The organism is Mycolicibacterium sichuanense, assembly GCF_033741125.1.
Taxonomy (GTDB): Bacteria; Actinomycetota; Actinomycetes; order Mycobacteriales; family Mycobacteriaceae; genus Mycobacterium.
In genome coordinates, this window is the sequence record NZ_JAWQPU010000001.1 from 229766 (window position 1) to 287436 (window position 57671).

The following is a 57671-nucleotide window of genomic DNA, read 5'->3' on the forward strand; positions in this document are numbered from 1 at the left end:
GAATTTTGGCCATCGGGGCGCTGCTCGCGGTCCTCGTCAGGTACCGGCCGCGAAGGACGTTGCTGCACTTGGGCGTTCCGCCGGACCTCCGCCGTTCGAGCTGGGTCACGGCGGAGACCGCCGTCGTCGGTGCGGTGCAACCCGCGATCACGTCGCTGTTGCTGGTCATGATCGGACCGGCCGCCTCGGTGGCGTTCCGGGTGATCTCGACCGTCGCGGGTGCCCTCGAGCCCATCCTGGCCTACGGACGCTATCGTCTGCTGGCCCACGGCCACCGGGGTGAGCTGGTGCCCTTCGTCGCGGTCTTCGTCGCCGCGGCAATCGTCGTCCTCGCCGCCGCCCTCGGCGGCTTCGGGAGCTTGGTCTTCGGGCCCGCCTGGCGGGAAGTGGGCACCGTCGCCCTGCTACTTGGCTTCCTGTGGAAGGGCTTCACGCTTCTGTCCACCGTGCCGTTCGCCGCTCTGCGCAAGGCGGGTAAGACCGTGCTGGTGTTCTGGATCCGGGGCGCCAGCACCGTCGTCTATCTCGTAATCAGCACGAGCTTCCTGCTGTTTTGGCACACCACGACCGCCATCTTCTTGGCCTTCGCCGTCGCCGAGTTGATCACCGCGCTGGTCTACCACCGGGCTGCGGTGAAGGACGCGCCGGACTATGCCGAGGCCTTTGGTTCGCCGCGGGTCCGGGGACGGTCGGTGTGATCATGGGTCGAGACGACGTCCCCGAGATCGGCGGGCGGCAGGCTGGCACGTCCTCGCGTGCCCCGGCGTGGTTCTCACCCGGCGTTCTCATCTTGGCCCCTGTCCTGCTGTCGTTCGCGGCGTGGTTCGCGTTCGTGGTCCGCCGCGAATTCGGGCCCGCTCAAACGATGTCGGAGGCCCTGACGGGTTTCCCAGCCCCTGCTCAGGCCAGCGGCGAGGGCGTCGCACTGCTGGCCGTCTGGTACTGCGCGATCGTGATGGTCTCGATGGTCGGCTTCTGGCTCGGTATGCATCGGTCGCGAGTCGCCGAGGGGGACGCCCGCACGGATACCGCCTGGTTCGAGCGACGTTACTTCTTCCTGCTGCTGGCAGCAGGTGCCGTCGGCGTCGGCTACGCCTTCATGAAGGTGGGCGGCATCTCCGCCATCGTCGCGTCGCTACAGGAGCAGACGGCCAACGACTTTAGCAATGCGCTCTCGGGGTTCGCCGGCGTGCAAACGCTGCGCTATGCCACGATCTTGTCCGCTCCCCTCGGGGTGTACCTCTGGCGCAAGAAGGTCATCGGCTGGCCCTTCATGGTGGCCGGAGTACTTCTGCTGGTCGCCAATGCCATGATCTCGTCCCGGCTTTCGCTGTTGATGGCAGTCGCGGTGTACTTGACGGCGTGGGTGAGGAGTCGTCGTCCCCGACGGGTCGCTGGTGCGCCGCGCACGCGTACCCTCGTCACCGTCGTGCTGATCGGGTTGTGCGGCTTCGCGGTGCTCACCGCACTCAACTACATTCGCAACGCGAACTACTACCGCGAGGCCGGAGTATCGAACCCCGTGGCGATGAACTTCTATCAGATGGGGGCGTATCTGGCTGTGCCGGCGCAGGTCTCGGTCGGGGTGTCGGATGCGGTCATGCGGGGCGCCTGGGAGAAGCCAGGCGGCGTGGTGTCCTCCCTTGGCGCCGTGGAGCCAACGTTCCTCCAGTTCCAGAAGGTCACCAAGGACGACAGCTGGAAGCAGTCCTCGGTGTACGGATACTCGGTGGCCTTCGCGGGCAACTTCTTCACCAACTCCGTGTTCGCCGACATCTATTCGGTGTACGGAACGTGGGGGTGGGGCTACACCATCGTGGCCTACGGTCTCGCCGGGTACGCCTTCGCGCGCATCTTCAGCTTCAGCCCGGTCATCGCCGCGTCGGCCGGCGTGGTGGCCTATTGCTTCCTCGAGGTGTGGCGGGTGCAAATCCTCACCTACGGCATCGTGATCTTCCTGTTGCTGCTGACAGCTGCCGGTGCGGTGTTCGTCGCCAAAGTGCGACCGCGCGAGATCGCGCTGCAGCCTACGGGCATGCCGAAACCTGCTCTTTCGTAACGCCTTTGAGGGTGGTGATCGCCACGCTGGCGCCTTGGCCACCACATTGCTCGGCGGCCGACTGACGAACGGCGATCCAGGCCGCGGGCGCCGACGGCCAGTCGACCGCCAGGTCGGCGATGACGCCCTCGACGCCGTCGAGGGCCACGCAGGGGGGTGCCCCGTCCGGTGGCGGCTGAGTCCGGTCGATCGTGATGCTCAGGTGTTCGATCTCCATCCGGTCGGAGTCCTTGGCGGCGAAACCGACGACTGCATCCGAGTGTTGAATGGCCACGGTGCCCATCGTGACCCCACGGGCGTTGTCGATTCCCACTCCGCCATTGCCCGCCGTGGTCGAGGTGGACGCGATGGTGCAGTCCTCGATCGACAATCCGGTCATCTTCGCCTCGGCAAGTGACTCGGCGCGTACCGCCCAGTTGCTGCAGGAGACCAGCGCAGCGCGGCCGATCTGCACGTCGAAGTCGGTGAAACCGCCAGCTCCAGGCGCATGCGGGCGGGCGAGGACGTGAACGCCGGTGTCGCACGCGGTGGCAGTGAACTCGTCGATCCGGATCGCACGACTGGCGAGGTAGTTCCAGCCGACGTCGGCGCCGGGTTCGGCGGAGTCCAGCATCACCGCCGAACCGGCCACGACGCCGACCACGTCGAGGGCATCGATCGTGAGCCGCTGCGCTCCGGCGACTCGCACCCCGTTCGCCGACCCGCCGACGACCTCGACGTCTCGGACCTCGACGTCGGCGTTGGACCAATCCGTCAGCGTCGGAAATGCGAACGTATGCGCGTCGGGGTCGAACGAGAACTCTGGTCCGAAGTAGGTGACGAACGCTAGACCGTCGTCACCGGGTTTCACCGCCCGCAGACCGGCGACGCTGGCTCGCCGACACGCGTTGAGGTGCAAGCCGTCCGCACCGGTGCCGTCGACGTGGAGTCGCTCCACTCTCACGTCGGAGACCCCGTGCAGCACCACGCCCGCCTGCGGGCTCGACACGACGGTGCAGTCGATGACGGCCAGCCCGTCGACCGGACTGGGGAAGCCGCGCCATCCGGTGGGAAGGGTGCGACCGTCGCCGGGAAGGCCCTCCACCCTGATGCCGTCACCAAGCGATCTCTTCGCGGGGTGTGCCCAACGAACGGTGATGTTGCGCAGCGACACTCGCGACGACGGTCCGCGCAGCAGGACCCCATGGCTGGTACCGGTGCCGTCATGGGGATCCAAATTGTCCATGACGAGCTCGGCGCCGGGTGCGAATTCCACCGTCGCATCCGATACACCGGCGATGGCGATCGCTGCGGTACCCGAGGGCCAGTGTTGCGCGAACCGGTAGGTCCCCCTGGGGAAGTGCAGCGTCCGGCCGGGTCGGAGTTCGGCAACGGCCGACTGGATCGCCAGTGAGTCATCGGTCATGCCGTCTCCCGTGGCGCCGTACGACCGGACGTCGATCACCGCGTGTTCGTGGCGCTGGATGGCTGCCAATGCGCCCACGGCCGCGACTGCAGGCACGACCGTCAGAAGGGTGCGCCTCGACATCCTCACGATCGAATGCTGGCCAGCTCGGCGCAAATCTCCTCGGCGGCAAGCGATGCGGAGATACCGCGCTGCCGGTCCGTCACGTAGGAGTGACCGCGTGCGGCCAGCTCGGTGCGGGCCTCGGTGTTCAGGCACATCGTGCCCATCGCGTGCGCCAATCCGGCGCGATCGCGGGGGCCGAAGTAGTCCGCGCCGGCGCCGCACGTCTCACGGAGCACCGGGATGTCCGACGACAGGACGGCGGTGCGGGCGGCCATGGCCTCCAGCGGCGGCAGACCCGCGCCCTCGTGCAGGGAGGGCATGATCAACGCGTCCGCCGAGCCGACCAGGGCGCGCAGGGTGTCGAAGGCGAGTTGCCCCATCAGCACGATGCGGTCCCCGTTGTCCTCGGCGAGCCGGCGCACGCGATCGTCGAGGGTTCGCAGCGAGGCGCCCCCGCCTGCGATCACCAGGGTGTGCGGCACCGTTGCTGCGATGTCGGCGAACGCCTCCAGCATGATCGGCAAGTTCTTGTAACGCTTGGTGTTTCCGACATACAGCAGATAGGGGCCCGACACCGGCACGAGTGTCGGGTCGGCGGGCTCGAACCAGACCTCGTCGACGGGGATGGGGGTCACCATCACCCGCGCCTTCGGGGCGATCGATTGCAGCGTGGTCGCGGTGGCTTCCGAAGGGGTGAAGATGCGGCGGCACACCCGAGCGTCGAGCTTCATCATCGCGCGCGCGTAGATGCGGCGGGCCCGGCTCTGTCCGCTGACCTCCCATGGCAGAACCTGGATGGCGTCGTGCAGGGTGACGTAGGTGAGCATCTGACGATTGTCCGGTGCCCAATTGGCCAGCGGAAAGGGGTAGTGCGGCAGCCACAGCGCGCGAGGGCGAACCTGGTCCAGCGCTCGCCGCCACGCCACTTGCTCGGCGACGGTGTACATCGCGGCCCCCGTCGGTGATGCGACGACGACCTCGGTGCTCGCGCGCAGCGGGGGGAGGCTCTCGCGGTCGCCGAGTACGGCCAGCGAGACGCCCCGACCGGCGGCGGCCTCCTCCAGAAGCGGAAGCTGCGTACGGATGTAGGTTCCGATGCCACTCTGCCGGATGTGGCGTGCGTCGAACAGGAGGTCCACGTTGCCGTCGGTGTGTGCGTCCTGCACATGCCCTCCTGATCGCTGCGGTGGCTACCTAGGCTACGTCGCCGGCGGGCAACGCCGTCTCCCTTGGGCTTTGCACCCCACGGCGCGGCCTGCCGTCGGATACCGTGAGCAGGTGAACAGCTCCGTGAAGGGCTTCGACGACTGGCTCAACCGCCAACTCGAAGAGTGTGCGCTCGAGGCCGGCGAGGACGTCGCGACCTACGTCGCGCGGGCCGTGGCCAAGCGGATGGTGACCGAGTTCCGCCGGGTCAACAGCCCGTCCATCGAGGAGCTCTACGCCCATATCTCCTCGTCGAAGGCATTTGCTGAAGCGGGTTTGCCTGACACTTCTGCGACCGTGCACGACCCGGAGCGCTTGCGGTCCCTGTATGCCACCGGCCTGTTGGACTCGCCGATCGAGGACGCCTACGACAGGATCACCCGCGCCGCGGCCGCCGCCTTGGACGTCCCCCATGCCGCGGTGTCGCTGATCGACGTGGACCGCCAATTCTTCAAGAGCACGGTGGGGATGGGCGGTCCATCTCAGGAGGAAAGGGAAACCCCACTGGAGCGATCGGTATGCCAGTATGCAATAGCAAATAGCGCTCCGCTCTCGATCGAGGACGCGCGGCTGGATCCGATCTTCAAGAACCACCCCGCCGTGCTGGACGGCACCCTGGTCTCCTACCTTGGCATTCCGCTCATGGACGGCAAGCAGAATGCGGTCGGCACGCTGTGTGTATTCGACGACAAGCCGCGGTTGTGGTCCACCGGTCACGTCCAACTCCTGAGTGACCTGGCCGGGCTGGCCGTGGAGCGGATCTTCGGTAACGGGCTTCCAGGCGAGCGCTGACCCGCAAAGTTGGCAAATAAGCCAGCCGGTCGCATCGAAAGACGCCGGGGCAAATACTGACGAGTCTGCCTGCATTTGCATGCGACGGCGGCTGGGCGCATCTAGAGTTGGCCACCAACGGTTTGCGGGGGTGGGAGTTGCGGTCGGACACGAAGACACGGATATCGGGTCCCGTCGTACAGCCTCCGCTGGATGACGTCTCGGCCTCGCCACGGTGGCTCGAGGCGCTACGGAATGAACACGGGTACGTCGCGGTCACGATCGGTCTCGACGTGTGGGCGGCGTCCTGGGCGGTTCTGTTTGCCCAGTGGTGGACCAATGGCCCCGTGTACGAGCGCAACGTCGCGTTGTGTTCGTGGATCTTCGTGCCGGTGGTGGTGGCCTTCCTCGGCTCTCAGTCGATGTACCGCCGAAAGCTGAACCAGAGCGTCTTCGACGACCTCGGCCCGGCCCAGACGGCGATCGCCTTGGCGACGCTGGTGACCTTGACGTTGATGCTGATCCTCGTGCCGCCCCTGCAGCCCGGTGACGTGGTGGTGCCCTACGTCCGGCCCAGCGAGATCATGGTGCGGCTCTGGCTGTGGGCGGTCGTGATGATTCTCGCCGTCCGGTTGATCCGGTCGCTCATCGAGCGACATCTCCGGCGGACGCACTACTTTGGGGCGCCGGCGCTGATCATCGGATCCGGTCCGATCGCCCATCAACTGCTGGTGCGGATGCGTCAGGTGCCTGACTACGGTCTGCGTCCGGTGGGCATCCTGGATGTCGACCGGCCGATCGACCCCGACCTCTTCGACCTGCCCTACCTCGGGACCAGTGATGACCTCGAGCGCGCCGTCGCGATGACGGGAGCGGTCAAGTTGATCATCGCACCGTGCGCGGTGCCCGACGAACAGTTGGCGCGCACCGCACATCGGGCCCAGGAACTCGGCATGCGGGTGCGGGTGGTGCCGCGGCTCATGGACGCCGTCGGCGTGGGCGCGCGGGTGGAACACCTCGGCGGAGTGCCGCTGCTGGTGCTGAACCCGGTCAATCCCAAGGGCTGGCAGTTCGCGCTCAAGCACGCCTCCGACCGGGTGATCGCGGCGGTGGGGCTGCTGCTCATCTCGCCGCTGCTCATTGCGTTGGCGATCCTGGTGAAGACTAGCTCGCCCGGTCCGGTCTTCTTCCGGCAGCCTCGAATTGGTCGCGACGGCAAGGTCTTCGACTGCTTGAAGTTCCGCAGCATGCGACCCATCGAGCCGGCTGACGCGAGATTCGAACCGTCATCGGGGGCCGCGCCAGGTGGTGTCGAGGGCGACGATCGGCGCACCCGGATCGGAAAGATCATGCGCAAGACGTCATTCGACGAATTGCCTCAGCTGCTGAACGTGGTGCGGGGTGAGATGAGTCTCGTCGGGCCGCGTCCCGAGCGGCCGGAGTTCGTCGAACTGTTCGAACTGCAGGTCCGCCGATACGGCGACCGGCATCGGGTCAAGGCCGGCATTACCGGTTGGTCACAGGTGCACGGGCTCAGGGGGCAGACGTCGATCGCCGACCGCGCCGAATTCGATAACTACTACATCGAGAACTGGTCGCTCCAGCTCGACCTGAAGATCTTGCTCCTCACCGTCTTCGCCGTATTGCGAGGTGCCGATGAGTGACCGTCGGACGAATGCCGGTTGATCGTGGATCCCAAGGGGCCGAGGCCCCGGTGAGCGTTGGTCCCGCTCACGTAGGTCTGATTCCCGACGGGTTGCGACGTTGGGCGGATTCGCACGGCTGCACGCTGACCGAGGCGTACCGGCGCGGCGCCGAGAAGGTCGTCGAGATCATGCTTGCGCTACGGCGAAATGGCGTGCAGACCGTGTCGGTGTACAACCTCAGCCGCGCCAACCTGGGGCGCCGTGACGACGAACTCGACGCGGTGTTCGCGGCGTCGGTCCACTTCCTCGACTCGCTGATCCCCGCTCACTTCGATCCGCGAACGTGTTCGGTGCGCATTCACGGCGAAAGGCAATTGCTGCCGGAGGGCTACCGCGACTCCGCGTGCCGCATCGAGAAGACCATGCGTGGAAGCGGATTCACGATCAACGTCCTCGTGGCGTACGACGCGCGAGACGAACTGCGAGCCGCTCAGGCCAAGGCGCAGCGCGAGGGCATCGACATCGACGCAGCCTTGGACATCGGCGAAGTCGACATGGTCATCAGGACCACCCCGGAGCCGTTGCTCAGCGGATTCCTGCCACTGCAAAGCCAGTACGCCCAGTTGCACTTCCTGACGACGCCCCTGAACGACCTCGAGGTCGATGCCATCGATGCCCTGGTGGCCGAGCATCGACTCTTCCCGCAGCGGCGGGGCCGGTAGCGCCCGTGCAGCCGACGCGCAGTCCCATCGTCATCGGCGCCGGTCCCGCCGGGCTCACTGCTGCGCTCCGGTTGGTGCAGAAGGGGGTCGAGCCCCAGCTCTACGAGGCGTCGGGCCATGTCGGCGGGTTGGCTCGTACGCCCCGCAGCGGCGACTGGTGCATCGATCCGGGTGGCCATCGGTTCTTCACCAAGCATGAAGAGGTACTTGATCTTTGGAACGCGCTGTTGCCACCGGATCAGTGGATCGCGGTGCCGCGGAACTCGGCGATGCTGGTCGATGGCGAGTACGTCAGCTACCCGCTCAACGGCCGAGATCTTCTGACCCAGCTGGGAATTGGCCGCGGGCTGCGTGGCTTGAGCAGTTTCGCGGGCTCGCGAATGAGGCGGAGCGTGCAGCTCGCCGTGGAGCCGGCGAACTTCCAGGAGTGGGGTACGCGCGAGTTCGGCCGGTACTGGTACGACGTCTTCTTCGACGGCTACGTCCGCAAGACGTGGCTGGCCGATCCCGCCGAGTTGGCGAGCGACTGGGCGAATCAGCGCATCAAGCCCCTCGACTGGAAGTCGCGGCGCAAGCAGGAGGTGGCCGGTGAGGACGTGTTCCGTTATCCGAGGCGTGGCCCTGGCCAACTCTGGGAGGCGGCCTCGGCGGCCCTCGTCGCTGCCGGGGTCACCCCGCAGCTGAACGTCCGGGTCCAGCGACTCTGGCTCGAGGACGGGACGTGGCACGTCGAGCTGTCCGGCGGCGAGGTGGTCCGTGGCGACGCGGTCTTCTCGAGCATGCCCCTGCAGTCACTGGTCAGAGCCTTGCCTGAGGTGCCGCGGCCCGTCCAGGTGGCGGCGTCGACGTTGCGGCACCGCGGGTTGATCACCGTCGCGGTCGCCCTGCGCGACCACCTCGACATCCCGTTCAACTGGGTCTACACCCCGGGCAAGGAATTCTCGTGCGGTCGCATCCAGAACTACGGCCGCTGGTCGCCCGGCCTGCATCCAGCAGGCTGGGACGGCACGTTCCTCGGGTTCGAGTACTTCGTGTGTCCGGACGGCGACCTGATGACGGCCGACGAGGCTTCGCTGAGTGATGTCGTCGAGGCGGACCTGCGCGCGCTCGGCGCCGGAGACTCGTCGATCGAGCACGTCATGATCGTCCGCTCTCAGTGCGCGTATCCGGTCTACGACCCGGTCCGGGAACGCAGCGTTGGCCGTATCCGCGACTACCTGCGACGTCAGTACCCGTCACTTCATCCGATGGGACGCAACGGCATGCACCGGTATGACAATCAGGACCACGCGATGCTCAGTGCCATGCAGAGCGTCGCCAAGTACTTCGGCGAGCCGGTGGATCCGTGGCAGGTGAACGTCGACCGCGACTATCACGAAGCCGGTCTCCTTCGGAAATAGTTGCTAGGACGTGAACCGGAGGTCCGGTCCTTTCTTATCCATTACTCAGCAACGTGCCGGGTTCCGTTCAGGATGCTTGGTTATCGTCGAGGCCGAGCTTCCCCCAAGCTCGATCGAATTCTCGGCCCCGCCACCATCCCCCCGGTGGCGGGGTCGAGACCGTTTCGGGGGTGCTGCGCCTGCTGCGGCGACGTGGGTCGGACGGCCGCGAAGCTACCCGCCCATCGCCAGTCGCCACTGCTCGAGGCTGCTCGCGCGGTAGACGTAGTTGCTGCGACGCACCTCCGACAGCGCGGCGCTCGGCTCGGCCGAGTACCAGTGCCCCGGGAAGACGGTCGGGTCGCCCGGCAGTTGCGCGAGCGCTTGCAGGCTGCGGTACATGTCGTCGACGTTGCCGCCGGGGAAGTCAGTACGGCCGCACCCCTCCAAGAACAGGGTGTCGCCGGCCACCAGCCGCCCGTCGAGCAGGAAGCACTGACTGCCCGGCGTGTGGCCGGGAGTGTGCAGCAGCTCGATGTCCACGGCTCCGATCGCGACCTTGTCGCCGTGCTCGTGGGACGTCAGGTCGCTCTTCGGGATGCCGGTGATGCGCGAGACCCAATCCGCCTCGTGGGTGTTGACGTGAACCGGCACGCTGACCCGCTCCAGCAGTTCGGCCAGGCCCTTGAGCTCGAAGCCCATCATGGAACCGCCGACGTGGTCGGGATGGTGGTGGGTGACGAGGACACCCGAGAGGTGCATGCCGTCGGACTCGAGTGCGTCGAGCAGATCGTTGGCCGCGTAGGCCGGGTCGACGACGACGCAGTCGCCGGTCTCCCGGTCACCGATCAGGTAGGCGAAGTTGCGCATCTGCTGGGCGATCGCGTCGTTGGCTGCGTAGTCGGTGCCGGACAGCAGCTGCCTGAAGTAGAGGCGGTCGGAGCCGGGAGAAGTCATCCCCGCAGCCTATGTTCTCGACGCCTGGCCGCCGCGACATGCCTGCCGGGGCGGTCGCGAGCACCTGCGGTTTGGTGGGGCCAGCGCCGAGAATGTACCCTCTTGAAGGCCCTGCGACGCGGACTACCGCGTCGAGGGGTCACTGCCCCCTTAGCTCAGTCGGTAGAGCGCTTCCATGGTAAGGAAGAGGTCAACGGTTCGATTCCGTTAGGGGGCCCGGTGGATGCCCAAGTGGTTGTGCCCATGGCGGTGTAGCTCAGCTGGTTAGAGCGCACGACTCATAATCGTGAGGTCGGGGGATCGAGCCCCCCCACCGCTACAAGACGACAACGCAAGTGAAATGAAGAAGGACGACTGACGTGGCCTCGAGTACAGACGTACGGCCCAAGATCACCTTGGCCTGTGAGGTGTGCAAGCACCGCAACTACATCACCAAGAAGAATCGGCGCAACGATCCCGACCGCCTCGAGATCAAGAAGTTCTGCCCGAACTGCGGCACGCACCGTCCCCACAAGGAATCGCGCTAGGTGGGCGATCCGCGGGTTTCGACCCGCGGTCGAACTGATTGAGGAACTGAATTCGTGCCGCTGTCGCCCACGATCGTCGGGATGCACTACCGCTATCCCGATTTCTACGAGGTTGGGCGCGAGAAGGTGCGCGAGTACGCAGCCGCCGTCAAGAACGATGACCCGGCCTACCACGACGAAGCCGCCGCCGCCGAGCTCGGCCACGACTCGCTTCCGGCGCCGTTGACGTTCATCTCGATCTTCGGTTACCAGGCTCAGACGGCCTTCTTCGCCAACGCCGACATCGGCATCACCGATGCGCAGATCGTCCAGGTCGACCAGGAGCTGAAGTTCCTGAAGCCGATCAAGGCGGGTGACCGGCTGCACTGCGACGTCTACCTGCACGCCTACCGGGTCGCGCACGGCACGGACGTCATCGTCACGAAGAACATCATCAGCAACGACAGGGGCGAGGCGGTGCAAGAGTCGTACACGACCTTGGCGGGTCGTTCCGACGAGAGCGGAGAGGGCTTTTCCAATGGCACTGCGTGAGTTCAGCTCGGTGAAGGTGGGCGACCAGCTCCCAGAGCGGGTCATTCCGCTGACCCGCGGCGACCTGGTGAACTACGCCGGCGTCTCGGGTGACCTGAACCCCATTCACTGGGACGACGAGATCGCCAAGCAGGTCGGCCTCGACACCGCGATCGCGCACGGCATGCTCACCATGGGTCTCGGTGGGGGTTACGTGACGTCCTGGATCGGTGACCCGGCCGCGGTGACCGAGTACAACGTGCGCTTCACCGCCGTCGTGCCGGTGCCCAACGACGGTGTCGGCGCCGAGATCGTGTTCAGCGGTCGGGTGAAGTCCGTCGATCCCGAGACCAAGTCCGTCGTCATTGCGCTGTCCGCCACCACTGGCGGAAAGAAGATCTTCGGTCGCGCCGTCGCCGTCGCGAAGCTGGCGTAACCATGGCATTGAAGACCGACATCCGGGGCATGATCTGGAAGTACCCGGACACCTTCGTCGTGGGTCGCGAGCAGGTCCGCCAGTACGCCCGAGCCGTGAAGTCCGAGGCAGCGGCCACCATCGACGAGGCGGCCGCCGCGGAACTGGGCCACAAGGCCCTCATCGCACCGCTGACGTTCGCCTCGATCTTCGCGGTGATGATCCAGAACCACTTCTTCCAGCACGTCGACATCGGGCTCGAGACCCTGCAGATCCTGCAGGTCGATCAGAAGTTCCTGTTCCACCGGCCGATCCGGGTCGGCGACGAGCTGACGGGCACCATGCACATCGAGTCGGTCGACGAGCGGTTCGGTGCCGACATCGTCACCACGCGCAACGTCTGTGCCGAGCTCGACGGCACGGTCGTGATGGAGGCCTTCACGACCCTGATGGGTCACGAGGGCGACAATTCCGTCTCGATGAAGTGGGACGCGGCGACGGGTCAGGTCGTCCGCACGGCCGCCACGGGTGCCGGGCCCGCAGCGGATTAGTAACTCCCAACGGGGCCGATGTACACTCGGTCCTCGGGGTTTTGCCCATCAAGCGCGCTGTCCGTCGGTTACTGATCGACCGATCGGGGAGCGCGTGAATTGTGTGGGACCCGAACGGCAAGGACCTGCCAGCACTGCCGTACAGCGAAGGGGCGTAGCTCAACTGGCAGAGCAGCGGTCTCCAAAACCGCAGGTTGCAGGTTCAAGTCCTGTCGCCCCTGCTCAACTGAATATTCGACGAGGCGTGGACACTGGAAGGTGACCACGGCGAAACCGGCACGATCACGAAGAAGGGGCATGCGGTGAGCGACGAGCGCGACGACATCGACTCGGGCGTCGACGACGTCGATTCCGTGCACGACGTCGAGTCGACGGCTGAGGAGCTCGGCGTCAGCGGCACCCGCGGTCAGACGGCCGTCGCGACCCGTCCGCAGCGCCCCACCGGCAAGCGTTCGCGCCGCGAGGCCACCGCGGGCCAGGAGCGGGCCACCGAGACCGATTCGGTCAAGAATGGCGATGGCAAGAAGCCGAAGACTGCCAAGAAGTCGGGCGGACCGTCGCGGAACCCGTTCTTGTTCGTCTTCAACTTCCTGAAGCAGGTCGTCGCCGAGCTCCGCAAGGTGATCTGGCCGAACCGCAAGCAGATGATCAGCTACACGACCGTGGTGCTGGTGTTCCTGGCGTTCATGGTGGCGCTGATCGGCGGGGTCGACCTCGGCCTGGCCAAACTCGTCACGCTGGTATTCGGCTGACCAAGCCGGCGCGTGGCGAGCTAGAGATTTAGAGAGGATCGACAACCGTGACTTCCTTCGAGGGCGAGACGCCTTCGGCTGTGTCGGATGCGCGTCTCGAGGATGCGGACCCGTCAACCGTGATCGCCAGCCGGACCGCGGAATCGCTGGAGTCGTCCACGGCTGAGGCCGTGGCCGAGGTCGGTGACGTCGACGCCGACGCAATCGCCGACGCAGACGAGGCACCCGAGGCCGAGGCGGAGGACGCGCCCGTCGAGGACGAGGACGTCGATCCCGCCGTCGCGCTGAAGAAGGACCTGCGCTCCAAGCCGGGCAACTGGTACGTCGTCCACTCCTACGCCGGTTACGAGAACAAGGTGAAGGCCAACCTCGAGACCCGCGTGCAGAACCTCGACGTCGGCGACTTCATCTTCCAGGTGGAAGTGCCGACCGAAGAGGTCACCGAGATCAAGAACGGCCAACGCAAGCAGGTCAACCGCAAGGTGCTGCCGGGCTACATCCTGGTGCGCATGGACCTGACCGACGAGTCGTGGAGCGCGGTGCGCAACACCCCCGGTGTCACCGGGTTCGTGGGTGCGACGTCCAAGCCCTCGCCGCTGAGCCTGGACGACGTCGTCAAGTTCCTGCTTCCGCAGGGCGCGGCGAAGAAGCCCGCCAAGTCGACGTCCTCGGGTGCTGCCGCAGCCACCGAGACCGGTGGGCTCGAACGGCCGGTCGTGCTGGTCGACTTCGAGGTCGGCGAGTCGGTCACCGTCATGGACGGTCCGTTCGCAACGTTGCCCGCGTCTATCAGCGAGGTCAACGCCGAGCAGCAGAAGCTCAAGGTGCTGGTGTCCATCTTCGGTCGCGAGACACCCGTCGAACTGACCTTCACCCAGGTCTCGAAGATCTAGAGAACAACAGGAACAGGAAGAACGAGTCATGGCCCCCAAGAAGAAGAAGATCACCGGGCTGATCAAGCTGCAGGTCCAGGCGGGTGCCGCCAACCCGGCGCCGCCCATCGGCCCAGCGCTCGGCCAGCACGGCGTCAACATCATGGAGTTCTGCAAGGCGTACAACGAGGCGACGGAAAGCCAGCGCGGCAACGTCATCCCGGTGGAGATCACGGTCTACGAGGACCGTAGCTTCACGTTCGTCCTGAAGACCCCGCCCGCCGCCAAGCTGCTGCTGAAGGCCGCCGGCGTGCAGAAGGGCTCCGGTGAACCGCACAAGACCAAGGTCGCCAAGGTGACCTGGGATCAGGTGCGCGAGATCGCCGAGCAGAAGAAGGAAGACCTCAACGCCAACGACATCGACGCCGCGGCGAAGATCATCGCCGGCACCGCCCGCTCGATGGGCATCACGGTCTCCTAGTTTCACCCGCAGTACCGCTACACCCGTGGGAGGGCCCGCTTCGGCCCGCACGACACCACGACCCAACGAATGATGATTGGAATCCCATGAGCAAGAACAGCAAGGCCTACCGCGAAGCGGCCGAGAAGATCGACCGCGACAACTTGTACACGCCGCTGGAGGCCGCGAAGCTGGCCAAGGAGACGTCGAGCAAGAAGCAGGACGCCACCGTCGAGGTCGCGATCCGCCTCGGCGTCGACCCCCGCAAGGCCGACCAGATGGTCCGCGGCACCGTCAACCTGCCGCACGGCACGGGCAAGACGGCGCGCGTCATCGTGTTCGCGGTCGGTGACAAGGCCGAAGACGCCATCGCCGCTGGTGCCGACGCCGTCGGCAGCGACGACCTGATCGAGCGGATCCAGGGCGGCTGGCTCGACTTCGACGCCGCGATCGCCACGCCGGATCAGATGGCCAAGGTCGGCAAGATCGCCCGCGTCCTCGGACCCCGTGGCCTGATGCCGAACCCCAAGACCGGCACCGTCACCCCCGACGTGACCAAGGCCGTGCAGGACATCAAGGGCGGCAAGATCAACTTCCGCGTCGACAAGCAGGCCAACCTGCACTTCGTGATCGGCAAGGCGTCGTTCGACGAGAAGTCGCTGGCCGAGAACTACGGCGCCGCGATCGACGAGATCATGCGGGCCAAGCCGTCGTCCTCGAAGGGCCGCTACCTGAAGAAGGTCGTCGTCTCGACCACGACGGGCCCCGGCATCCAGGTCGACCCGCAGATCACCCGCAACTTCGCGGAGGCGTAGGCCGCCAGGCCGGAGCCGACCATCGGGTCGGAGGCGTAGGCCGCCAGGCATCGCATCGAATGCCGGTCTGGTGCACGTGAATTGCGTGCACCGGGCCGGCATTCGTCGTCTCGGGTGCCGCTCAGGTCGCGGACGCACCCACCACCTGGTCGCGCCCGCCGTCCTTCGCGGCGTAGAGCGCCACATCCGCACGGGCCATGCACGCGGGCAGGTCGTCGCCGTCGAGCCACTCGCTGTAGCCGATCGAGCAGGTCTGGCCCGCCGGCATCGCGCGCCGAAGACGGTCGAGGACGTCGAGAGCCTGCGGCTCATCGATGTCGGGAAGCGCGACGACGAATTCCTCACCGCCCCAACGGGCCACCACGTCCGAGCGCCGGACGTTGGATTGCAGGGCCTGCGCGATCCGCTGCAGGAGGTCGTCTCCGGCGGGATGGCCGTACCGGTCGTTGTAGGCCTTGAATCGGTCGACGTCGACGATCGCCACGACGAGGGTGTTGCTGCATCCCGCCAATCCGCTCACCCGCGAGGTCCAGGCGCGGCGGTTCATGATGCCGGTGAGGGAGTCGGTGTTGGCGAAGGACTCGAGCTCCTCGCGCGCCGTGAGATCGGCGGTGATGTCGCGTACCTCGGCCTGCAGCGCGGGTTGGCCCGCGTAGTGGATCCGGCTGATGGTGAATTCGACCTCGACCTCGCGGTGGTCGTCGCGCAGCAGACGCGCGCGGCCTGTCTTGGTCGGTGGCTCGCCGCGGAAGACGGACTCGATCATCTCGGCGATGCCGTCGCGCTGCTCGACGGCTATCAGCTCGAGCGCGTGGCGTCCGGTCAACTCGTCGAGGTGCGTCGTGCCGCAGAGCGTGACCGCGGCGGGATTGGCGTAGGCCAGGGCCCCGGTGCGATCGATGACGCTGATGGCCACCGGTGACTGCTCCACGAGGGTGCGGAGTCTGCCCTCGGCCTCCTCGTGCGCGGCCCGCGCGGCTTCGAGTTCGGTGACGTCCGCGGAGACTCCGGCGACGCCGATGATGTTGCCCGCGTCGTCGTAGACCGGGAACTTGGTCGACTGGTAGGTGCGAGGCGAACCGTCCTCGTCGAGGACGAGCTCGGTGAAGACCTGTCGCTGACCCGTGGCCATGATGCGCGTGTCGTTGCGGCGGTAGTCGTCGGCGATGGTCGGATCGAACAGGTCGTGGTCGGTGCGGCCGAGCATGTTCTCGGTGGTGTGGGTGACCTTCTGCAGGGCGGGGTTCACCATGACGAACCTGCCGTCGACGTCCTTGGCGTAGATGAGCATGTCGGTGTGTCTGAGGACGCCATCGAGCATGCGCTTCGTCTCGCGCATCTTCTGCACGACGCTGGCCAGAACGCCTGCCTGGCGGCGGATCTCGAGCTGCGCCATCACCTGGGCGGCGAGGACGCGCAGCTGCCGGCGTTGCGCCTCGCCGAGGTCTCGCGGTTCGTAGTCGGCGACGCACAGCGTGCCAAGGACGTGACCGGACGACGTGATGAGCGGGGCGCCGGCATAGAAGCGGAAACCGGGATCGCCCGTCACGCTCCGGTAGTGCGACACCCTTGGGTCGAGCCGGGTGTCGGGGATGACGAGCACGTCACTGCTCTGCAGGGCTTGCGCGCAGAACGATTCGTCGCGGGGGGTCTCGCAGCTGGCCAGTCCGTGCCGGGACTTGAACCACTGGCGGTCCGCGTCGACTAGGGAGACCAAGGCGACGGGAGTGCCGCAGAACTGCGCGGCCAGCGCCGTCAGATCGTCGAAGTCGGACTCCGCGGGCGTATCCAGCACAGCAAACGATTCGAGTGCCTGGAGCCGCTCGCGCTCGGCTCGGTCTGCACGTACCGTCACGCAGTCGCCCATGATCCTCCCCACGGAGATCGTAGCTGATGGGAGGCCATTCTGATCTTAATTGACGCCGCTGAAGACGCTATGTCGCGGCGTCGCCGGGCGCGGGTATCCGACGAACTTGCCGTTCTGGTCGGCAAATCGCTTTGTACCTGCTCGGCGCTGGGTGGATTCACCAACGCAATTTGCTGCTAGGCCGTCGGCAGCATGACCACGGTCAGCAGGGCCCGGTGATCGGTATCGGGGATCTCGACGGTCCGCGTCGATTGCGCGGTCGCGTTCCTGGTCAGCACGTGGTCGATGCCAAGCACGGGTGGGAACCGGCGATTGGCGGGGTAGGTGAAGTCGCGGCCGCTGCCGGCCTGTTCGGCGGCGTCGCGGTAACCGTTGGTCAGGAGCTGTCGGAAGGGCTTCATGTCGATGGTCGAGTTGAAGTCACCGCCGACGACGACGGCCCCGTCGCCGGCCTCGGTCGCCACGTCGGCCAATGTGTCGGGGAGCTTGGCGAGGTCGGCCCGCCAGTCGTCGATGGGCTGGGGCCAGGGAGCGCCGAGGTGCACCGAGAGCAGGGTGGTGGCGGGTGCCCCAGGTGCGACGGTGACGCGCGCACGGACCATGGCCAGGGCGAAGCCGGGAATGCGACGTGACTCGGTGAGGGGATAGCGGCTGTAGAGACCGACCCCTTCGGCGCCGGGCCGCGCGTCGAGGATGTGGTGGGGGAACGCCGCGTCCAGGCCGGCGGTGGCCAGTCTGCGGACGGCCGCGGGGTTGAGCTCCTGCACCAACACCACGTCGGCGTTGGCGTCGGCCACCGCCGTGAGAGCCGCGGCGTCGGCGCGCCCGTACTGCATGTTGCTGGTCAAGATTCGTAGGGGGATCGCCCCCGGTTTCGGCTGCTCGGCGACGAACCAGGGCAGTTGGACCAGCACCAGGACGACGGTGAGGCAGGCCGCCAGCCCGGCCAGCCACCAGTGGCGGCCAAGCAGCAGGACCAGGAGGGCGATCGGCGCGGCCAGCATGACGGCCGGGAAGGCGATGACCAGGTAGAGCGTCAGATGATTGGGGATGGGGGTATAGCGGACGAGCAGGCCAGCGCCCGCAGCTGCGAGCAGGAAGACGCCGATGACGATGGTGATCAATCGGCGCGCGCTCCTCAGGGGTTCTCCACTTCCTCGGCCACGATCCTTTGTACCCGACCACCGAGCGACGCGCGCCGGCTGCTTCGCGTGCCTGGGCCCGCGGTGTTGCACACTTCTCGGGTGAGCGGATGCATCAGGTGGTCGGTCGCACTCGTCGGGGTGGCGTGCCTGACGCTGAACGCCGCCGGCCGGGCAGCTGCCGAGCCGCCGCCGGTCTCCGCGCAGGCCCTAGCCGCGGGTCTGGTCGACGTGCGGACCGCGGTACCGGACGCCGTGATCGATCTGCGCTATGCGACGCCCAACAACTTCGTCGGCGAGCAGCTCTATCCGTCGAACGCCCGCTGCCTGATCCACGAGTCGCTGGTGCCAGGGTTGACCGTCGCGGCCAATCAGTTACGCGCACGAGGTCATACGCTGGTCCTCTGGGACTGCTACCGGCCGCACGAAGTGCAGGTGCGGATGTTCCAGGAGGTGCCGAACCCCAATTGGGTTGCGCGGCCCAGTGATCACGCCCGCAGCCATGAGTCCGGTCGCTCGATCGACGTCACCATCGCGGGGCTGGACATGGGTACCGACTTCGACGACTTCACCCCGCGCAGCCTGGCGTACGCGACCGAGGGCGTGAGCGCCGCCCAGCAGGCCAACCGTGCACTGCTGCGGACGGCGATGCAGGCCGGTGGTCTGGCGGTGTACCCGGGGGAGTGGTGGCACTTCGACGGGCCGGGCGCCAAGGAACCGCGGCCGATCTTGGACGTGCCGGTCGTCTGAGGGGGTGCAAACAACTACAACCTCGAACACAGCAAACTCGAATGCACAGAACGTCGTTAGCATTCCCTGCCCGTTGTCTCGATGATGCACACGTGGTGGATTTTGGCGAAGGGATAGTCACAGACGGGCATGCGCCGTCGATTGCGTACTGCTCGGACCCGTGCCAGAGTGGCGCCACTTGGTCGGAGTCGCCGATACCGCAACAAGTGCCTTGGGCTTACTTCCCCAATGCTAGCGGCAGCGATTCTTGCCGAATCCGTCTATCTCGACATCAACGACGGGGGTCTGTAGTCGAAACCGGGAAGGGTGCGGATCCCATAGATCAATTGCCTATGGCGGCAGTGTGGGCACCGAGCCGAGAGCATCAATTTGACGCGTTCACTTGGCGCCGCAAGGCTGAAACGGAATCTTGACGTCGGCGGGCCCGATGCCGCTAGTGTCCGGAAATCCGGGCTGACCCGCAATCGGCAATGAGTTGGCGGATGAGTACCCCAACTCGCTCTCCTGGCAAAGATCGCCGAGGCCATTGAAGAACCGGGCGCCGGCGCGGGCGCCAAATGCGGCGGCCAAGCCGAGCAGCGCCGACGTTGCTAAACGCGCCTTGTTCACGTCCGCGGCTCCTCTGCGCCATTAACTGTCACGCCAAAATATACGCATAGTTGATGGTTTGGCAAATTTTTGATCGCAAACGACGTGCGCTGAGCCAAGCCGCGATGCGGAGCGGCCCCACGGTGATGTGAGGGTACTCGTCACCATATGGTTGCGGAGGATATGGACCTGCCCGTCATTCGTCCCACCGCTTCCGGACAATTGCCCGCTCACGACGGCCGGTTAAGCGTGGGACGCCCAGATCGTAAAGGGTTCTCAGCATTGCTCGACCCTCTGAGCATGAGCTGTCGAGCCGACGTTGGCTTACCGCCGTCGGCATCCAGGGAGCGGTGCCAGCTTGTGCGGTCTAGGCGGGGCTGCTCGCGCGAACTATGCCGAGCGCGTCACCGATCTCGGTCCATCCGATTCCTGCGTTGTGGGCGGCGATTGCCGCGGCTCGGACGGCATGGGACGCGGCCTGAAGGTTCTTGCACTCTCGTCTCCACTTGGCCTGGCGCCGAGCGTTCTCGAGAACTGCCCGGGCCTCGGCCAGCCGCCGCAGTTCAGGACATTCCGATGACGTGTTGGTCTGTGGTGCGTCGTCGGACACGCTGTGAGCAAGTGAGTCCTTCATGAGTTTGCCGACCCCCCAAATCGGTGAACCAATGATGACAGGGCGATTGCCCCATGGCAACGGTTGATTTCGACGGAGCAATCCGCGACCGTTGGGTCCCGACCGGCCAACCGAATCAACCGCGGTGGCCGAGCTGGATCACTGCCCGAACTGACTCTGCAATCTGTGATCCGATTGTCATGAAGTAGTCGGAATCATGGCCAATCGGGTCGGGAATGTCGCAGGATTCGTTGTAGTGAAGTTTGGCTCGAAGATTCGACAAGTCTGCGATTTCTCGGGCCTGATGGTCACGAATGAGCCGGGCTGCTTCGTCCAACGTGAAGGTTCGATGAAGCGCCCTCGGAGCTAGCCCGAGCACCACGTCGCGGTGGGCCTTGGTCATGGTGATGATGAGGTCTGTTTCAGACGCAAGCTTGTGCGTTACTTGACGCGCCGCGAAGTTGCGCGGGTCGCCGCCGAGCTTCTGGATGACTGCTGCTGCTTCGTCATGAATTCGATATCCCGACAATGCATTCGTTCCAGCACTAGACGCTTGGAAGTCCGAGCGAGAATCTTGTTTCGCGTAGGCGACGCTCAGCCGTTCAGCTGTCGGTGAGCGGCAGATGTTCCCGGTGCAGACGAACAGAACGTGCAACCTAGCCTCCCGTTGGGTCGTCTGTGTGCGATCGCGTCTGGCAGCGCTCCGCTGCCCGACGGGTACAACCTATTCCAGTTTCGGCGGGCCGAGGTTGGGAGGCATCTCAGGGTGGATTCAACGATCTGCCCCATCCGATGTCATTCTCACGAACAAAGCGCATGACGTCTGTCCATTCATTCGATTTGTGTCACGATGACTGCATGAGGGGAATCATCTTGGCGGGAGGTTCCGGGACACGATTGCATCCGATCACGCTTGGTATCTCGAAACAACTCATACCGGTGTACGACAAGCCCATGGTGTATTACCCGCTATCGACGTTGATGCTTGCGGGAATACGGGACATTCTGGTGATAACCACACCGCACGACGCAGACGGTTTCGAGAGGTTGCTGGGAGACGGTTCATGGCTGGGGGTCTCGATCACGTTTGCCCGTCAGCCATCGCCCGATGGGCTCGCTCAGGCCTTCACGATCGGCGCCGACTTCATTGCTGACGACAAGGTCGCCCTAGTGCTTGGTGACAATTTGCTCTATGGCCCGGGTTTGGGGACACAACTCAAGCGTTTCAACACGGTCGACGGAGGCGCGATCTTTGCGTACTGGGTAGCGGAGCCATCGGCATATGGCGTCGTCGAGTTTGACTCCAAAGGCTTGGCGGTATCTCTGGAAGAGAAGCCCGAGAAGCCCAAGAGCCACTACGCAATTCCGGGTCTCTATTTCTATGACAACGACGTTGTGGAAATTGCGCGCGGACTAACTCCCAGCGGCCGCGGTGAGTATGAGATCACCGATATAAATCGCGCATATCTCGAGCAAGGTCGGCTAAGGGTGGACGTGTTACCCCGCGGAACGGCATGGCTGGACACCGGCACGTTCGATCAAATGACCGACGCCGCGGATTACGTGCGCACGATGGAACGACGTACTGGACTCAAGATCGGCGTACCAGAAGAAATTGCGTGGCGACAGGGCTATCTCAGCGATGACGAGCTTCAGCGACGCGGCGAACGACTCGTGAAGTCAGGCTATGGAGACTACTTGTTGGACTTACTTCGGCAGCGACGATAGCGCAGGTTTACCGCGGCGCCCAGCAGTCATTACGGCCAGGTATGTACCCGTCAGGCTTCCGTGAGCATCAGAAACCGGGACTAACGCGAGCAAACTGCAGTAGCGCGGAAGTTTCCAACCTCAATCGTAGGGCCGAATATCAGTACCGTTTTCCGACTCAGGTAGCAGCTAGTGGCCCGTTGCAGGACTCTTCTGTACCTCTGGCTTGGTGTCGTGTCAGGTAGAGCAGCCCAATATCTGCGACCAGTCCCACTGCGGGTGCAGCCGCTTGTTCTCGGTACACCAGGTCTGGCCGTCGGTAGTATTGGCGCGCCACTCCTCCGCGGCTTGCTCCTTCTTGGCTTTCTGCCCCTCGGGACTGGCAGCAGAATTACCTGCTTGCGTCGCCGAAGCGATGGAGGCGTTGCAATTAAGGAACAGCAGCACTTTCGAGGGAACCGACTGTTGACCGAACGTCGACGCAGGACGCAGTCCTTGGCCCGCCACGACGCAGTCACCCTGCTGCAATTCGGTGCCGACGCTGGTCGACACCTCCGCAGTCAGCCCCGCCTGCGAGACTGCAGCCTTCGCCTTGTCATAGGTCATCCCGACGACGTTGGGAGCGGCGCTTGCTACGGCGACGCTGCCACCAATCATCGTCACCGCCAGCGCGAGAACCGCTAATGCATGACGAACGGTATTTTTCATCTGCCCCCCAACAGTATTCAGCTAGAAAGACTGTAGAGCATCTCGAGCAAATTGTGAAACATCGAATTCGAGTGCGTTGTACTGATTCGCTCAAAGCGCGCTAGTCGGTGCGGCTTCAGCCAAACCCGGGATGCGTTAAGCGGGCGACGTCAGCCGCAACGTCATAAGACCCCGGCGGTTTGCAGGGACTCGTCGATGACTGGCGTTATTCTCTGCCCGTACGTAGGGGTCATGTGCACTTCGTCGGTCTTGGTCAGGGTGTTGCGCACGAAACTGGGACAAAGACCTTCGACAGTGCAGAACCAAGGCTGCGAGTCGATCCACGTTCCGCCGATCGAGGCTGCGAGTTGCTGCTCGGCTTGGGCCATCGACTTCCATTGGCTCGTGACCTTGCTTATGCAGTCGGCCGGAGTGCGGGACCGCACCCCGTAGCAGTCGCTGATTTTCTTGTCCATTGGCGGGGGCGACATGAAGACGACCTTGGAACTGCTAGCGCTGAACTTCTCAACGAAGTTCCGCATCGCATCGCGCCACTGGCCACCGCTGAGGACGGAGTCCGATCCCACCTCGTGCTTCGACGTGTACGAGTTGGAGATGATGACGATATCCGGCTTGAGCTGGTTGATCAGATCGATAGCGCGCTGCTTGTCGCTCGCGCACGTGTCGATCCACGATTCGCCGCCGCCGACGACCGGACCGTCTACGAAAGTGCAACCCGGTGTCGATTCCATGTGAACCTGTAGCCGCCCATTGGAACTCATTGCGATGTCGCGCAGCGGAGCTGCGTATCCAGCGGCAAGGGAGTCACCGATGATGACTAGACGCTTGGAAGCTGTTGACGTTCCCCATGTGCATCTGTCCTCCGGAGGACCAGGATCGTATTGGCATCCCGCAACCTCAGGTGGAGCCTTCGGACCTGAACCCAGCACCTGGTCCGCGGGCGGATCGAACTGCGGGAATTCCGTGGCTTGGAGCGCGGCGACAATCTCTCTGTTAAGGTCCGCCGCCTGGGGAGGCAGAACGGGTTTGGCGGCAGCCGTCGGCTGGGCGCTGGTCGCGCTGACCGCTAGATCTGGTGGGATCGACGACATCTTCGTTGGCTGCATGACGTAAGCGCAAAGAGAAACGACCAACAGCGTCCCCGCCGCGAGCAAGGCGTGCTGGCTCGCCTTCGCCGGCCAGTACGCCCCGACGAAGATTTGGTGCCTGACTTCCCGAAGTTTGCCGATCGTGACGCGGCGCAGCGGGTTCTCGACGAGGTGATATGAGGCAATGGCACACGCGAACGAGGCTGTCACAACCGTGACGTAGTAGTACGACCCAACCTCCATCATCGCTCCCAGGATCACAATGACGGGCCAGTGCACCAGATACAGCGAGTAGGAGATGTCGCCGACGTAGGTACTAATCGGATTGCGGAGGAATTGCTGGTATGCGGGTTCCCCACCTACACCAGCCGCGACGATCGCCGCCGCACCGGCAACTGGAAGAAGAGCCCACGGTGCCGGAAAGCCGTCGGAAGTGTCGCTTAGCAACAGCATGCTTGCAGCTATGAGAACGACGCCGAGCCATGAGAGCCAAGGCTTGACGTTCATCGGGAGACGAGCGAGCCTTCCGGCCCCAATTGCGGCGATAGCACCCACACCGAGCTCCCACACCCTTGCGAATGTGTCGAAGTAGGCCAGTGTGGGAGTCGATCCGGTTTCGATGACGGCCCAACCGAAGGACACGAGGACGATTGCACTCATTACTGCACCGGCGAGTTGCATCCGGCGATCATGTCTCCAGCCTTTGCGGATGATGACCACGCTGATTGCGAAGATCACTGCTGGCCACACGAAGTAGAACTGCTCCTCGATGGACAGCGACCAGTAGTGCCGGATGGGCGAGACCGATTCCGCAGCGGTGGCGAAGTAATCAGTTCCTTGTGCGGCAAAATGCCAGTTTGCTGCAAAGACGAACGCAAACAATGCGTCGATGCCGACTTGGTGCGAGCGGAAGGGTAGGAAGACGAGTACTGCGGCGGCATAAGTGAGGGTCAACACCACCGTGGCGGCGGGAACGATCCGGCGGACTCGATTCCAGTAGAACTTCCTGAATGAGACGGTGCCCGTCGCCTCCGCCGTGCGCAAGAGGTTGCCCGTTATCAGAAAGCCCGAGATTACGAAGAAGACGTCAACACCGACGAAACCGCCTCGCGGCCAGCCAAAAAGATGATTGACAAAGACGGCCAGGACCGCCAGCATTCGCAAGCCCTGAAGATCGAGACGCTGGCCTGTTGCCTTGCTACGCCCGCCGTGTCGACGCGAATTACTCTGATGACCGCCGAGAAATCTCATGCTTTCAAGCCCCCTAACTCCATGACGGCGGCTCCCCTGCTCAGTTCCGGGGAGTATATCGGCGATAACGTCAAACCCGCAGCAAGTCGTGCTGAATGAATTTGCTCTGGCTTGGGACTGCTTGGATGCGCAATCCAGGCTGTTCGTCGACGACGCCACTCCGGCAGTCTGCGCGCCTACAACAGTCCAGCAGCAAGCAGCGTTTCATTGATGGCCGGTTCGATCTTCTTTCCATACGGCTGCGACATGTGGACGGCATCCCTTTTTGTCAAGATGTTCTCGACGAAACTGGGGCACAAGGTGGCGGCGCAGAACCAGGGCCGGGAATCGATCCACACTCCACCGACAATTTGGGCCAACCCTTGTTCGGCGTTCTTCATTCGTCGCCAGTCGCCGCTCACTCTGCTGATGCAGTCTGCGGGTGTGCTGGCGCGCTTTCCGTAGCAGTCGCCGATGACCTTGTCTGCAGGCGGGGGTGCGAGGAAGACGATCTTCTTGACGCTCCCGCGGAACGATTCGATGAACTTGCTTAGGGCGACCCCCCATTCGCGAGCCGACATGACGTGGTTGGCTCCATTGACTTTCTTGTCGGTGTACGTGTGGGAGATGAAGACGATGTCGGGTTTGGTGTCGTTGATGTAATCGACGGCACGGCGTTTCCTATCGGGACATGCGTCGGCAAGGGCTTGATCGTCGTTCGCGATGGGGTCGTCGATGAAATAACACGCAAACTGAGCTTCGTTGTGAACTTGGAGTTTTCCTCCAGAGTTCACGGCGATGTCCATGAGCGGTCCCAGGTAGGCCATCGCAACGGAATCGCCCAGCAGAACGGCCTTTGTGGGTGCCGAGGGATCACCCCAGGTGCAATCCGGGACGGGGGGAGGTATTGGTCCACCGCAGGGCAGCACCTCCGGCACTGCTGCTGGCGCCTGGGTTATCTCCTCGATCGACGGCTCGAATTGAGGCCAGTTCGTCGCCTTCAGCGCCGCTACGATCTGGTCGTGCAGGGCTGATCCGAGCGGCAGCGCATTTCCCGCAGGGGTGGGGTCGTCGTCACCTGTCGACGAAGCCGCCACGGCGATGTCGGGAGGAGCGGTCGGCGCCTTGAGGGGTTGAAGGGCAAATGCGCTCATCGCGATGACCAAGAGCGTGCACGCGCCGAGCGCCGCGTATTGGCTTGACTTCGTTGGCCAGTATCGGCGTCGGCGCAGTTGCGTGGCCAAGACTTGCAGGCTACGGGCATCCGCGCGGCGTAGCGGGTTTTCGACGCCGTGGTACGACGCGATTGCCAAGGCGAACGACAGAGTTGTCGCCGAGATGTAGTAGTAGGGCCCGACGTCCATGAGGGCGCCAACCAAGACGATCACCGGCCAGTGGACTAAGTAAAGCGAGTAGGAGATGTCGCCGATGTAGGTGCTGATTGGGTTGCGTAGAAGCGCCTGGTAAGGCGGTTCACCGCCAACGCCTGCGGTGATGACCATCGCAGCCCCGCAAACTGGCAGCACCGCCCATGGGGCTGGGAATGCCGTCGAACCGTCTCTGATCAGGAAGAGGCTCGCTCCGATCAGTAGAAGGCCCCCCCATGACAGGAGCGGCCGCAAAGCTCGAGGGATTCTGGCAAGTGGCCCTATCGCGGTTGCCAGGAGCGCACCAACGCCAAGCTCCCAGACTCGGGCGAACGTGTTGAAGTAGGCGGCGACCGGTGCCGTCGCGGTCTCGTACAGAGCCCATGAGAGGGAGGTGACGACTATCAGGGCCATCACGGCCCCCGCCGTTGCGTTACGTCGCGAGTGTGACCATCTGCGGCTAACGATCAGTACGCTTATCGCAAAGATCAACGCCGGCCACAAGAAGTAGAACTGCTCTTCGATCGACAACGACCAATAATGTTGAATCGGCGATACTGCAGTGCCCGCATGGAAGTAGTCGGTGCCCTGGGCCAAGAAGTGCCAGTTCGCCCAGAAGACGAAAGCCCATAAGGCGTCCGTCCCCACCTGGTGCGCGCGGAACGGTTGAAATACGAGCGCGGAGGCCACACATGTCAGGATCAACACCAGCGTCGCTGCGGGCACTATTCGTCGTATACGATTCCAGTAAAAGCCGCGGAATGAAACGGTCCCCGTGATCTCGGCGTTTCGCAACAAGTTCCCAGTGATCAGGAATCCGGAGATTACGAAGAATACATCGACGCCGACGAATCCCCCCTGCGGCCAACCCCACAAATGGTTGGCAAATACGGTGAGGATCGCAACCATTCGTAAGCCTTGGACGTCAAGGCGCTGGTGCTTGGCTTCGGCGTCCGCACGTCGCCGGCGCATGGCGAGGTCGTATCTCTGCCAAACTGTGGCCATGTCAAGTCCCCCCGCCGTGCCCGCAAGTTCACCGAGTCGCCATTCTCTTCGACAGTTAGCGTTGCACAGTTACCGGCCCAAGTTTCGGTAGTTGTGCACCTTTCCTGCCGTTTCGGCTGCGGTGAGTTTAAGGCATGGCGATTCAAGGGCGCAGTTCCATGAATAGCAGCTAGCTGTTGCGGGTCATGAGGTTGTAGACGCCGACACGGGTTGGGGTGTCTGGGGGACGGGTTCTTCGGCGGCAGGATGAGAAATCGCCAAACCCCTCGTCCTGAGAACCGAAGGAACCCGTCCATGACCCACGGTAATGCCCCGTTGTCCGTTGAAGGCCGTCGCCGACTCGTCGCGCGGTGCGCTGATCGCCCGATCGCCCATGTCGCTGCTGAGATGGGTATCTCGCGGGCCGGTGCCAGCAAGTGGGTCAACCGGTTCCGCGGTACGGCGAGGTCGGCCTCGTGGACCGTTCCTGTGCGCCGCACGGTCAGCCGACCGCGACGGCCGCCGAGGTCGTCGTCGAGATCGAGGCGCTACGGCGGACCCGGAAGTGGTCGGCGGCCAGGATCGCCTTCGAGCTGGGACGCCGCGACGTGGCGATCAGCCGACGGACGGTGAGCAGGCATCTGGTGGCGCTGGGACTGAACCGACGCCGGTTCATCGGCCCCAATGGGCAGTCCAACCGGGTGCCGCAAACCATCGTGGCGCGCCGGCCCGGCTACATGGTGCACGTCGACGTCAAGAAGGTCGGCCGCATCCCCGATGGCGGCGGCTGGCGAGTGCACGGCAAGGGCAGCGCCCAAGCCAAAGCGGTGGCCCCAGCGACCAAAGCCGGAGCCCGGGCCGGATACGTCTATCTGCATTCGGCCGTCGACGGATTCTCCCGACTCGCCTACACCGAAGCCCTCCACGATGAAAGAGCCGTCACCGCCATCGGTTTCATGCACCGCGCCCGGGTATGGTTCGCCGCTCACGGCATCACCCACATTCAACGGATCGTCACCGACAACGGCTCCTGCTACCGCGCCAAGGACTTCGCCCACGTGCTCCACGGCGCCCGGCATCAATTCATCACGCCCTACACCCCGCGCCACAACGGCGAGGTCGAACGCTACAACCGCATCCTGGCCGAAGAGTTCCTCTACGCCCGCACCTGGACCTCAGAGACCCAGCGCAGCGACGCACTCAAGGTATGGAACATCCACTTCAACTACCATCGACCACACTCTGCCGCCAAAGGACAGCCACCAGCATCACGACTCGCCACCGGCGTCACCAACGTCATGGCCTCATACAGCTAGCCGATTTACCGATGAACCAAGGGTTTCACAGCCGCGACTCGGGGTTCTTGCGGTCCGCCGGTCGACCTTCTGAGCCACGATTCACCATGCGCCGTCGGTCGCCCACCATCGTGTCATCCCATCGTCTCGATGACGGACGCGAGATGATGTCCGATGGCTTCGTACGCAGCACTGGTGAAGTGCGTGCCGTCTACTGTCAAGGACGGTGGCACGTCTCCCTGTGCTACCGCCGCGACATCGGAAGGCAACGGGTTGGAGCCTGCCGCACTCAGGCCGTCGCTGATTAGCCAGGACCGCAGATCGACGAAACGTAATCCGTAGGCGGCTGACAGTTGATCGATGACGCTGGGAACCGTGCCGACGATGAGGTAACGCCGCGGCGCCTTCAGGTGGGCGACCATCGATGCGATGTCGCGTGCAATCGCGGCGGGTTCCTTGCTGTTGTTGGTTCCGGCCCAGATGATCTGCAGACACGCGCGGTAACCGTCGCCGTCGTCTCCCTTGAACAGCGATCCGGAAGGGACCTGCACTGGCGCAGTACGGTCAGCGTCGGGGATGAAGGTGAAAGCATCGACACCGGCCCTCACGGTGTGCACCAGCGTCCCCTGGACGTCCAGGAGAGTGCCATGCATCTTCATCACACCGGCGTCGCCATATCGCGACCATCCGTCGTTCGGGCTGACGGTGGTGACGTCTATCGCGGCGGGAGGTCCAGCTGGAATCTCGTTGCCGCGGAGAGTGAGTCGAGGCTTCAATCCACCTTGTCTGACGGCGATCTCGGCGGAACCCTGTGAGGGAAGGCCAAAGTTCTCCGTCTTCATCCCAAGGTCTCGCCCGACGACGTCGAGCCAGGTCGGGTCCGCCTGTGCCCATGTTCCGTCTGCTCGTGTGAGCGCATAGGTCAGCGAATCACCCCACGCTACGACTTCGTCGGGGGGGCACGCCGGGTTTACGACCGAAGCACGCTTGGGGGTGTGGGATTCAAGGCCGGCGTCTTCCGTTCCGGAGCAGTTGCACGTCGTGAGCAACAAAAAGGCAGTGGCCAGTAGCACCGAGCGAGGGCGGCCGATCTTCACACCTTCATCGTAGGAGGTCACCGTCCTTTGGCGCAGGGCGCGCGAGATCGAACCCGCCGGACCGGTTCGACGAGGAGTTCTGAGCCCTTCCGCAGAGCCGCCGTACTCGCGCATCGATGTAGCCATAGCCTGTGTGCGGTGATTCGGATTCTGTGCGTGCGACCAGGGCGGCAGCCTGGGTTGTCGCGTTTGGTCGTTTCCGTTTCCTTCAACAGGTCTCGATGAGCTGCTGATGAGCTCGATCCCGACTGAACGTAGTAGGTTCCGTGGCGGACAACTTCACCCATGCAGTGGCTTCACCGGACGCCGGGTCGTGGTACCCGCGCCCTCACGGGGTCGTAGGCGTCGATGATGCCCAGCATGCTGAGCCCCGAACGTCGTAAGCTGAGATCGCTCGAGGCCAAGCAGGCAAGCCGAGGTGGAACGTGATAGCGAGGAAGAACAGCGACATCCTGCTCGTCAATCCGCTCAAGTACACCCTCGCCCATTACGAGGGCGAGTTGCGGGAAATGCTTCAACAGGCCAACTTTAGGTCCGTCGAGGTCGCAGTGACCACACCTGGGGACGGGCTAACGGGTTCACTAGAGCGCGCTCAGGTGGCCGTGCGGTGCGTCTGGCAACGCTGGACGATGGCGCGTCAGATCAGTGGGCAGACCGTGGTGGTGCTGTGGCCCTTGTTCGGATATTTCGAGCCTTTGACTCTGCTGCGGCTGGCGCGACGAAATTGCGTCTACGTGATCGTCCACGACCCGGCGCCCCTACAACGCTCTTATGGTCAATCAACCTGGGCAGCATGGGTTTTCAGAGCAACAAAGAGGATTGGCGCCATCGAGGTGATCTATCACACGGAGACGGCTCAGCGGGTGGGTACGCGCGAAACAGGTGTCGAAGGCATCGTCGTACCCCATCCCGTGGGGCGGCCTACACCCTTGATCGAGGGCTGCGATCGACAGATCGGGAGCGCACCGGTGGTGAGAGTACTAGGAAGGTTCAAGGATACTCGCTCACTGTCAGCGCTCGACGCGATTGCGAATGGCGCCGCGGGAACGTGCGTGCTCGAAATACACGGCCGGGGATGGCCGAAAGTCGCGGGGTGGACGGTAAATGATGCATTCGTTGCCGAGGATGACTTCGCGGCACTGGTGGAGTCCGCGGATTGCGTCGTGATTCCGTACGACTACTTCTTCCAAAGCGGAGTTGCCGTGCGTTGCCTTGAAGCGGGCACGCCCATCGTCGCGCCCCGGCACGAACACATCACCCAACTCTATGGCTCGGATTGGCCGGGAATCGTCGATGACCAATCGGCCTGGTACGAAGCCGTGTTGCAGGTCCTTACGTTCGACACGCAATGCATTCGCGATCGTCATCGTGACGTCTTCGGCATGGTCCAGACCGCCTGGGCCGAGCTGTTTTCTCGCTCATCCGCCACGAGGTAGCACGATCGCAGGCGTTGGCCTGCAACAGACAGGTCGACATCAGGATGACAGGATCGTCATCGTCGATCCAGCTTCTCGTCCGGTGAGCTCTTGCCAAGCGGCAAACTCGTCCACTGTCTCGCTGCGTTGAAACTGCACTCGATGACCGGACTTCATGCGAATGTCGTTGTTCTGCGAGACCAATCCGATTGGGTCGAAGGCGAAATATGAGTATGCTCCGAATGCATCGTCGAAAACGTTGTGCTGCAGAGTGATGTCTGCCTGTGTCTCCCACAGGTAGGTAAGCAGGTGGACTCGGACGTCCTGATTTGGTCGAACCGCAGAGAAGGCGGATAGCCCTGCTCGTTCGAAGACATTGTTCTCGACGAGAATTCGCTGAAAGCCACCGGCGGAAGCGCTACCTCTGGACCAAAATTCCACGGATTGACTGCAGTCGTGGATGTGATTGTCTCGCAGAGTGAGATCCTGCCAGCTGCCGTCGTCTCCAGCGTCGCCTTGAGCCGTCCACGCCGCATCGTAGACGTGGGCGATCTCGCTCCGCTCTACGAGCCACCGCTTCGCGTTCACCCAATTCTGGATTCCGTTGCCGTACCGGCGGTTCGTACCGTCGAGCAGCAAGGAGCCGCCGACGTAGTCGACGAGGCAGTCGTGAACGTGAACATCCGCACCCGTTCCTCCCATGCCGCACCCGCCGCTTCCGGTCAGGTGTAGATCGTGAATCTCGTTCGATCCGTTCGGGCAGTAGACGATCCCGCCCGTCCCGTCATCAGTCCTGCAATTCGGGGCGGCCCTGATGTCGGCCGCCAAGATGGTCGGGTTGGTGGCGGCTGCGACGAATAGGATCTTCTCTCGAACGTCGCAACAAAAGTCCCAGGGCGCTCGGAGATCGGAAATCTCCATCCGCAGTGCAGGTTTGACTACTCCATCCACCATTAGATAACCGATGTTGGCGTCAGTCGTAGCCGTGTAACCCTCATGCGAGGATGCCGTGCCAAGATCGATGCACCACACGCCTGGAGAATGGTGGGACCAGGCGTCGGGCCGGTTCAACAGTTTGAACATGGTTAAGATCGGCCGCTCACCGGAGCCATACGCCCCAATTTCGCAGCCGAAGGGCGCGACGAACTCGCCGTAGAACGTGTCCCCGCGCTTGAAGAGCACGGTGGAACCGTCTCGCGGTAGCTCAGTTGCGGGCCGCATGCTCGCCCAGGCAGTCTGGGGACTTCGGCCATCGGCTTGGTCGCTCCCCGATGCCGAAACGTAGAAAGTGGGATTGGCCGCCGATCCTGCCGCCGCCGCGCTCGGTCCTCGTGCAAGCAGCGGCAGAGCGAGCGCCGTCGCCGTGCCGGCAGCCCGCCGGATGACGGTCCTGCGCGAGTATTGCTGCTGCCGCCGTGTCATCGGCCTCGTGCTCCTCGAATCATCGGTCTATTAGTTGTGCTCGAGCAGACACCGCCACGGCAGCGGGACGCGGCCGCCGGGAAGCGCCTTGGCGGAGGAAGGACGGGACCACGAACTGTGAGGGCGCAGGCGTCTCGCGTCAGCAGCAGAGCAGGCCCCGAAGCGCGCGCTCGTAGTCATTGCACACCTGTTTCCACGAATAGTGGTCTTCAGCCCTACGAGTATTCGTCTGGCAGGCTTGATCGAGTACGTCCTGATTGTCCATCAACTCGAGCACAGTCTTTGAGATCAAAGCGCTGCCGCAGTCGACGAACATTCCTGCCGAGCCGAGTGTTTCCCGGTTATAGACCGTATCTCGGGCCAAGATGGGCGCGCCGGCTGCCATGGCCTGAACCAGCGCAGGATTGGTACCGCCGACGCTATGTCCGTGGAAGTAGATGCCGGCGTGCTGCCACAATGCCAACAGAAGCGAGTCATTGCTTACATGGCCTAGCCACGTCACCGTGTCATAGCTATCGGCCAGATGTCTTGCCTTCTGGTCCAATTCGCCACCGTATCCCGTGCTGCCGACTATCACGACTCTGTGGCGCGCCGCTATGGTGGGCACGGCGTCGAAGAACTCCGGCACACCGTTCTCCGGCACGAATCGCGCGACCAAGAGCACATAACCTCGGTGGTCGAGGCCATCTGGAACCTCTAGAGGGGGCGGAACGTCACCGCCGTAGGGAATGAAAGATCCTCCGACCGAGAACCGTTCATGCCAGTACCTTTCGATCTCCCTGGCATCGAACACCAAGCCATTCGCCCACCGTGCCGTCAACCTCGCACCTGTCCGAAAAACTCTCCGCGCCAACGGACTCCATTTCGCCCGTTCCCATTCGAGTCCGTCGACGTTGACCAGCGTCGGTATTCCGCGTGCCTTCAACAGCGGTAGGAAATAGCCGTTGGCCACGTTCATCACGAGAGCGACGTCTGGTCGGTGCTTCGCCGCGTCCAGCGCTGCCGTGAATCCGTAGGACAACGTGCTGAAGCTCTTCGTTTCGACGCCACGAGTAGCTAGAGCGACCACGCGGGGGTCCGCGGTCGCGTCACCGGGTCGCGTGGCGCCAGGTCGGCCGTAGACGGTTACGTCCCACCCCATGTTGGCGAGCTCGGGGGCCAACTTACGGACGGCTGTCTCGAACCCGCCGTAATAGCTCGGATAACCGCGCGTTCCGATGATTGCGACTGACGGCAAGGTTCCCCCCTCTGTACCTCAGTAGTACGCAGCGACCGATTCGCCGCTGATAGGACCAACCATCTGGCAACGTCTAGGAAAGAGTAGCTGGCTTTCCCTTGGCTCGCGACAACGTCTTCGGAGTTCTTCAATTTCGATGACTAGCACGCCCCAAATGGTCATGTAAATATTCCCGCTGGCGGAAGGAGATCGATGTGCAGGTGGTGGTGCCGGCTTCAGTCATCGACCGACCCAAGTGATCACCTGTGCGTTCGAAAATTTGCCAAAATCGACGTACCGGGAGGGTGCATGTCCCTTGGCAACGTGAATGCGCTGATGGGAGCTCACGGAAGCCTCATTCGGCGGCTCGATGGCGTCCCTTTTCCTCTTTAGCCATATCCGAGCCCTGGCGCCTAAGTGTGATTCTGGGCAAATAGTCACGGCCCCAGCCAACGGAAAGATAGACGCTGCAGAAGATGGCCGCAGAGGCGAGGAATGGCCAGGCGGCGGATTCGCGGTCGTATGGGTGAGCGAGCAGTCCAACCGGCCACGCGGCACATGCCGATGCTGCCGCTGCGACGTACGGGCCAGCAGCTCCGCGAAGATAGAGACGCATGGGTATAGCAGCGCTTCGCTGCATGAACCACTGGCCGGCGAACTTCGCAATTGGCACGCCGATCGCAAACGCGACTCCGATGCCGACGAACCCCCACGCATACGCCATGGAGACTGCGAGCGCCGTCTGAAATACACCGCCCGCGACCGTCACATAGGCAATGACTGCCGGACGACCTATCGCCATTAGAGTCGACGAGCTAACTGCAGTCGACAAATTAATCGCCACCCCGGGAAGGAGCGCGCACAAGACCGCGACGACCTGGCCATGACCACCACCGAGCCAAAATGGAATCAAGGTAGTCGCAGTGGCCGCCATCAAAGATGGGGCCATGACCGCGACCGCTGTGTTGCGGCGGGTTAGGTGTTCGTATTCGTTTATTATCCCGTCCATTCCACTCACGATGAATGTCCTCGTGAGATGTGGAGTCAAAGCTGCCGCCGATGCCGCACCCAACACCTGCGCCCCAGTTGCCAGCCTGCTCGCCAACTCCCATATACCCGCCGCGGCGGGTCCGATCATGATGCCGGCAATCAATTTTCCCGACTGGAGCAGCAACATGTCGCCTGCGGCAGCAACTTGCGACTTCACGCCGTAGGCGATGAGCTCCCCGGCGAGGGGGATGGTGGGGACGGCGACGTGGATTCGCCGTTCATCCGCAAGGATGATCGCCACCACCACCGCAAGTCCCGCAACGGTGCCGATGAGTGTTCCGGCGGCGAACAGCGGCAATGATGGGCTTACCGCGAGCGCTACTACGCCGCCGCACGCTTGCAGCGTTGACAGAATCGCAATGGCTATTCCGGCGGGCACCATGCGGCCCCTGCCGACCGACGCGGCCGCGAGTACCCTCGCCACGAGACCGACGATCAGGATGGCGACTGCATAGAGGATGAGGTTGCGGGCGAGGACCGGATCGTGTGTGCCCAGGGCGGTGTCGACGACACCGGATGCTGCGAACGCGAGACCGCTCAGGATGATCCACAGCCCGCTCAAGGTCACGATGCACGTTCCTACGACCCTGCTGTCACCCTTGTCGTCACCCCTCACGTGGAACAGCGCTACGTAGCGATTGGCCGCTCGCGAGACTCCCAGATCGAATAGCGCTCCGTACTGTGCGATCGCTCCTGTGATGGACCATATGCCGAAATCGTGCAGACCTAACCGACCGAGGACGTATGGAGTCGTCAAGAGCTGAATGCCATATCCGGCTACTACCGGCAACAACTGCGCTGCCGATCCGACCTTGAGAGATTGCACTCTCCCTGCGGCGCGCCTCATCGCGAAGCCTCTACGCGACAAGTCCGTGGATCGGGTCTCTTGTGCTCGACCAAGCCCGACGCGCATCGAAGTAGGCACGTCACGGGCCTGCTGAAACCTATTCCTGGCCAGGCATTTTCGTCGAGATGCGCCAACTCGGCCGGCACATGGGGCGATGTCGCCGGACGCTCGGCGCCCGTGCACGGCTGGACCGCGTCCGCTTCTGTGCAGGCGCTCGTCTTCATGTCGGATCGTCCACGTTCGACAACCGCCTTGCCCTGAACTCCAGCTGTTTGCTACCCACTAATGGGTAATTCGCTGTTGTAAGCGTGGTGAATTCGCTCACCGGGCAGTACTCACTTCGCGGCGATGCTGCATGGGCTAAGCGTATTGGCCGACTAGTGAGGCACACAACCGTTTGCCGACAGAAGCGCAGCGCATTGTCAGGAAACTGTCGGGAGGGACGAATTGTTGCTGCGGTGTCAGGGTCGACGCTATGCTCCAGCCACGCCAATCTGGACTCATAAGGTGGTCTATGCCGTCGCGAAAGCCTATCGAGCGTTACCACGACTTGGTCCGAGAAGACGTCTTCCCAGTTTTGCCGGATCAGGTCGGACGGTTACTCGACTTCGGTGGCGGCGTAGGCGCCACCGGCGCCGCGCTCAAGCGACTTAGGCGCGCAAGCTATGTAGCCATTGCCGATCAGGTCGCGGGGGCGTACGACGAGATCGATCGGGTATTTTGTGGCGACTTGGAGGACCCGGGTTTCATTTCCGAGGTACTAGCAGACACCGGACCCTTCGACACGATTCTCGCACTCGACGTGCTTGAGCACCTCCGCGACCCGTGGGGGGCGATCGAACAATTGCGAACTGGGCTAGCGCCGCAGGGCGTGATCGTGGCGAGCATTCCAAACGTCAATTATTACGGTTTAGTCTTGCCGCTCGTCTTTCGCGGTCGTTTTACGTTGACTGACTCGGGGATCTTGGATCGTACGCATATTCGTTGGTTTGCACGTCACGGCGCGATCGAACTGATGAGTGCACCAGGGTTGGAAGTCGAGGTGGTTTCATGGAACATTCCCGGAAGGCGGGCGGCGCTGGCAAACAAGCTGACATTGGGGCTGTTTAGACGCTTCTTTGTGCTTCAGTATCTCATCAGGTCGCGACGCATTCCGTAGGCGTGACCGGTCGATGCGCTTTCACACCGGCGTGGAGTCCGACTCGGCCGACGCACTCAGTTGCCGCAGCGCGCGAAAAGTCGCCGGCGCAATCCGCGGGTTCTCGCGCTATGCTCAACGCGCCAGCCAAGGCTCAAGGGGGGTCCGGCCTGATCATGAAGTCGGTATCACGCGTGAATTTGCGTTTCAGGCTTTATCACTTGATTGGGCACCGTCTCGTAGGCGGTTGGCTCGCACCTGAGGTGCTTACCATGTTGCGAATTCTCGACTCGGCGCAGCGGTCGCACCATGTCGTTGGCGCTGTTGCTGAAATCGGAGTGCACCACGGCAAACTGTTCACCGCACTGAATCTCCTGCAGGAGAACGGTAGTTCCGTCGCAATCGATGTCTTCGGCGAGCAACATCTCAACGTCGATAATTCAGGTCGGGGCGACTTGGGCATATTCCAACGGAATATTGCACGGTGGTCGTCGGCGGACGGCGTGAGAATTCATCGTGGTGACTCGACGAAGCTGCAGAGTTCGGCGTTGCTCGAGCTTGCAGACGCGAGGATCCGACTGTTCAGTGTGGACGGCGGTCACGCCGAGGAGTGCGTAGTCAGCGATATGCGACTCGCCGAGGACACTTTGGTCGCTGGAGGCGTGGTGATCGCCGACGACGTCTTCAACGAGGAGTGGCCAGAGGTCCTCGTTGGCACCTTGCACTACATGAAGGGCGGCGGCATGTTGATTCCTTTCGCCATAGGCTTCAATAAGGTCTTCTTCGCGTTCTCGGAGCGTGTCGGACTCTACCGTGACGCGTTGAATGCCCACTTGAGCAGGAATCTGCTAATAAATGTCAAGACCGCGAACTTCATGGGTTACGAAGTCCTCGTCGTAAGCCGAAAGCCGCGCAACCGAATACGGCAATGGCACAATTACCACAACTGAGTGAATCGCTCGGCTGCTCTGCCGGGTATTCTTCAGAATCAACGACCGCCGCCGACCAGCTAGATGTTGCCTTGGCAACTATCCGACCAAGGGAATTGGTCACCTCAGACATCGCACCCAAGCCAGGCGAAACAAACGAACTGCCTGCCGAGGGCATGGCAGTCTGCAGTCCGCAGTCCGATGTGGATTCGCAGGCGAACCGTGAAACTCGACCAGACGTATTTCGTGTGTTGACAGTGCATTACAACACGCCGGAACTCACGATCAGTCTTGTTCGCGAGTTTCCTCGGCACACTCTCGGCGGCCGCGTCGTCTCCATCCACATCCTAGACAACTGCTCGACGGAGGAGAACCGGCGGCTACTCCAAGATGGCGTGGCGGGGCTGGGCCACGTCGAGTTGAAATTCAGTCCGAAGAACGTTGGGTTCGGTGAAGGGTTGAATGCGCTTGCCGCGGACCAGCGGTTCGATCCCGCCGACATCCTCTGGTTCCTGAATCCCGATACAGGTCTGCAGCCCGGATGCATCGAGATCCTCGAACGAGCGATCACTACGGGCGAGTACGACGTGGTCTCGCCGCTCATTTACAGCGGACGCGACGAGGGTCAATGGATTTGGTTCTGCGGGGGGTACATTTCGTCACGCGCTCTCAGACCGCGACACGAGCTTTACGGTGCGCCGTTGCTCGATGCGCCTCGCGAACCATTCGTCACGGAGTTCATCACCGGAGCTGCGCCCATGATGCGAACTGCGACGTTTCGTGGCGCAGGCGGATTTCCACGCGGTTACTTCCTGTACTGGGAAGATGCCTATCTGTGTTGGAGACTTCGTAACCTCGGTTGCCGACTCGGTGTTCTGCCAGCCGCCCGGCTCTGGCATGCGGTCGGCGCGTCCTCGGGTACCGGTCAGAGTTCGACCTTCTACTACTGGTTTGCCCGCAACCGTTTCCGATTCGCACGTGACACAGGGATGTCACGGTGGGTGCTCCTCTACGGTGCCGGCGGCTGGGAAACATGTCGCATTATTGCGAAGGCCATGAGGGAGCCGCGAGAAAGGATGGTAAAGATGCGCGCGGCGAGTAGCGGGACGATAGCTGGGATTCGTGGCGTGGAACGTAATTGATGCCCGCCACGGAGGGTACTGAAAGAGGCGGCGGCTGCTATGCGAACGCGCTGGCACAGATTGCCGATGTCTTGCACGTATTGGAGTATCTGAATGCCAAGCGACGTCGTCCCGAACTGGCTGGTAACTACCTGAGATAGGGCAATATGAAGGCAGTTATGGCACGATTTGGTCGAAGTGGGGTGCGTACATTTCTGCCGGTGTCAGAGATGCTCGGTGGTCTCGTAATCAGTCTGGCGTGAACGCACATGGCGAACCGGGGGATCACTTGGCAAAGCGCGGAGGGACGTCGTGACGGGTGGTGAAGCCTTGCGGAATCTGCGGCACAAAGTCGCTCGCGCGTCGCCCAAGAACTATGTCTTACTAGGCGTGTGGGTGATGGTCGCGCTGTTGGTGGCCGCCGCCGTGCGAATGGCCAACGTCTCCGGCTTAATCGCCGGATTGTGCGGTGGCGCTGTGATGTTGGTGTGTTGGGGTAGGCCTCGGCTGGCATTCTGCGTTTGGCTGACGTCCGTCACGATGGTACCGATCTGGATCAGCGTTCACGTCCTCGCCAACGTACCGATTCACTGCGTGGTGGCCGTCATGGCCGTCGCCGCCACGATTGGTCGCAGCAACGTCAAGTTCTCCGTCTTCGATGCGTACTTCATCGCATTCCTCACTGTTGCGATGCTGGCTGTGTATCTCGACAACTCGAACGCCGCGCTCTGGGCTCAGATGGTCGTGAGGTGGGCGATCCCCTTCTTGGCCATCAGGGTGCTGGTGTCGTGCACAGGAATGAAGTTCGCAGTTGATGCCGTTGCCGTTGCCTTTGCCTTGGTTGGTGCTTTCGCAGTAGTCGAATTCGTCATGGCTTGGCATCCATTTGTGAACTGGAACTACTACACGCCTGAGTTCGCTGCTTGGCATCCAATACAGACTCGCGGAGGCCTCGACAGAAGTGAGTGGGCGTTCGGCCACTCGATCGCACTGGGTGGGTCACTGGCCCTCTCGATCCCGTTCATACTCAGATCGTCTTTCAGTCGTGCGTGGCGAGCGTTGTTTCTCGTCTTCGTCGTCGCTGGAATCGTCACCACGGCGAGCAGGGGTTCGCTTATCGCTGCGGGCCTCACGGGTGCAATCTGTCTGATCTACGCCTCCAAGCAGCCCGCCGTGCGATCCACGATGGTCGTTCTTGTGCTGGTTTCGGCGATGATCGTCGGACCGCTAATCGCACCGATCCTCCAAACGTGGGCCTTGGGGTCTTCGAATGAAGAACAGGGGAGTGCGAATTACCGGAATGATCTCTACTCGACCTATCTGCCGGCCATCCAGTGGTTTGGCAGGTCGCCGAGCTACCACACCGACGGCAGTGAAGCGCAATCCATCGACAGCGCAATCCTGCGCATCGGCTTGGAGTTCGGCTGGCTTGTCCTGGCGCTGGCGCTTGCCCCGCTTGTAGTAGTCCTGGTCCGAGTAGTCCTTGGCCGAGCATCGACTGCTGAAATTGGTCTGCTAGGGCAGGTACCGCTCTTCGCAACCGTTGCTCTGATCACGCAATACGAGAGCATCGTGTTCATGGTTGCGGGCCTCGCCGTACAGTCTGCTGTCGTTCAGCGGAATAAGCACGTGCCAGCAGCGGCGCCGATGGCAGACCGCGTGGATGGCGTGGATCTACGGCGGCCGAAGCCTCTGGTAGCGGCCTACTTTGAACGCTATGAGTAGAATCGGCGGCAGGTCGGCGAATGCCAAGCGGGGCACTATCTGGTCGTGGTATGAGAAGTAGCTTCGTCTACACGGCCATCTCGATAGCGAGTCGGCTGTTGGTGAGCACTCTGCTCTTCGTGCTCTTGGCGCGTGTGTGGGGTCCCGAGAGGTTTGGAACCTTCAGCTTCGTCTTCAGCTCAAGCGCGTTGCTCATGCTGATCGTTGATTTCGGTTTCACGACGTTCCTCTTGCGTGAGGTTGCTGCCGATCCTGGAAACGTAGCCGCACTGATCGGCCGCGGCCTACCCGTGAAATACCTTCTGACTGCGGTGATGTCAACCGTGGCAGTAGGTCTCGCGGTGGGACTGGGTCCATCCGTTCTGCCACCTGTGTTATTCGTGCTGTTGTTGCTTGCAGCCCTCCTTCTGTCTTTCGCGGAATACTTCATCACGCCATTGCGCGCGATCGGGCGGTATGACGTGGAGGCACTGCTGGCGACCACCGGTAATGCCGTGCAATTTGCGCTCTCAGGAGGCTGCGCGTGGTTGGGCGGGTCGCCCGTTCACGTTGCGGCGGCTATCGTCACAGCCCGGCTGCTCTATTTGTCTGCCTCCATACTCGCTGCGCGACGGCTGCTGCGACCGTTGAGCTGGCGACCTTTGTCACGTGATCTCCGCGGGACAGTGCGTGCCGCGTGGCCCTACGGCGTAGATGGAGCACTGACGTCGGCGTGGAGTTTCATCGACGTTGTCGCGGTGCGAGTGCTGTTCGGAGTTCACGCTGTCGGTTTGTACGCCGCGGGCCAGAAGATCGTTCAGGGCGTGGTAGCTCTTGCGCCCCTCGTAGGCAACGTCATGATTCCGCAGCTGGCCCGCAAAGCCAGCACCCGCGCTTCGGACACATGGAGATCGGCTGGTGCAGCCGCGATTGGAATGTTTGGCATCGGATTCATATTCGCCCTGCCGCTCATCATCCTTCCCACCTGGACGACGAATGTCTTGTTCGGGTCCGATTTTGACATGCTCTCGCAGTGGCTTCCATGGTTCGGGGCGATCTTGCTGGTGAGGTTTTCGGGAGCCGGTTTCGGGGTGGTCCTTACCGCGATCGGTCTGCAGAAGAAGCGGGTGATAGGCCAGCTCGCTGCCCTATCCTGTTACGTAGCCTTCGTCGTCGCCATCGGTGTCCGGCATCTCGGCGTCGAAGCGGCGCTCGGAGCATTGCTCTTGGCGATGTCGGTCATGGGTGCAACGTATGCCGTTTATCTTTGGCTAGCACGGGCGCACGACTACCTCGGTTTGGACGCGCCGTTGAGGCCAGAAGGACCTGTGGACGACCGATCAGATTCCCTTCGTCTTACTCGATCTAGCTGGGAATCAAGGAGGAAACCGTGAGAGCGGCCATCTTCGGAACCTTCGACATCGGAAACTTCGGCGACCTGATGTTCCCCATCATCGCCGCGCACGGGTTGTCTGAGAATGGCGTCGACGACGTGACGAAGTATTCCTACCAACGCAAGACGTCGTCGTCCTGGTTCTACGACGTCGAGCCAATCCAAGACTTTCCAGTGCATCTCGAAGCTGAAGGTGTTGACCTCGTCCTCATCGGCGGTGGACATCTCGTGCACTTCAACCGTGCGATGGCCCACGGATACGGACCGTCGGATCCACGCATACCCCACCCATTGGGGTTTTGGTGGGTGCCCGCGATTGCGGCGCGGTTCGGGGGAATTCCAGCTGCGCTGAACGCGGTCAGCGTCGACGACTCGATACCGCGGTGGGCCGGCCCTCTGATGGAGGCCTTTCTCGATGCGCTCGGTTATGTCGCAGTGCGTGACAATCAGTCACGAAAGCGATTGCAGCAGTTCGCGAACCAGCGCGTCGAATTGAACGTCGTGCCAGACACTGTGCATGGCATCCCCGACCTGGTCCAGAGAGGAGTGTTCTCGGATCGTTTTTGGAAGCTCTCGAACGAGATTGGGCTGGGGCGCGACTACATAATCGTTCAACCGTCCATGGGGTTACGTCGTTTCAAGGACCCCATCGGCAGTCTCGTCCAAGATGCCATCCGGCAAGGGTTCGATGTTCTCGAGCTTCCGATATTCCATGAGAATGTCGATGTTGCGGGATACCTTCGGACGTCCGGCTCGATCAAGTCAATCGCGGAGTGGCCAGATCCTCTGCTATTGGCGGAGTTGATCGCCAACTCTCAGAGCGTGATTGGCATCAGCCTGCACCTGAGCATCGTTGCTTCTGCCTATGGTATTCCAGTTCATCGCCCGCGGTACTCGCCGACGTCCAAGTTCGTAGCATTGGACGGGTTGCCAAACCTTGTCTGGCTGGACGACGCGGACAAGCTGAAGTGGATCGACTCGAGCAATGTCGACCTCTCAGAGGTCAACGATCGAAGGCTCAGGATCACCGAGCATTGGTCGCGCATCGGTGAGCTCGCCAGGGAAACGGGTTCTCCACCCTGTGTCAGGGGTTGGAACCAAATCCTGCAAACCCCGGCCGCTTTCAGGGGTGCGAGTGGTACCCGAGACAAGCTTGAGACGATCCACGAAGAGGGTAGTCGCCGTATGCACCTCGTCGCCCATGCGGTGAGATCTCGGATGCTGCGCAGTCGCTAGTTGTTCCGGTATGGACTGTGCTGTCGGTAGTCGATCACCGCGTCAATTCAACCAAGGATCTTCCGCCGTCACGAACGAGTGCGGATCCCTAGTCGGCCCTCTCGCGATGGCTTGCAGCCGAGGCGCTCGGCATCTGCGCCTCGGTGCGGGAATCGCCACCGTAGTATCCGTATCCGTCATAGTAGGAGGTGTCCCCCCGCATTGGGGTCATCGTCAGCACGGCGCCGAGAGGCGAGACGCCGACGTCCGCGAGATTGCGGACTGCTCGCGCAAGTTGCTCGCGCTTGGTCTCTCCATACCGCGCCATCATCAGCACGCCATCCGAGTTCGTTGCCAAAATCGCTGCATCGGTTACAGCCAATAGCGGCGACGAGTCCACGATGACGTAGTCGAATTGCGATCGGAGCTCAGCTAGCACCTTTTGTGCCGCAAGCGAACCCAGAAGTTCACTCGGGTTCGGTGGAATCGGTCCGGAAGTGAGCACGGTCAATCCCGGCGTGGTGGTCTTCTGGAGCATCTCCGATAGGGAAGCCGCACCGCTCAGTACGGTGCTGAGCCCCACCGTGCCGACGACGTTGAGATACTTGTCCAGCATGGGTCGTCTCATGTCACCATCGACGAGCGCGACGTTGTGTTCGGCCTCAGCCAAGGCGAGCGCGATGTTGATGGCAGTAGTCGACTTGCCCTCTCCGGGCAGTGAACTGGCCACGACAATGAGGCGTGGAGGATTGTCGACGGCGAGGAACTGCAGGTTCGTTCGCAGCTTGCGGAAACTCTCTGCGATCGCCGAGTTGTCACCCTCGAAGGCGATCGCCGGCTCTTTGCGCCGTTCCTTGTCGAGTGGAATGCTGCCGACGAGTCCAACACCGGTAATGGACTCAAGCGTCTCTTGATCTTTGATGGTGTTGTCGAGGCGATCGCGGAGAAATGCAAGGCCGATGCCCAGGAGCAATCCCATCGCGAGACCCAACCCTATGTTTCGCTTGGTCTTTGGTGCCACCGGCTCGTTGGGTACCGACGCGCGCTGTTCGACCACGACGCGGGCATCGGCAGCGGATCCGTCCTCAGGAGTCTCCAATTCCTTTGCCATGACGACGAACTCGTCGGAGAGAGCATTGGCGATGTCTCGAGCGCGAACGGGCGATGTGTCAAGCACGTGAACGTCGATCAGCACGGTGTCAGGTGTCGAGCTCGCTGACACCATCCCAGCGAGCTGTCCGGCACTCATATTCAGACCTAGCTTGTCTACCGTGCGTTGGGCCAGCGTCCTACCCACGAGAAGCTGCGTGTACGAGAGAACTCGTTCTTGTGAGAACAAAGTGCCTTGATATTTATCTGCGAGTGAATCACCCGCCGCGGCGGTGGACACGAAGAGTCTGGTCGACGACTGATAGAGCGGCGTGGTCAGCAGCGAGCTTCCGATCGCCGCCAGAACCGCAATCAAGGTCGTCGCAACCACGATGACCCACCGCGTGCGTAAAACCTTTGTGATGTCTCGCAAATTCACTGTCGCCCCCGCCCACTGGTGAAACTGGCCCCATGTTCCGCCTTTCGGCATAGGTTTGCGAAAGTATAGCGCCCGACTTTCGGCGCAGTCGGTTAACTCGAGATGGACGAGTCACGTCGTTGCCAGATCGCGTTAATACAGTTCTCAGTGCGTCAGGCGCGCAAGGGAGATGAGGCAATCGGCGAGGGACAGGTCGTCGATGGTTGAAGCGTCGCCGCTGGATAATCCGCCGGTGGGTCTAGCAAGTTAAAGGTCAGTTCACGCCATCTTGATCGACAGCGGCGACCGTGTTCGGAGCCGGGGGTGCCGCGTTGTGCCAACGTCTACATGGAGCTGTTCGACAGCGACTCAGTCACAGTGCACGAGACGGCTTCTGCCCAGCGACGTCTAAGGGACCAACCAGCACGGTATTCGCCGAACACAGTCGCGCCGCGCTCCAGCGCATCCCTTGATTCAGCGCGGGGCCTTGTGCGTCGAGTAATGGTGGAGCTGGTATCTGCAAGGTGATGGACGACCATGAAAGGCCGACATACCCATGGCACGGCGCACGTAACTAGATGCATGTCCAAACAGCGTGCGGCTAAGGACGGACATGGGCTCACGTTGCTGTGTTGGTCATCGGCGTACGGGTTGGCGGACGCCTGCACGATCGGCTCGGGTTACGTCAATTACGTGGTCGCGTCCGTCGCAGGATTGGTGCGGTTGACACTGATCCAGCCGGGGACTGGCAACGCAGGTCAAGCCCGGAGGCAGCGCGAGACCTTTGCGGCATTCGCTTACCTTGTGCGCGTAATGCGCAGCCGCAGCGGGGGATGGAATGGTTGCGGACCGATCCGCACACTAACTGCTATCCGGCGATCAAACTTTGCTGTAATAGTAATTGCCGCGCGAGTTTGGTCGTTGATTGTCAAGTATCGTGTTGTCCAGGTATTGCTCCATAAACTCAAAATCCGCTGTGTAGTACGCGTGTTGGACACTCGGGCTCAAAATTGCAGTCGGTTATTTCATTCACTTGGTCTTATTCAGCGATAGCCATTGCAGAACAGTGCGGAAGGGTTGATGATTTTGGTAGCTGTTGCGACTGGGGGGCTGGTGGCCATCATGATGCTCATGGCTTCTTATCTAGTGGGGGTCGTATGTGTGACTGCCGCGGCGGGTCTGTTCGCATTCGTCTTTCGAAAGTCTCATGGCATGAGACCCTCTCAGGCAGCCTTCGTCACCCTGGCTGCCGGCGCCGCGTGGCCACTGCTGGCCGTTGCGCTGGTCCAGGCCGTTGGACTGCTTGGGATTGCCAGGCTCCAAAGGCTGGGTAGGCCCAAGGGCAATGTGGAGCCCGAATCGGCTGTCGCTACCGCCGGTATGACGGCAGAACCGGTTTCGATTCCCCTGACTGCGGGTCTAGCTACCGCCGTGTGACTGCCAAATCGGGTCGAAGCGACATGGCCATCACTTCAATTCAGTGATCGGCCGAGCGCATCAGGAAGCGTCGCCGAGTCGGACACGCCGCTCGATATCCTCGGCCATCCTTGGCGCTGGGCGCGTACGTGGAGGTGGGCACAATCACGACGATCGACGTCCTACCCGTCCGGACGGTGGCCGCCTTTGGTCATGCTCGCTAGGTCGACGTTGGCGCTCGTAACAAGGTGAATTCCCCTGTCTACGAACCTATCCCTTGCACTCGGGTACCAATACCGTCGGAGTGACGTTGCCGATCAAGGGCTGAACGGGAACCCGCGCTTGACCCGGAGTCGTCGGTTCGGACAGCCGGAAGGCCACTTCGACCGATTTCCCCGGCGGGATCGTCACCTGGGCCTCCCAGGCGGGGTGGCCGCGCTCCTGCGCCTGATAGACACGGGTCCTCTCGCCATTGACGAGCACGCTGATCACCCGAGCGTTCTTCGTCGCGAGAAGGCGGACCGATGTGATCATCGTTCCCTTGGGGGTATCCGAGGCGAGGCTGGGGAAGAACCCCAACCGTCCGGCGACGTAGTCCGGCAGGGGTGCAGGATCGGTCAGTGTGTTGGTGAGCCGAATGGTGGCCGTCGATATTCGAGTGCCGTGATCGCAGCCGTCGGCGACGTATTCGATTCGCCGATCCAGGTAGTAGTCCATCTTGTTGCCTGCGAGGTTGTTGACGACGAACTCGGCGTACGGAGCAGGATCGTCGGGAACCTCGTGAGCGAGCGGCGTTTCCTCTAGCAGTTTCTGGTCGGAGGCGGAGGAACTCCAGACGGAGATTCGTCGCTCGCTGACTGCTCTTCCCAGGGCGTCGATCAGTTTGCGCGGCGATTCCGCCGGCCGGGTGATCTTCTTGACGACCTCTGCGGCGACGTCTTGAAGAAATCGCTTCCGCGCAGCTTGATCGGTCGGGAAGCGTTGATAGACAGTGGATTCCGTGAGTTCGACGACGTTATCCTTCGTCACCGTCTCGCCGTCTGGCATCGTCACCGGCCCGGTGGCGCCGAGGATGTAGCTGAGAGCGATGGGATCGATGGCGATCACGCCATCGACGTTCATGCCGGACTGCTGCGCCCATATCGACTTCCAAATCTGGGCCGCATAGGGGAAGTTCGGACTCTGATTGCTGTTGCGGATGTCGACCGTTGGATTGGTGAAGCCATATTGGGCGTCGAATTCGGGGTTGAGGGAGAACGGCGTGAACTTCGACTTCTCGTCGATCTCCGTGTTCGACCCCAAGGTGTCCACCGTCGGTTTGCCGTTGTCGAACCGAAGAAGGCCAAAGCCTCCGAGTAGGCCGCCGGTACCGCGGGCTTCTGCGTTCGTCTGAAAGCCCATGAAATAGGTCCGTGGGCCATCGGCGCCCAGCAGCGACGGGGCGATCCGCGCCGCAAGCGCAGTGTTGCCCAGAAGTTTCGCGATGTCAGCTGTTTGCGCTTGAAGTTGCGATCGGGCTCCGCCGACGGCGGTGAGGTACAGCGGATCAGGAATCGCCTGTGCCTCGGCTGCCAGGCGAGCCGCGTCCGCTGCAATCTTGCTCAGCGTCGGCTCTTCGCTGCGGAGCGCAGCGACGTCCAGGCGATTGTCTGCGAGTAGCTGATTGGGCGCAACGGTCATGCCGGCATCCGCGGTGGGCTTCAGCACATCGGCGGTCAGACCGAGTACGACATCTGATATCTGCTGACCGGCCTTGAACGGGCTGCCAAACCACGGTACGACGGAGACGACGTTCCACGGCACTGAATGCGTCGCGTCGCGTGCCGCCTGCGCACGAGACAGTGCATCGGCCGCAAAGCGTGATGCTTCCTGCGTGTTGCCTTGCAGCAGTGCCTCTTTGGACTGCTGCGCGCTGGCGCGCGCCTGCTCGAGGCTGTTCTTTGCGGCTTGCGCTCGTAGACCCAGCCAACCACCGAACGCGACGATGACGACGAGAACGGCGAGGCCGGTCCACAAAGTGCTCCGGCGCCTTAACCAAGGTCGCCCATGGCCGGGGTCGTTCGGAATCGCATCGTCATCGTTGGAGTCGTCATTCAATGGTCGCCGCCGAAAGAATCTCACTCGGTCAATTCCCATGCTCGGTTGAACCGCATCGAAGAGCGGCTACGACAACTGGCCCAAAGGAAACGGCTCGCCAGCTGTCGAACTGTCGACAACTGGCGAGCCGTTTCCGAAGTCTGGACTAGACGGCCGTCGAGTAGGGCCCGATGTGGACGGTCTTGGCGACGTTCTCGGCCCCGATGAGGAAGGCTTGCCCGACCGCTGAGATGGCCGCGCCGATCGGTCCCGGAAGGGCGGCGCCCACAGCAGTGATGATGCCGCCCGCGATGGATAGCGTGGCGTAGACGACCGTTCCGGCGGCCGTGGTGAATGCGACGACGACCTGATTAAGTCCCTGGCCGACTCCCTGCAGCGCCTGGCCAAGAACGCAACCGATGTCAGTCGTGGTGCAGACGGGGGCCGCAGTAACGGCCGCGACGCTGGACCGCGGGCTGACATCGATGACCGGCTGAATGTACTGGTCGACCGAACTGCCGATTCCCTCGGCGAAGGTGACCGGGTTTGGCGCTGCATGAGCCATTACCGGTGTGACGGTGGCGGCGGTCGCAATGGCCATTGCCGCAATGCCTACCTGGAATTTATTGGAGAGCGTCGAAAAGTGTGTGGTTCCAGCCCCGGCAATCATCTTTCCCCCTGAAAGTTGGTCATCAGGCTTGTGTACTCGTATTGCTCATACCTGACGATTTTGCTAAGAGTCCCACATCGGGCTACGCCTGTCAACCGCAAAATGTCCTCTTGCCTGGTCTTTTCCCGTGCAATCGTCCTCGCCTGGACATAGCGCCGCTGGGCGATCGGATCGTCCGTCACGCGACGCGGCATGGTCCAGATCGTCGTTCCCGGCTAATCGCTTCAGTGCGAAATTGGTCTCCTGTTGGTGTCCTCCGGGCTAACGCCCATAGCGGTCACGCAAATTGCTGATATCGGGAATTGCCCCCCGTTGCAATCGACGGCAATGTGGCCGGAAAAGCGGCCCACGTCGTCGTAGTTCCAGCGCGATCCCGATGATCAAGACGACGGTCGGCCGAAGAACGGTGAGCGACGACGCCGACGGGGAGAGAGACCGACACCTCGTAGGCGAATTTTCCTGACATGCGGGTCAATTGACTCCTGCCGTCCACTGCGCTGTGCGAGCATGCCCAAGGAGTCAGCGCTCGCGTGACTCGAAGGCGCGTAACTGGAGGTCGGCACATGCGTCGCACAACCCGCTCGATCGGCGTCGTATTCATCTCGATCGTGGCCGCTCTGGGCTTGGTCATCGGATCGGCCTTCTCGGCCGCGCTGGCCTTCGGCGCGGCCACCGCGCTGATCGTGCCGGGCACCGGCACGCACAACATCCTGCCGCCGAACGCGGTCACCGGGTACAAGGAAAACGCCGCCAACCGCTACATCAACGAGTCCGGCGTGCCATGCAGTTCGACCGACGGGTGCAACCTCCAGGGCGTCGACTATCCCGCCAGCTTCTACCCGATCGGCTTCATCCCCGGCTGGTGCCCCGGATACTCCTGCGACACCTGGAACGAGTCCGTCGGCACCGGCGTCACCAACCTGAACACCGCGCTGACGAACGCGCTGGCCGCACCCGGCACCGACCCGATCATCATCTTCGGCTACTCCCAGGGCGGGGCCGTCGTCTCCCGCGAGATGTACGACATCCCCGGCTCGGCCAAGAGTCGGGTCTCGGTGGTCACCATCGGCAACATCAACAACCCGCTGGGGTTGTGGTCGCGCCTGAGTTTCCTGCCGACCATCCCCGGCCTGAACATCTCCTTCGGCCCGCAACTGCCCACCAACAACGGCGTCACGAGCACCAACTACAGCTTCGAGTACGACCCGGTGGGTGATGCACCTCAATACTGGGGCAACGCCTTCGCCATGCTCAACGCCCTGGCCGCCTTCGAGTACGTGCACGGGTACTACCTCGACCCGACGAGCAACGCGCCGACGGACTCCCTGCCCTACGGGTACAGCGATGCCACGTTGGCCAACGCCATCACCAACACCCCGAAGCGCACCTACGGCGACGCCAGCTTCGTGCTGATCCCGCAGCAGGGTGCCCTGCCGCTGTACCAGCCAATCGTCGACCTCGGCAAGCAGTTCGGCATCAGTGCCCTGGTGAATCCCTTGGTGGCCCTAGTCAATCCGCTGACCAAGCTGCTCGTCGACCTGGGTTACGACCGCGCGACGAACCCCGGCATCGCCAGGACGCTGTCGCTGCTGCCGTTCAACCCGTTCGCAATCAACCCGATCCAGTTCGCCGGGCAGGTCGTGCAGGCCATCGTCCAGGGCGTCCAGGACGCTCTCGCCGGCGGTGCCTCGCTGACCCCACCGACGACGGTCACCCCGATCACCACGACGGCTCCGGTGACGACGCTGGCGGCGAGCACCACCTCAGTCGCGAAGAAGCAGGCCGTCACCACCGCGGAGGAAGCCAAGCAGGACGTCACCACCACCGAGGAAGCCAAGCAGGCAACCGAGCAGACGGTGAGCTCTGTCCAATCCACTCCGGAAAAGACTGCAACCGAACAGGTTCCGGCAACCGAGACCGCGACCACCGGTCAGGCCTCCGCCGGCTCCACACCCGTCGCCGCGGTGCAGGAGAAGGCCACCAACGACCAGGACGCCGCGGACAAGGCGGCAGCCGCCGCCAAGGACGCCGCCGACAAGGCAGCCAAGGATGCCAAGGATGCCGCCGACAAAGCAGCCAAGGATGCGGCGGACAAGGCCACGGCTGCCACCTCGGCCGCCGACACGGCCGCGAAGGCCGCCGCGGAGAAGGCCAAGGAGTCCGCCGCCGCCAACGGCGCCGCCAGCACCGGCAGCGACAAGACCACCGCCGACACCACGAAGACGACCGACACCTCCGCCACGGCCGGGGACACCGCTGACTCGGAGAAGAAGGCGGCCTGACACAGCAGAACGCCCCGGCACTCGCGAAGTGCCGGGGCGTTCTGCTGTCGGGAGCGGTTAGGCCGCCGCGCCAGGCTTGAGGTAGGTGACCAGGCTGACGTCGATCGCTTCGTCGACGAAGTAGAACTGGCAGCCCGTCAGGTACTTCATGTAGCGGTCGTAGTTCTCGACGCCGGCCGCGGCGATCGCCTCGTCGCGGTGATTCTCCAGGCGAGCCGCCCAGATGCCGAGGGTCTTGATGTAGTGGTTGCGCAGCGACAGCGCCTCGGGGACGGTGAAGCCCGCCTTCTCGCCACGCTCGACCATCATGTCGGTGGACGGGATCCGGCCACCCGGGAAGATCTCGGTGATCATGAACTTGATGAAGCGGGCCATCTCGAAGGTCAGCTTCTTGCCGCGGCGCTGCAGATCGTCGGGGTGGTACGCCACGCTGCTCTGAATCGTCATGCGACCGTCGTCGGGCAGGATGTCGAAACAGGTCTTGAAGAAGTCGTCGTAGCGCTCGAAGCCGAAGTGCTCGAACGCCTCGATCGACACGATGCGGTCGACGGGGCTGTGGAACTGCTCCCAGCCCTCCAGCCGCACGTCGAAGGTGCGCTCGGTGTCGAGCTTGCCGAGGATCTCGTTGCAGTACGCCTGCTGGTTCTTCGACAGCGTCAGCCCGATGACGTTGACGTCGTACTTCTCCATCGCGCGCTGCAGCGTCAAGCCCCAGCCGCAGCCCACCTCGAGCAGCGTCATCCCCGGTTTGAGGTCGAGACGCTCGAGGTGCTGATCGACGTTGGCGATCTGCGCCTCGGACAGCGTGACGTTCGGTCCGGTGAAGTACGCGCAGCTGTACTTGCGCGTCGGGTCCTGGAACACACCGAAGAAGTCGTCCGACAGGTCGTAATGCGCCTGGATGTCCTCGAAGTGAGGAGTCAGATCCTTCGTGCCAGTGGAGTTGTCAGACATGTTCTTCTTGTAAGGCCTTTCATTCATCGAGCTGTCGTCATCGCCCATCGGCGGATAGGACGCGATGTGATGCTCCGCACCCTACGCGGCGCACGGCCAGGACACGCGCATCTAGCCGTAGACGCCAGCGTTTCGCCGGTGTAATACCCAAAATTTGCTAGGGCTACTTCGCCAGGGTGAACTGGCAGACGTCGATGTAGCCCTCGTGGAAGCCCTTTGCGCACCCCGTGAGGTAGTGCATGTAGCGGTCGTAGACCTCTTCGGACTGGATGGCGATGGCCTCGTCCCGGTGCGCCTCGAGCGCGGCGGACCAGGTGTCCAGGGTCCTGGCGTAGTGCTTCTGCAGGGACTGCGTCCGGGTCAGCTCGAAACCGGCCTTGGTGCCGTACTCGCCGACCATCTCGGTGGTCGGCAGGTAACCGCCCGGGAAGATCTCGGTGAGGATGAACTTGACGAACCGCGCGATCGAGAACGTCAGCGGCAGCCCGGCTGCGGTCATCTGGGGCAGGGTGAGCGCCGTGATGGTGTGCAGCAACATGACACCGTCGTCGGGCAAGGCCTTGTAGGCCATCGCGAAGAAGTCGTCCCAGCGGTCCTTGCCGAAGTGCTCGAAGGCGCCGATCGACACGATGCGGTCGACGGGCTCGTCGAACTGCTCCCAGCCGTTCAGCAATACCCGCTTGGACCGCGGGCTGTCGTGCTTGGCGAACTCGGCCTCGACGTGGGCCTTCTGGTTCTCGCTAAGCGTCAGGCCGATGACGTTGACGTCATACTTCTCGATTGCCCGCAGCATGGTGGATCCCCACCCGCAACCGACGTCGAGCAGCGTCATCCCCGGCTCGAGACCGAGCTTGCCGAGCGCCAGGTCGACCTTGGCGAGCTGGGCTTCCTCCAGCGTCATGTCGTCGCGCTCGAAATACGCGCAGCTGTAGGTCTGGGTCGGGTCGAGGAAGAGGCTGAAGAACTCATCCGACAGGTCGTAGTGCGCCTGTACGTCCTCGAAGTGCGGCTTCAGGCCACCCTTCTTACGGGTAGTCGACATAGTGCAGAAAGCCTTTCTTCGCTGATCAGCGTCTTGGCGGCGTCGCCAATGACTCGCCAAGACTCCCTGATGCGCTCAATCGCGCACTCTACGCCGGTCGTGCTCGCGAGCCGAATCGCACCACCGGTTCACGGGACTTCGGCAAACGTGGTCTTCAGTTCCCCGACGAAGTCGTCCCAGAGCGGCTCTGGCAGGTCGTGGGCCATTCCGTCGAACAACACCAGACGGGAGCGACGGATGGCCTTGGCGATCGCGCGACCACCCGAGGGACGCATCAACTTGTCGGCGCGACCGTGGATCACCAGCGTCGGCGCGGTGATCTGCTTGTCGTAGCCAAGCAGGCTGCCGCTGCCCAGGATGGCACCGAACTGACGGCCCACGCCGGCCGGATAGTAGGAACGCTCATAGGCCTCCGTCGCCTCGGCCACGAGCTTCTCCTCGGGCACCGGGTAACCGGGGGAGCCGATGATCTTTCCGACGCGCACCGAGTTGGCGATCACGCCCTCCCGCGAGGTGTCCTTGGGACGGGTGGTCACCGCGCGCAGCTGCTGGGGACCCGGTGGGGGGAGGAACGCTTGGTTGTTGCTCGAGAAGAAGATGCCGAGGGTCTTCGTGCGGTGTTGATACCGCGCCGCGAAGATCTGCGCGATCATCCCGCCCATGGACCCGCCCACCACGTGGGCCTTTTCGATCTGCAGATGATCGAGCAGCGCCGCGGCGTCGTCGGCCATGTGCTCGAGGGTGTAGACCGCCTCGTTGCGCAATCCCAGCTGAGACCGTGCCATTCGCGGCAGCAGCTTGGCGCCGGTGTGACGGCCCTCGACCTTGCTCGAGAGCCCCACGTCACGGTTGTCGTAGCGGATGACCCGCAGGCCCTGGTTGACCAGTTTCTCGCAGAAACCCTTGCGCCAGAACAACAATTGCGCGCCAAGGCCCATGATCAGCAGGACGGCGGGGTCGTTCGGATCGCCCATGTCCTCGTAGAAGATGTCCAGGTCGCCCGAGCGGGCGGTGCCGGTGCGAAGGTTCATCAGGCGTCCGTTTCGTCGGTGGGATGCTCCTCGCGCGAGCGCTCGTCGGTGGTGTGCTCGCGGCTTACCTCCACCATGAAGTTGGCGAAGTACCCGGTCAGCTGCGGGTCGCTCATCATCTGCCACTTCGGCGCCAGCAGCTTCATGTAGCGCTCCACGTAGAGGAACTGCTTGCCGATCAGCACCAGCTCGCGGGGCAGCTTGACGTCGTAGGCCTCGGCCAGTGCCGAGAGCTGCTTGCCGATCTCGGCGTACGACAGCTCGCCCAGAGACTTGGTGGTCAACGGAGTGGCAAATGCCGCAAGGTCTTTTGCGGCGTTGCCCTCCGGTTCGACGTTGCCTACCGCACCCATCAGGACGACGATCTTGCCGGCCGCGGCGTGGTCCTTCTTGACCAGCAGGGCGTACACCAACTCGCGTAGCAGCCAACGGGTGCGCGGGTCGATGCGGCCCATGATGCCGAAGTCGAAGAAGACGATCTTGCCGTCGGCGTCGACGTAGAGGTTGCCCGCGTGCAGGTCACCGTGGAACAGGCCGTGCCGCAGACCGCCCTCGAAGACGCTGAACAACAGCGCCTTCACCAGCTCCGTGCCGTCGAACCCGGCCTTGCGGATCGCGGCCACGTCGTCGATGCGAACGCCCTGCACACGCTCCATCGTCAGCACGCGCTCACTGGTCAAATCCCAATAGACCTGCGGAACCCGGATGTTCTTGCCCAGCGGGGAGGTGTGCATGTGGGACACCCAGGCGTCCATCGACTGCGCCTCGAGCCGGAAGTCGAGCTCTTCGGCGAGGTTGTCGGCGAAGTCGGCGACGACGTCCTGCGCCGAGAGTCGGCGGCCCATCTTGGCTAGCTCGACGAGCTGCGCGCCGCGCTTGAGGATCTGCAGGTCGGCTGCCACCCGCCGGCGGATGCCGGGGCGCTGGATCTTGACGACGACCTCTTCACCGGTGTGCAACGTCGCGTAGTGCACCTGCGCGATCGACGCCGATGCGAACGGCTTCTCTTCGAAGGACTTGAACAGGTTGGCGGGCTCGTCACCGAGCTCCTCCTTGAACAGCTCGTGCACGGCCTCGGTGTTGGCGGGCGGCACCCTGTCGAGCAGGCCGCGGAACTCGCGGCTCATTGGCTCGCCGAACGCGCCGGGGCTGGAGGCGATGATCTGGCCGAACTTGACGTAGGTGGGGCCCAGGTCGGCGAAGGCCTGGGGGATCTGTCTGATGATCTTCTGCTGGAGGGAGCCGCGGCCGCCGAGCGTGCTGACGACCCGAGCGCCGGTGCGGGTGAGTTGCCATCCCGTCACGCCGATGCGGGCAGCTTCGACCGGCAACGGCACCCGGTCCAGCCGGGCTACCTCGCGGTGCTTGGTGGTTGTCATGACTGCAGTGTCTCAAAGGTGCCGGTGACGCGGAAATTTCCTGTGCGCCCCGTCACATCCGGTGGTCCGGGCTGCGCGCTACGGCAACGGGTAGTTGGCGTTCTCCACCAAGGCATCCACCACCGGCCGCCATACCGGTGCCGGCAGGTCATGGCCCATGCCGTCGACGACGACGAACCGCGCGCCCGTGATGATGCGAGCCAAGTTGCGGCCGTTTCGAACTCGCACCATCGGATCGGCGGATCCGTGCACGACGACCGTCGGCGCGGTGATGCATCGCGCATGGCGCACGAGGCTGCCCGTGCCAAGCACGGCGTCGAACTGCCGCAGCCGACCCTGCGGGTAGTCGCTGCGGGCGGTGAGGCCCTCGACGCGCTGGCGCAACTGCTCCTCGGTCGGCAGGAAGTTTGGGCCGTTGATCACCGCGATGTTGCGCACCTCGTAGGCCACCTTGGCCGCGCGTGGCGCGTCGCGGCCCGGCGGGTTGAGCGCCAACCTGATCACTCCCCACCTCGGCAGCGCCGCCAGTGGCTGGCCCGCACTGCTCATCAGCAGGCCCAACGAGGCGACGCGGTCGGGATGCCGTGCTGCCAAGATCTGGGCGATCATCCCGCCCATCGAGGCCCCGACGACGTGCGCGCAGTCGATCTCGAGGTGTTCGAGCAGCCCGCGCGCATCCTCGGCCAGGTCGACCAGCGTGTACGGCACCGGGCTCGGCCGACCGATCAGGTAGCGCCCGACGCGCGCGAGCACCGGCCCGGCTGCCCGCTGCCCGTGCATCTTGGTCGACAGGCCGGTGTCGCGGTGATCGAACCGGATCACCCTGAGACCCCGGCCGAGCAGCAGCTCGCAGAACCCGTCCGGCCACATCGGCAGCTGCGCGCCGACGCCCATGATCAGCAGCACGGGCGGCGCGTCGACGTCACCGAGGTCTTCGTAGAACAACTCGACGTCCCCGCAGCGCGCGATGCCGGATCTGACGTCCATGGGCTCCATCTGCTCGACAACCGCAAGTGCGGTCGATGACGCGAATCGCGGGCGCGACCGTCACCAACCGTACTTTCGGCGATCCTCAGGCCGACGCGGGCGGGGTGAAGGGCTTGAGCCAGTCCGTCTCCGGCCAGCCCTCCAGGCCGGCGAGCAGTTCGTACATCGTGGCGCCGTCGATGGACTCCCGGATCACGTCGCCGTGGCCGGCGTGGCGGGCGAACTCCTCGATCAGGTGGAACAAGACCCAGCGCACCGACCACGCCGCGACGTCCGTCGGGAACCACGGCGCATCGCGGGGTACCGGCACCGCAGCGTCCAGATCGGTGGTCTCGACCAGCCTCAGCGTCTCGCGGTTCTGCGCCTCGAAGCGCTCGAGCAGGTCGGCGAGCATCTCGTCGGGTTTCATCACGAACTCGTCGGCGTACTCGGCCTGCCGCTCGGCGCTGGAACGTTCGTCGGCCGGCGGCGCGTCGGGCGCGGCCGCGACTCGTTGCATCCAGCCACGCTGGCAGCCGGTGACGTGCTTGATCAGCGCACCAATCGACAGCGCGCTGGCCGTCGGGGTGGCGCGGGCCTGCTCGTCGGTGAGCCCGTAGGCCAGCGCATGGAAGGCGTACTGCTGCTGGAAGAGGTAGTCGCGCAGGGCTTGGCGCTCGTCGGCGACGGGAGGGGGCATGGCGGGCATGGTCAGTTCTCCTTGCTGATGGTGTGGACGTAGAGGTCTCGGAGCACGGCGATCTCGGCGCCGTGGTGGATGACTTCGCGGTTGATGTGCAGGACCAGGTCGTTCCCCATGCGATCACCCTGACAGAAGTTTAGGACCAGTTCGGTCCTAAGAGTGCGGCAGACTGCGACCATGTCCGAGACGACGAGCCGGGTGCTTCAGCTGCTCGGTCTGCTGCAGTCGCGGCGGGTGTGGAGCGGTGCGGAACTGGCGGACCGGCTCGGGGTGACGGGGCGCAGCGTCCGTCGCGACGTCGAGCGGCTGCGCGAGCTCGGTTACCCGGTGCACGCCAGCAAGGGGCACGGCGGGGGATACCAGCTTGGTGCCGGCGCGGCATTGCCGCCGCTGCTGCTCGATCCCGACGAGGCCGTCGCGATGGCCGTGTGCTTGCGCGTGGCCGCCGGCGGCAGCGTGGCCGGCGTTGGGGAATCGGCGTTGCGCGCCCTGTCGAAGCTCGACCAGGTGATGCCGTCACGGCTGCGCTCGCAGGTCGCGGCGGTGCACGACGCCACGACGACCCTGACCGCGGGGTCCACCGATGCCCCGGTCGAACCCGACGTGT

48 protein-coding genes, 3 tRNA genes and 2 pseudogenes (2 of these 53 running past the window's edge) are annotated in these 57671 nt (G+C 63.2%); 29 read left to right on the forward strand and 24 right to left on the reverse strand.

Annotated elements, in window-relative coordinates; genetic code table 11:
- A protein-coding gene (locus SBI80_RS01095; protein WP_318972491.1) for a hypothetical protein crosses the window boundary here: on the forward strand, positions 1-698 show its 3' portion. Its footprint begins 466 nt before the window's first position; only the last 698 of its 1164 coding nucleotides appear in the window; its start codon lies beyond the left edge, outside the window; the stop codon is at positions 696-698.
- Between the two features lie 2 nt (positions 699-700).
- Entirely contained in the window at positions 701-2059 is a 1359-nt protein-coding gene (locus SBI80_RS01100) for an O-antigen polymerase (RefSeq protein ID WP_318972492.1), read from the forward strand.
- Here SBI80_RS01100 and SBI80_RS01105 read toward each other — a convergent pair.
- Positions 2028-3542 (reverse strand): glycosyl hydrolase family 28-related protein, encoded by a 1515-nt coding sequence (locus tag SBI80_RS01105; protein ID WP_318972494.1) that lies wholly within the window; start codon positions 3540-3542, stop codon positions 2028-2030. The genes SBI80_RS01100 and SBI80_RS01105 overlap by 32 nt on opposite strands.
- 47 nt (positions 3543-3589) lie before the next feature.
- Positions 3590-4735, reverse strand: coding sequence for a glycosyltransferase family 4 protein (locus SBI80_RS01110; RefSeq protein ID WP_318972496.1), 1146 nt, complete (start codon positions 4733-4735; stop codon positions 3590-3592).
- A gap of 112 nt (positions 4736-4847) precedes the next feature.
- On the opposite strand from SBI80_RS01110, the gene SBI80_RS01115 reads away from it, so the two are divergent.
- The 4 genes from SBI80_RS01115 (at position 4848) to SBI80_RS01130 (ending at position 9314) form a co-directional block, all read left to right on the forward strand.
- The gene (locus SBI80_RS01115; RefSeq protein ID WP_318972498.1) at positions 4848-5567 is read left to right on the forward strand and encodes a GAF domain-containing protein; all 720 of its coding nucleotides are present in this window, start codon (positions 4848-4850) and stop codon (positions 5565-5567) included.
- Positions 5568-5674: 107 nt separating this feature from the next.
- Complete coding sequence (locus tag SBI80_RS01120) at positions 5675-7210, forward strand: sugar transferase (protein WP_318972500.1); 1536 nt, start codon at positions 5675-5677, stop codon at positions 7208-7210.
- A 50-nt stretch (positions 7211-7260) separates the two neighbouring features.
- A complete protein-coding gene (locus SBI80_RS01125) occupies positions 7261-7914 on the forward strand; it encodes an undecaprenyl diphosphate synthase family protein (RefSeq protein WP_318972502.1) in 654 nt (217 codons plus the stop codon).
- A 5-nt stretch (positions 7915-7919) separates the two neighbouring features.
- Positions 7920-9314, forward strand: coding sequence for an FAD-dependent oxidoreductase (locus tag SBI80_RS01130; RefSeq protein ID WP_318972504.1), 1395 nt, complete (start codon positions 7920-7922; stop codon positions 9312-9314).
- A 213-nt stretch (positions 9315-9527) separates the two neighbouring features.
- Here the strand turns inward: SBI80_RS01130 and SBI80_RS01135 are convergent, their stop codons facing one another.
- Positions 9528-10250, reverse strand: a complete 723-nt coding sequence (locus tag SBI80_RS01135) for an MBL fold metallo-hydrolase (RefSeq protein WP_318972506.1) — start codon at positions 10248-10250, stop codon at positions 9528-9530.
- 144 nt (positions 10251-10394) lie between these two features.
- Here SBI80_RS01135 and SBI80_RS01140 point away from each other — a divergent pair.
- From SBI80_RS01140 to rplA, 11 genes are all read left to right on the forward strand, one after another.
- A tRNA-Thr gene (locus tag SBI80_RS01140) sits at positions 10395-10467 on the forward strand.
- Between the two features lie 28 nt (positions 10468-10495).
- Positions 10496-10569 (forward strand) — tRNA-Met (locus SBI80_RS01145).
- A 40-nt stretch (positions 10570-10609) separates the two neighbouring features.
- Positions 10610-10777, forward strand: a complete 168-nt coding sequence (gene rpmG / locus SBI80_RS01150) for a 50S ribosomal protein L33 (RefSeq protein WP_056550495.1) — start codon at positions 10610-10612, stop codon at positions 10775-10777.
- Between the two features lie 54 nt (positions 10778-10831).
- Complete coding sequence (gene hadA / locus SBI80_RS01155; RefSeq protein ID WP_318972512.1) at positions 10832-11308, forward strand: (3R)-hydroxyacyl-ACP dehydratase subunit HadA; 477 nt, start codon at positions 10832-10834, stop codon at positions 11306-11308.
- Positions 11295-11723 carry a (3R)-hydroxyacyl-ACP dehydratase subunit HadB gene (hadB, locus tag SBI80_RS01160; RefSeq protein ID WP_318972514.1) on the forward strand — a complete coding sequence of 143 codons (429 nt, stop codon included), beginning with the start codon at positions 11295-11297 and terminating at the stop codon, positions 11721-11723. Before hadA ends, hadB begins: the two co-directional genes overlap by 14 nt.
- Before the next feature lie 2 nt (positions 11724-11725).
- Positions 11726-12253, forward strand: a complete 528-nt coding sequence (gene hadC, locus SBI80_RS01165) for a (3R)-hydroxyacyl-ACP dehydratase subunit HadC (RefSeq protein ID WP_318972517.1) — start codon at positions 11726-11728, stop codon at positions 12251-12253.
- A gap of 148 nt (positions 12254-12401) precedes the next feature.
- Positions 12402-12474, forward strand: a tRNA-Trp gene (locus tag SBI80_RS01170).
- A gap of 81 nt (positions 12475-12555) precedes the next feature.
- On the forward strand, positions 12556-13005 hold the full coding sequence (gene secE / locus SBI80_RS01175; RefSeq protein ID WP_413232607.1) for a preprotein translocase subunit SecE: 450 nt from the start codon (positions 12556-12558) through the stop codon (positions 13003-13005).
- Between the two features lie 47 nt (positions 13006-13052).
- Complete coding sequence (gene nusG / locus SBI80_RS01180; protein ID WP_318972519.1) at positions 13053-13898, forward strand: transcription termination/antitermination protein NusG; 846 nt, start codon at positions 13053-13055, stop codon at positions 13896-13898.
- Positions 13899-13926: 28 nt separating this feature from the next.
- Entirely contained in the window at positions 13927-14358 is a 432-nt protein-coding gene (gene rplK / locus SBI80_RS01185; RefSeq protein ID WP_318972521.1) for a 50S ribosomal protein L11, read from the forward strand.
- 86 nt (positions 14359-14444) lie between these two features.
- On the forward strand, positions 14445-15152 hold the full coding sequence (rplA, locus tag SBI80_RS01190) for a 50S ribosomal protein L1 (protein WP_318972523.1): 708 nt from the start codon (positions 14445-14447) through the stop codon (positions 15150-15152).
- Positions 15153-15273: 121 nt separating this feature from the next.
- On the opposite strand, the gene SBI80_RS01195 is transcribed toward rplA, so the two are convergent.
- Both SBI80_RS01195 and SBI80_RS01200 read right to left on the reverse strand, forming a co-directional pair.
- Positions 15274-17007, reverse strand: a complete 1734-nt coding sequence (locus SBI80_RS01195) for a sensor domain-containing diguanylate cyclase (protein ID WP_318972525.1) — start codon at positions 17005-17007, stop codon at positions 15274-15276.
- Between the two features lie 188 nt (positions 17008-17195).
- Positions 17196-18143, reverse strand: a complete 948-nt coding sequence (locus SBI80_RS01200) for an endonuclease/exonuclease/phosphatase family protein (RefSeq protein ID WP_318972527.1) — start codon at positions 18141-18143, stop codon at positions 17196-17198.
- Positions 18144-18302: 159 nt separating this feature from the next.
- Between SBI80_RS01200 and SBI80_RS01205 the strand changes: the two genes are divergently transcribed.
- Complete coding sequence (locus tag SBI80_RS01205; RefSeq protein WP_413232648.1) at positions 18303-18911, forward strand: M15 family metallopeptidase; 609 nt, start codon at positions 18303-18305, stop codon at positions 18909-18911.
- A gap of 378 nt (positions 18912-19289) precedes the next feature.
- On the opposite strand, the gene SBI80_RS01210 is transcribed toward SBI80_RS01205, so the two are convergent.
- A complete protein-coding gene (locus SBI80_RS01210; RefSeq protein WP_318972529.1) occupies positions 19290-19520 on the reverse strand; it encodes a hypothetical protein in 231 nt (76 codons plus the stop codon).
- A 728-nt stretch (positions 19521-20248) separates the two neighbouring features.
- A complete protein-coding gene (locus SBI80_RS01215; protein WP_318972531.1) occupies positions 20249-20767 on the reverse strand; it encodes an arsenate reductase/protein-tyrosine-phosphatase family protein in 519 nt (172 codons plus the stop codon).
- A 203-nt stretch (positions 20768-20970) separates the two neighbouring features.
- Here SBI80_RS01215 and rfbA point away from each other — a divergent pair, with 203 nt between their 5' ends.
- Entirely contained in the window at positions 20971-21840 is an 870-nt protein-coding gene (gene rfbA / locus SBI80_RS01220) for a glucose-1-phosphate thymidylyltransferase RfbA (protein ID WP_318972532.1), read from the forward strand.
- 216 nt (positions 21841-22056) lie between these two features.
- Here rfbA and SBI80_RS01225 read toward each other — a convergent pair whose 3' ends face one another.
- From SBI80_RS01225 to SBI80_RS01235, 3 genes are all read right to left on the reverse strand, one after another.
- Entirely contained in the window at positions 22057-22527 is a 471-nt protein-coding gene (locus SBI80_RS01225; RefSeq protein ID WP_318972534.1) for a PASTA domain-containing protein, read from the reverse strand.
- Positions 22528-22688: 161 nt separating this feature from the next.
- Complete coding sequence (locus tag SBI80_RS01230; protein ID WP_318972535.1) at positions 22689-24866, reverse strand: acyltransferase family protein; 2178 nt, start codon at positions 24864-24866, stop codon at positions 22689-22691.
- 176 nt (positions 24867-25042) lie between these two features.
- On the reverse strand, positions 25043-27217 hold the full coding sequence (locus SBI80_RS01235) for an acyltransferase family protein (protein ID WP_318972536.1): 2175 nt from the start codon (positions 27215-27217) through the stop codon (positions 25043-25045).
- A 294-nt stretch (positions 27218-27511) separates the two neighbouring features.
- On the opposite strand from SBI80_RS01235, the pseudogene SBI80_RS01240 reads away from it, so the two are divergent.
- Positions 27512-28512: pseudogene (locus tag SBI80_RS01240) on the forward strand (IS481 family transposase).
- 113 nt (positions 28513-28625) lie between these two features.
- Here the strand turns inward: SBI80_RS01240 and SBI80_RS01245 are convergent.
- Positions 28626-29588 carry an SGNH/GDSL hydrolase family protein gene (locus SBI80_RS01245; RefSeq protein ID WP_318972539.1) on the reverse strand — a complete coding sequence of 321 codons (963 nt, stop codon included), beginning with the start codon at positions 29586-29588 and terminating at the stop codon, positions 28626-28628.
- A gap of 425 nt (positions 29589-30013) precedes the next feature.
- Between SBI80_RS01245 and SBI80_RS01250 the strand changes: the two genes are divergently transcribed.
- Positions 30014-31024 carry a glycosyltransferase family protein gene (locus SBI80_RS01250; RefSeq protein WP_318972541.1) on the forward strand — a complete coding sequence of 337 codons (1011 nt, stop codon included), beginning with the start codon at positions 30014-30016 and terminating at the stop codon, positions 31022-31024.
- 39 nt (positions 31025-31063) lie between these two features.
- Here SBI80_RS01250 and SBI80_RS01255 read toward each other — a convergent pair whose 3' ends face one another.
- From SBI80_RS01255 to SBI80_RS01265, 3 genes are all read right to left on the reverse strand, one after another.
- A complete protein-coding gene (locus tag SBI80_RS01255) occupies positions 31064-32185 on the reverse strand; it encodes a hypothetical protein (protein WP_318972542.1) in 1122 nt (373 codons plus the stop codon).
- Between the two features lie 379 nt (positions 32186-32564).
- Positions 32565-33662: a DUF1972 domain-containing protein gene (locus tag SBI80_RS01260; RefSeq protein ID WP_318972544.1), complete on the reverse strand. Its 1098-nt coding sequence runs from the start codon at positions 33660-33662 to the stop codon at positions 32565-32567.
- A 334-nt stretch (positions 33663-33996) separates the two neighbouring features.
- The gene (locus SBI80_RS01265; RefSeq protein ID WP_413232608.1) at positions 33997-35259 is read right to left on the reverse strand and encodes an MATE family efflux transporter; all 1263 of its coding nucleotides are present in this window, start codon (positions 35257-35259) and stop codon (positions 33997-33999) included.
- A 793-nt stretch (positions 35260-36052) separates the two neighbouring features.
- Here SBI80_RS01265 and SBI80_RS01270 point away from each other — a divergent pair.
- The 6 genes from SBI80_RS01270 (at position 36053) to SBI80_RS01295 (ending at position 43059) form a co-directional block, all read left to right on the forward strand.
- Positions 36053-36697, forward strand: coding sequence for a class I SAM-dependent methyltransferase (locus SBI80_RS01270; RefSeq protein WP_318972548.1), 645 nt, complete (start codon positions 36053-36055; stop codon positions 36695-36697).
- Positions 36698-36948: 251 nt separating this feature from the next.
- Complete coding sequence (locus SBI80_RS01275; RefSeq protein ID WP_318972550.1) at positions 36949-37626, forward strand: class I SAM-dependent methyltransferase; 678 nt, start codon at positions 36949-36951, stop codon at positions 37624-37626.
- Positions 37605-38747, forward strand: coding sequence for a glycosyltransferase family 2 protein (locus tag SBI80_RS01280; RefSeq protein ID WP_318972552.1), 1143 nt, complete (start codon positions 37605-37607; stop codon positions 38745-38747). The genes SBI80_RS01275 and SBI80_RS01280 overlap by 22 nt, the downstream gene beginning before the upstream one ends.
- 291 nt (positions 38748-39038) lie before the next feature.
- Positions 39039-40451: an O-antigen ligase family protein gene (locus tag SBI80_RS01285; protein ID WP_318972553.1), complete on the forward strand. Its 1413-nt coding sequence runs from the start codon at positions 39039-39041 to the stop codon at positions 40449-40451.
- A gap of 50 nt (positions 40452-40501) precedes the next feature.
- A complete protein-coding gene (locus SBI80_RS01290) occupies positions 40502-41824 on the forward strand; it encodes an oligosaccharide flippase family protein (protein WP_318972555.1) in 1323 nt (440 codons plus the stop codon).
- The gene (locus tag SBI80_RS01295) at positions 41821-43059 is read left to right on the forward strand and encodes a polysaccharide pyruvyl transferase family protein (RefSeq protein WP_318972556.1); all 1239 of its coding nucleotides are present in this window, start codon (positions 41821-41823) and stop codon (positions 43057-43059) included. The genes SBI80_RS01290 and SBI80_RS01295 overlap by 4 nt, the downstream gene beginning before the upstream one ends.
- 88 nt (positions 43060-43147) lie before the next feature.
- Here the strand turns inward: SBI80_RS01295 and SBI80_RS01300 are convergent, their stop codons facing one another.
- From SBI80_RS01300 to SBI80_RS01310, 3 genes are all read right to left on the reverse strand, one after another.
- Positions 43148-44566 (reverse strand): tyrosine-protein kinase domain-containing protein, encoded by a 1419-nt coding sequence (locus tag SBI80_RS01300; protein WP_318973632.1) that lies wholly within the window; start codon positions 44564-44566, stop codon positions 43148-43150.
- 1665 nt (positions 44567-46231) lie between these two features.
- Complete coding sequence (locus tag SBI80_RS01305) at positions 46232-48097, reverse strand: DUF4012 domain-containing protein (RefSeq protein WP_318972558.1); 1866 nt, start codon at positions 48095-48097, stop codon at positions 46232-46234.
- Positions 48098-48203: 106 nt separating this feature from the next.
- Positions 48204-48707 carry a hypothetical protein gene (locus SBI80_RS01310; protein WP_318972560.1) on the reverse strand — a complete coding sequence of 168 codons (504 nt, stop codon included), beginning with the start codon at positions 48705-48707 and terminating at the stop codon, positions 48204-48206.
- A gap of 563 nt (positions 48708-49270) precedes the next feature.
- Here SBI80_RS01310 and SBI80_RS01315 point away from each other — a divergent pair.
- Positions 49271-50989, forward strand: coding sequence for a PE-PPE domain-containing protein (locus tag SBI80_RS01315; RefSeq protein WP_318972562.1), 1719 nt, complete (start codon positions 49271-49273; stop codon positions 50987-50989).
- A 57-nt stretch (positions 50990-51046) separates the two neighbouring features.
- Here SBI80_RS01315 and SBI80_RS01320 read toward each other — a convergent pair whose 3' ends face one another.
- From SBI80_RS01320 to SBI80_RS01350, 7 genes and pseudogenes are all read right to left on the reverse strand, one after another.
- Complete coding sequence (locus SBI80_RS01320) at positions 51047-51943, reverse strand: cyclopropane mycolic acid synthase family methyltransferase (protein ID WP_318972563.1); 897 nt, start codon at positions 51941-51943, stop codon at positions 51047-51049.
- A 163-nt stretch (positions 51944-52106) separates the two neighbouring features.
- The gene (locus tag SBI80_RS01325) at positions 52107-52985 is read right to left on the reverse strand and encodes a cyclopropane mycolic acid synthase family methyltransferase (RefSeq protein ID WP_318972565.1); all 879 of its coding nucleotides are present in this window, start codon (positions 52983-52985) and stop codon (positions 52107-52109) included.
- A 128-nt stretch (positions 52986-53113) separates the two neighbouring features.
- Positions 53114-54016: an alpha/beta fold hydrolase gene (locus SBI80_RS01330; RefSeq protein ID WP_318972566.1), complete on the reverse strand. Its 903-nt coding sequence runs from the start codon at positions 54014-54016 to the stop codon at positions 53114-53116.
- A complete protein-coding gene (locus tag SBI80_RS01335; protein WP_318972568.1) occupies positions 54016-55395 on the reverse strand; it encodes an ABC1 kinase family protein in 1380 nt (459 codons plus the stop codon). Before SBI80_RS01335 ends, SBI80_RS01330 begins: the two co-directional genes overlap by 1 nt.
- Before the next feature lie 78 nt (positions 55396-55473).
- Positions 55474-56382 (reverse strand): alpha/beta fold hydrolase, encoded by a 909-nt coding sequence (locus SBI80_RS01340; protein WP_318972570.1) that lies wholly within the window; start codon positions 56380-56382, stop codon positions 55474-55476.
- A gap of 85 nt (positions 56383-56467) precedes the next feature.
- Complete coding sequence (locus SBI80_RS01345) at positions 56468-57070, reverse strand: DinB family protein (RefSeq protein WP_318972572.1); 603 nt, start codon at positions 57068-57070, stop codon at positions 56468-56470.
- 2 nt (positions 57071-57072) lie between these two features.
- Positions 57073-57171: pseudogene (locus tag SBI80_RS01350) on the reverse strand (DinB family protein); the annotation flags it as partial.
- Between the two features lie 70 nt (positions 57172-57241).
- On the opposite strand from SBI80_RS01350, the gene SBI80_RS01355 reads away from it, so the two are divergent.
- On the forward strand, positions 57242-57671 hold the start of the coding sequence (locus tag SBI80_RS01355; RefSeq protein ID WP_318972574.1) for a helix-turn-helix transcriptional regulator. It continues 524 nt past the right edge of the window; the window shows 430 of its 954 coding nt (coding positions 1-430); its start codon is at positions 57242-57244; its stop codon lies beyond the right edge, outside the window.

Coding starts and splice junctions, on each gene's coding strand:
- hadB (WP_318972514.1), top strand. CDS start 11,295: ATGGCACTGCGTGAGTTCAGCTCGGTGAAGGTGGGCGACCAGCTCCCA.
- SBI80_RS01330 (WP_318972566.1), bottom strand. CDS start 54,016: ATGAACCTTCGCACCGGCACCGCCCGCTCGGGCGACCTGGACATCTTC.
- SBI80_RS01235 (WP_318972536.1), bottom strand. CDS start 27,217: ATGGCCACAGTTTGGCAGAGATACGACCTCGCCATGCGCCGGCGACGT.
- rplA (WP_318972523.1), top strand. CDS start 14,445: ATGAGCAAGAACAGCAAGGCCTACCGCGAAGCGGCCGAGAAGATCGAC.
- SBI80_RS01225 (WP_318972534.1), bottom strand. CDS start 22,527: ATGAAAAATACCGTTCGTCATGCATTAGCGGTTCTCGCGCTGGCGGTG.
- SBI80_RS01135 (WP_318972506.1), bottom strand. CDS start 10,250: ATGACTTCTCCCGGCTCCGACCGCCTCTACTTCAGGCAGCTGCTGTCC.
- SBI80_RS01345 (WP_318972572.1), bottom strand. CDS start 57,070: ATGCCCGCCATGCCCCCTCCCGTCGCCGACGAGCGCCAAGCCCTGCGC.
- SBI80_RS01320 (WP_318972563.1), bottom strand. CDS start 51,943: ATGTCTGACAACTCCACTGGCACGAAGGATCTGACTCCTCACTTCGAG.
- SBI80_RS01280 (WP_318972552.1), top strand. CDS start 37,605: ATGGCACAATTACCACAACTGAGTGAATCGCTCGGCTGCTCTGCCGGG.
- SBI80_RS01325 (WP_318972565.1), bottom strand. CDS start 52,985: ATGTCGACTACCCGTAAGAAGGGTGGCCTGAAGCCGCACTTCGAGGAC.
- SBI80_RS01310 (WP_318972560.1), bottom strand. CDS start 48,707: ATGATTGCCGGGGCTGGAACCACACACTTTTCGACGCTCTCCAATAAA.
- rfbA (WP_318972532.1), top strand. CDS start 20,971: ATGAGGGGAATCATCTTGGCGGGAGGTTCCGGGACACGATTGCATCCG.
- rplK (WP_318972521.1), top strand. CDS start 13,927: ATGGCCCCCAAGAAGAAGAAGATCACCGGGCTGATCAAGCTGCAGGTC.
- hadC (WP_318972517.1), top strand. CDS start 11,726: ATGGCATTGAAGACCGACATCCGGGGCATGATCTGGAAGTACCCGGAC.
- SBI80_RS01275 (WP_318972550.1), top strand. CDS start 36,949: ATGTTGCGAATTCTCGACTCGGCGCAGCGGTCGCACCATGTCGTTGGC.
- SBI80_RS01100 (WP_318972492.1), top strand. CDS start 701: ATGGGTCGAGACGACGTCCCCGAGATCGGCGGGCGGCAGGCTGGCACG.
- SBI80_RS01305 (WP_318972558.1), bottom strand. CDS start 48,097: ATGGGAATTGACCGAGTGAGATTCTTTCGGCGGCGACCATTGAATGAC.
- SBI80_RS01340 (WP_318972570.1), bottom strand. CDS start 56,382: ATGGACGTCAGATCCGGCATCGCGCGCTGCGGGGACGTCGAGTTGTTC.
- SBI80_RS01290 (WP_318972555.1), top strand. CDS start 40,502: ATGAGAAGTAGCTTCGTCTACACGGCCATCTCGATAGCGAGTCGGCTG.
- SBI80_RS01270 (WP_318972548.1), top strand. CDS start 36,053: ATGCCGTCGCGAAAGCCTATCGAGCGTTACCACGACTTGGTCCGAGAA.
- SBI80_RS01315 (WP_318972562.1), top strand. CDS start 49,271: ATGCGTCGCACAACCCGCTCGATCGGCGTCGTATTCATCTCGATCGTG.
- SBI80_RS01335 (WP_318972568.1), bottom strand. CDS start 55,395: ATGACAACCACCAAGCACCGCGAGGTAGCCCGGCTGGACCGGGTGCCG.
- SBI80_RS01230 (WP_318972535.1), bottom strand. CDS start 24,866: ATGAGATTTCTCGGCGGTCATCAGAGTAATTCGCGTCGACACGGCGGG.